37 protein-coding genes, 4 pseudogenes and 1 other annotated feature (1 of these 42 cut by a window edge) are annotated in these 47,638 nt (G+C 59.1%); of the genes and pseudogenes, 23 read left to right on the top strand and 18 right to left on the bottom strand.

Features of this window, described 5'->3' with window-relative positions; all coding sequences use genetic code 11:
- The 3 genes and pseudogenes from EDE08_RS33145 to EDE08_RS39285 form a co-directional block, all read right to left on the bottom strand.
- Window positions 1-305 (bottom strand): annotated as a pseudogene (locus EDE08_RS33145) (hypothetical protein); the annotation flags it as partial.
- Window positions 306-524: 219 nt separating this feature from the next.
- Window positions 525-1,589: an SDR family oxidoreductase gene (locus EDE08_RS33140; protein ID WP_131873337.1), complete on the bottom strand. Its 1,065-nt coding sequence runs from the start codon at window positions 1,587-1,589 to the stop codon at window positions 525-527.
- A 149-nt stretch (window positions 1,590-1,738) separates the two neighbouring features.
- Window positions 1,739-1,855 (bottom strand): annotated as a pseudogene (locus EDE08_RS39285) (tyrosine-type recombinase/integrase); the annotation flags it as partial.
- Window positions 1,856-2,367: 512 nt separating this feature from the next.
- On the opposite strand from EDE08_RS39285, the gene EDE08_RS33130 reads away from it, so the two are divergent.
- Window positions 2,368-2,781, top strand: a complete 414-nt coding sequence (locus EDE08_RS33130) for a cupin domain-containing protein (protein WP_131873342.1) — start codon at window positions 2,368-2,370, stop codon at window positions 2,779-2,781.
- Window positions 2,782-3,396: 615 nt separating this feature from the next.
- Here EDE08_RS33130 and EDE08_RS33125 read toward each other — a convergent pair.
- Window positions 3,397-4,176 carry an IclR family transcriptional regulator domain-containing protein gene (locus EDE08_RS33125; RefSeq protein WP_207913162.1) on the bottom strand — a complete coding sequence of 260 codons (780 nt, stop codon included), beginning with the start codon at window positions 4,174-4,176 and terminating at the stop codon, window positions 3,397-3,399.
- A 111-nt stretch (window positions 4,177-4,287) separates the two neighbouring features.
- On the opposite strand from EDE08_RS33125, the gene EDE08_RS33120 reads away from it, so the two are divergent.
- From EDE08_RS33120 to EDE08_RS33100, 5 genes are all read left to right on the top strand, one after another.
- Window positions 4,288-5,544: an aromatic ring-hydroxylating dioxygenase subunit alpha gene (locus EDE08_RS33120; RefSeq protein WP_131873344.1), complete on the top strand. Its 1,257-nt coding sequence runs from the start codon at window positions 4,288-4,290 to the stop codon at window positions 5,542-5,544.
- A 10-nt stretch (window positions 5,545-5,554) separates the two neighbouring features.
- A complete protein-coding gene (locus tag EDE08_RS33115; RefSeq protein ID WP_131873346.1) occupies window positions 5,555-6,025 on the top strand; it encodes an aromatic-ring-hydroxylating dioxygenase subunit beta in 471 nt (156 codons plus the stop codon).
- Window positions 6,022-7,011 (top strand): PdxA family dehydrogenase, encoded by a 990-nt coding sequence (locus EDE08_RS33110; RefSeq protein WP_131873348.1) that lies wholly within the window; start codon window positions 6,022-6,024, stop codon window positions 7,009-7,011. Before EDE08_RS33115 ends, EDE08_RS33110 begins: the two co-directional genes overlap by 4 nt.
- The gene (locus EDE08_RS33105; RefSeq protein WP_131873552.1) at window positions 7,008-8,018 is read left to right on the top strand and encodes a 2Fe-2S iron-sulfur cluster-binding protein; all 1,011 of its coding nucleotides are present in this window, start codon (window positions 7,008-7,010) and stop codon (window positions 8,016-8,018) included. Before EDE08_RS33110 ends, EDE08_RS33105 begins: the two co-directional genes overlap by 4 nt.
- Before the next feature lie 128 nt (window positions 8,019-8,146).
- On the top strand, window positions 8,147-9,484 hold the full coding sequence (locus EDE08_RS33100) for an MFS transporter (protein WP_131873350.1): 1,338 nt from the start codon (window positions 8,147-8,149) through the stop codon (window positions 9,482-9,484).
- A gap of 360 nt (window positions 9,485-9,844) precedes the next feature.
- Here the strand turns inward: EDE08_RS33100 and EDE08_RS33095 are convergent, their stop codons facing one another.
- Window positions 9,845-10,300 (bottom strand): DUF3788 domain-containing protein, encoded by a 456-nt coding sequence (locus EDE08_RS33095; RefSeq protein WP_131873352.1) that lies wholly within the window; start codon window positions 10,298-10,300, stop codon window positions 9,845-9,847.
- Between the two features lie 653 nt (window positions 10,301-10,953).
- On the opposite strand from EDE08_RS33095, the gene EDE08_RS33090 reads away from it, so the two are divergent.
- The 3 genes from EDE08_RS33090 to EDE08_RS33080 all read left to right on the top strand — a co-directional run bounded on the left by EDE08_RS33090 (window position 10,954) and on the right by EDE08_RS33080 (window position 13,226).
- Entirely contained in the window at window positions 10,954-11,559 is a 606-nt protein-coding gene (locus tag EDE08_RS33090) for a sulfite oxidase-like oxidoreductase (protein ID WP_131873354.1), read from the top strand.
- Window positions 11,552-12,298, top strand: a complete 747-nt coding sequence (locus tag EDE08_RS33085; protein ID WP_207913160.1) for a ferredoxin reductase — start codon at window positions 11,552-11,554, stop codon at window positions 12,296-12,298. The genes EDE08_RS33090 and EDE08_RS33085 overlap by 8 nt, the downstream gene beginning before the upstream one ends.
- Window positions 12,299-12,539: 241 nt before the next feature.
- Window positions 12,540-13,226 (top strand): antibiotic biosynthesis monooxygenase family protein, encoded by a 687-nt coding sequence (locus EDE08_RS33080; RefSeq protein ID WP_131873356.1) that lies wholly within the window; start codon window positions 12,540-12,542, stop codon window positions 13,224-13,226.
- A gap of 426 nt (window positions 13,227-13,652) precedes the next feature.
- Here EDE08_RS33080 and EDE08_RS33075 read toward each other — a convergent pair whose 3' ends face one another.
- Complete coding sequence (locus tag EDE08_RS33075) at window positions 13,653-14,117, bottom strand: DUF1348 family protein (RefSeq protein ID WP_131873358.1); 465 nt, start codon at window positions 14,115-14,117, stop codon at window positions 13,653-13,655.
- A gap of 141 nt (window positions 14,118-14,258) precedes the next feature.
- Window positions 14,259-17,123, bottom strand: coding sequence for an ATP-binding protein (locus EDE08_RS33070; RefSeq protein WP_131873360.1), 2,865 nt, complete (start codon window positions 17,121-17,123; stop codon window positions 14,259-14,261).
- Window positions 17,124-18,292: 1,169 nt separating this feature from the next.
- Here EDE08_RS33070 and EDE08_RS33065 point away from each other — a divergent pair.
- Together EDE08_RS33065 and EDE08_RS33060 are read left to right on the top strand one after the other, a co-directional pair.
- Window positions 18,293-19,228 (top strand): LysR family transcriptional regulator, encoded by a 936-nt coding sequence (locus EDE08_RS33065; protein WP_131873362.1) that lies wholly within the window; start codon window positions 18,293-18,295, stop codon window positions 19,226-19,228.
- 402 nt (window positions 19,229-19,630) lie between these two features.
- On the top strand, window positions 19,631-20,638 hold the full coding sequence (locus EDE08_RS33060) for an adenylate/guanylate cyclase domain-containing protein (RefSeq protein ID WP_131873364.1): 1,008 nt from the start codon (window positions 19,631-19,633) through the stop codon (window positions 20,636-20,638).
- Between the two features lie 378 nt (window positions 20,639-21,016).
- On the opposite strand, the gene EDE08_RS33055 is transcribed toward EDE08_RS33060, so the two are convergent.
- Window positions 21,017-21,220 carry a hypothetical protein gene (locus EDE08_RS33055; protein WP_131873366.1) on the bottom strand — a complete coding sequence of 68 codons (204 nt, stop codon included), beginning with the start codon at window positions 21,218-21,220 and terminating at the stop codon, window positions 21,017-21,019.
- Here EDE08_RS33055 and trpC point away from each other — a divergent pair.
- On the top strand, window positions 21,210-22,037 hold the full coding sequence (gene trpC, locus EDE08_RS33050) for an indole-3-glycerol phosphate synthase TrpC (protein ID WP_131873554.1): 828 nt from the start codon (window positions 21,210-21,212) through the stop codon (window positions 22,035-22,037). The two genes, EDE08_RS33055 and trpC, sit on opposite strands and share 11 nt — an antisense overlap.
- 593 nt (window positions 22,038-22,630) lie before the next feature.
- On the opposite strand, the gene EDE08_RS39555 is transcribed toward trpC, so the two are convergent.
- The 3 genes from EDE08_RS39555 to EDE08_RS33035 form a co-directional block, all read right to left on the bottom strand.
- Window positions 22,631-22,870: an LLM class flavin-dependent oxidoreductase gene (locus EDE08_RS39555; protein WP_349627708.1), complete on the bottom strand. Its 240-nt coding sequence runs from the start codon at window positions 22,868-22,870 to the stop codon at window positions 22,631-22,633.
- Window positions 22,871-23,289: 419 nt separating this feature from the next.
- Window positions 23,290-24,828 carry an amidohydrolase family protein gene (locus tag EDE08_RS33040; RefSeq protein ID WP_165936309.1) on the bottom strand — a complete coding sequence of 513 codons (1,539 nt, stop codon included), beginning with the start codon at window positions 24,826-24,828 and terminating at the stop codon, window positions 23,290-23,292.
- Window positions 24,829-25,742: 914 nt separating this feature from the next.
- A complete protein-coding gene (locus EDE08_RS33035; protein WP_131873370.1) occupies window positions 25,743-25,922 on the bottom strand; it encodes a hypothetical protein in 180 nt (59 codons plus the stop codon).
- Here EDE08_RS33035 and EDE08_RS33030 point away from each other — a divergent pair.
- Window positions 25,915-26,193 (top strand): hypothetical protein, encoded by a 279-nt coding sequence (locus EDE08_RS33030; RefSeq protein ID WP_131873372.1) that lies wholly within the window; start codon window positions 25,915-25,917, stop codon window positions 26,191-26,193. The two genes, EDE08_RS33035 and EDE08_RS33030, sit on opposite strands and share 8 nt — an antisense overlap.
- 1,259 nt (window positions 26,194-27,452) lie before the next feature.
- On the opposite strand, the pseudogene EDE08_RS39280 reads toward EDE08_RS33030, so the two are convergent.
- The 3 genes and pseudogenes from EDE08_RS39280 to EDE08_RS33015 form a co-directional block, all read right to left on the bottom strand.
- Window positions 27,453-27,713, bottom strand: a pseudogene (locus EDE08_RS39280) (methyltransferase family protein); the annotation flags it as partial.
- 342 nt (window positions 27,714-28,055) lie between these two features.
- Window positions 28,056-28,168 (top strand) — a sequence feature (AL1L pseudoknot).
- A gap of 925 nt (window positions 28,169-29,093) precedes the next feature.
- Complete coding sequence (locus EDE08_RS33020) at window positions 29,094-29,471, bottom strand: c-type cytochrome (protein ID WP_131873374.1); 378 nt, start codon at window positions 29,469-29,471, stop codon at window positions 29,094-29,096.
- Between the two features lie 1,204 nt (window positions 29,472-30,675).
- Complete coding sequence (locus tag EDE08_RS33015; protein ID WP_283811647.1) at window positions 30,676-31,200, bottom strand: cytochrome b; 525 nt, start codon at window positions 31,198-31,200, stop codon at window positions 30,676-30,678.
- 737 nt (window positions 31,201-31,937) lie between these two features.
- Here EDE08_RS33015 and EDE08_RS33010 point away from each other — a divergent pair.
- Window positions 31,938-32,774: a caspase family protein gene (locus EDE08_RS33010; protein WP_131873556.1), complete on the top strand. Its 837-nt coding sequence runs from the start codon at window positions 31,938-31,940 to the stop codon at window positions 32,772-32,774.
- A 1,676-nt stretch (window positions 32,775-34,450) separates the two neighbouring features.
- Here the strand turns inward: EDE08_RS33010 and hemE are convergent.
- Window positions 34,451-35,466 (bottom strand): annotated as a pseudogene (gene hemE, locus EDE08_RS33000) (uroporphyrinogen decarboxylase).
- Between the two features lie 473 nt (window positions 35,467-35,939).
- On the opposite strand from hemE, the gene EDE08_RS32995 reads away from it, so the two are divergent.
- From EDE08_RS32995 to EDE08_RS32955, 9 genes are all read left to right on the top strand, one after another.
- Window positions 35,940-37,049, top strand: a complete 1,110-nt coding sequence (locus EDE08_RS32995; RefSeq protein WP_502700660.1) for a DUF7482 domain-containing protein — start codon at window positions 35,940-35,942, stop codon at window positions 37,047-37,049.
- Between the two features lie 503 nt (window positions 37,050-37,552).
- Window positions 37,553-38,482: a hydroxymethylbilane synthase gene (gene hemC / locus EDE08_RS32990; RefSeq protein ID WP_131873382.1), complete on the top strand. Its 930-nt coding sequence runs from the start codon at window positions 37,553-37,555 to the stop codon at window positions 38,480-38,482.
- A gap of 605 nt (window positions 38,483-39,087) precedes the next feature.
- A complete protein-coding gene (locus EDE08_RS32985; RefSeq protein WP_131873384.1) occupies window positions 39,088-39,648 on the top strand; it encodes a hypothetical protein in 561 nt (186 codons plus the stop codon).
- Window positions 39,649-39,693: 45 nt separating this feature from the next.
- On the top strand, window positions 39,694-40,137 hold the full coding sequence (locus EDE08_RS32980) for a transposase (protein WP_131873386.1): 444 nt from the start codon (window positions 39,694-39,696) through the stop codon (window positions 40,135-40,137).
- Window positions 40,138-40,872: 735 nt separating this feature from the next.
- Window positions 40,873-42,090 (top strand): 5-aminolevulinate synthase, encoded by a 1,218-nt coding sequence (hemA, locus tag EDE08_RS32975; RefSeq protein WP_131873388.1) that lies wholly within the window; start codon window positions 40,873-40,875, stop codon window positions 42,088-42,090.
- Window positions 42,091-42,162: 72 nt separating this feature from the next.
- On the top strand, window positions 42,163-43,221 hold the full coding sequence (gene ccmI / locus EDE08_RS32970; protein ID WP_131873558.1) for a c-type cytochrome biogenesis protein CcmI: 1,059 nt from the start codon (window positions 42,163-42,165) through the stop codon (window positions 43,219-43,221).
- Window positions 43,218-43,730, top strand: a complete 513-nt coding sequence (gene ccmE / locus EDE08_RS32965) for a cytochrome c maturation protein CcmE (RefSeq protein ID WP_131873390.1) — start codon at window positions 43,218-43,220, stop codon at window positions 43,728-43,730. Before ccmI ends, ccmE begins: the two co-directional genes overlap by 4 nt.
- A complete protein-coding gene (locus EDE08_RS32960) occupies window positions 43,727-45,724 on the top strand; it encodes a heme lyase CcmF/NrfE family subunit (protein ID WP_131873392.1) in 1,998 nt (665 codons plus the stop codon). The genes ccmE and EDE08_RS32960 overlap by 4 nt, the downstream gene beginning before the upstream one ends.
- A gap of 134 nt (window positions 45,725-45,858) precedes the next feature.
- Window positions 45,859-46,308, top strand: coding sequence for a cytochrome c-type biogenesis protein (locus EDE08_RS32955; RefSeq protein ID WP_131873560.1), 450 nt, complete (start codon window positions 45,859-45,861; stop codon window positions 46,306-46,308).
- A gap of 414 nt (window positions 46,309-46,722) precedes the next feature.
- On the opposite strand, the gene EDE08_RS32950 is transcribed toward EDE08_RS32955, so the two are convergent.
- The 3 genes in view from EDE08_RS32950 to EDE08_RS32940 are tightly spaced (at most 2 nt apart) and all read right to left on the bottom strand, a layout consistent with a single transcriptional unit that may run on beyond the window.
- Window positions 46,723-47,385 carry a DsbE family thiol:disulfide interchange protein gene (locus EDE08_RS32950; protein WP_131873395.1) on the bottom strand — a complete coding sequence of 221 codons (663 nt, stop codon included), beginning with the start codon at window positions 47,383-47,385 and terminating at the stop codon, window positions 46,723-46,725.
- Window positions 47,382-47,552: a heme exporter protein CcmD gene (gene ccmD / locus EDE08_RS32945; RefSeq protein WP_131873562.1), complete on the bottom strand. Its 171-nt coding sequence runs from the start codon at window positions 47,550-47,552 to the stop codon at window positions 47,382-47,384. Before ccmD ends, EDE08_RS32950 begins: the two co-directional genes overlap by 4 nt.
- A 2-nt stretch (window positions 47,553-47,554) precedes the next feature.
- Window positions 47,555-47,638, bottom strand: the end of a protein-coding gene (locus EDE08_RS32940) for a heme ABC transporter permease (protein WP_131873397.1). 678 nt of this gene lie beyond the right edge of the window; only the last 84 of its 762 coding nucleotides appear in the window; the start codon falls outside the window, past its right edge; the stop codon is at window positions 47,555-47,557.

Genomic DNA, 47,638 nt, shown 5'->3' with positions numbered 1-47,638 from the left:
AAGGTCGGGATCATCACTTTGAGCCGCTTGCCGCACACCCGATCCGACGCCTCCCACAACGCCGTCAGCGCGTCCTTGATCGTCGCGCCATATCTGCGTCTTCGCTTTCTTGTTGCCTCGACCTCGCCCGGTCCAACCGTCTCGCGTCGCCGGAGCGCCCGCACCGCATGCTTGCGATGCCAGCCCGTCGTCGCGCACAGCTCGTCGAGGATCCGTCCCTTCTCCGCTCGTTTGGCCGACCGGTAACGCTCAGTTACCGCCGACACCACCTCGCGCCGCGCGCCCATGCTGATCTTTCCCGCCATAGACGCCACCGAACCAATTCGATGGCATCGACCCAATCATCGGCGAGAAGTTGTCCAGTAACATTCTGGGTGAGGCAATGCGCCCCCATCGGCTTCCAACATTGACCCCACTCACGATGTATTTTTCGGCGACTGTCCAAGGGCTTCGTCATTACTCGCCGGGGTCAACCTTCAGCGCCGATAAGGGGTCAATCAGCGCGCCGAATGACACCGCCTCGCTCACGGTATGATTCGCTTCTCTCGCAGAGCCGTGAACAGGTCGAAGAAACTTTCGTCCGTCGACTGATAGTCGAGGAACCCCAGCCGACGACTCTTGCCCATGTCGGTGACAACCTCGATCGGTCGACCGAGGTCCCCATCCGTGTGCCACGCAGACACAAGCCGGTTGAGATCCGGTTCTGCCAAATGATGCTTCCGGGCGATGTCGGACCAGATCGGGCGGGCGTCGCTCATCTGTCGCTCAAGCGGATTGGGCTCATTCGGAAACGGTGCTGGCTGCAGTCCGAACCAACCCGCCAAGCGCCCCCACATCCACTTCCAACGGAACACGTCCCCGTTGACAACATTGAAAGCCTGATTGCGGGCAGCATCTGTCATGGCCGCCCATTCCAGATGTCTGGCCAACAGTCTGGCGTCCGTCATATCGGTTAGTGCGTTCCACTGAGTTGCAGAGCCTGGAAACAGAAAAGGCCGTCCGATTTCGCGGCAGATCGTAGCATACGCAGCGAGCGTTGTGCCCATGTTCATGGCATTCCCGACGGCATAGCCTATGATCGTATGTGGCCGGTGAATGCTCCAGCTGAAGCCGTCTCGTTTCGCTGCCGCGAACACCTCATCTTCCTGGGCATAATAGAAATTCTCGGTATCGAGGCGAGGCTGGTCCTCTCGAAACGGCGTGGCAATCAAGCTACTTTGACCATAGGATTCGAACGGCCCGAGATAGTGCTTGAGGCCAGTTACGAGTGCGACGTGCCTGACCGACGCGGCAAATGACAATGCATCCAGCAAGTTACGCACCATCGCAGAGTTGATCAGGATATTCTCCCTCTCTGTTTTCTGTCCAAGCCACGTGGTGATGAAAACATGCGTGGGACGCAGATCGCGCAGCGCCGATCCGAGGGACACCGGATCCAACAGATCAGCGGCGATCGGCAACATACCGGGGAGATCAATTCCTGGCCTGCGTGCAAGCCCGTACACTGACCACCCGCGCTCCAGGAGATGTCGGCCAAGACTATTGCCCACTATGCCAGTTGCTCCTGCGACAAGTGCTGCACGTTCCATCTTCGGACCCTTCGCGATCCATCGGAGATATGGCGCCGATTGGACGCGAGCAATCCGAATCTCTGTTTCGTGATGCTGCGAGTTTGTCCTGTTTTGGCCCCGAGCGGGCATAAAACGTAGGGCAGAGCATGTCAGCTCCGCCCCGCAGTTCAGACGTCGACTTGCTCTGCTATTGCGAGCGCATCGTCGACTTCAATTCCCAGGTACCGAACAGTACTCTCCATCTTGGTGTGCCCCAGAAGGAGCTGCACGGCTCGCAGGTTGGCACCCTCGCGCCGAATGTGCGCTGTGCTCCAAGCGCGATGTCGGCGCTGTCCGCGAGCACGACGACATCCTCCAGTGGAGGGCTGTCGATCACGCCACGGAACGCCGACTTCGCCCGCAAACGAGCCTATGTTGGCGGAGGAGGCGCGTCCCAGAAACGAGTGCCGCAAAGGGAGAGCGACTACAGCTCGAAGATTGAGTCTATGCCGGTCTAAAGGAAAATCACCTCTCGCCATGGAGTCGATAGCCGACGTTATCGGGAGTAGCTGAGAGACGTTTGGCACCGCTGCGGAGGGAGTGTGGTGTTCCGTCTGCGAACACACGCCCGAGCGGAACTCTTGGCAACTGCGAAGCGATGTTCACGTGCCTGCGGCCGTCATAACGCGCGGCTACCGAGTTCATGGCGTGACGTCATTTCCAATTCGCGGCGCGCAATTCCATGTTGACCAGCGTGAGCGGCAACCTTTCCCGTCACACCGACCCCCGAAAAGGGTCCACAATCAGGAGGCTACAAATGTCAGTAAAGCAGCCGGTTCTCACGCCGCCCCGCGGCGGCGAGACGGTGACCTCAAGCGGGGGCTCGAGCGTCGAGATGAAAGTGGAGAGCAGCCAGACCGGAGGCGAATATGGCGCTGTCCTGTACACGGTGCGGGCCGGGGAGGAGCCGCCGCTGCACACGCACTCGCGGGAGGACGAGCTGCTCTACGTGGTGCAGGGGCAGCTAATCGCGCGGGTCGGCGATACCCGCGTCGAGGTGGGGCCGGGCGCTTACGCGGCTCTTCCCCGCGGTGTGCCGCATACAATCGAAGTGGTCGGCGACCAGGCGACCCTGCTGCTCAGCTTCGTGCCAGGTGGGCTGGAGCGCTTCTTTGTCCCCCGGAAAGGCGAGCAGCCCGATCCGGCCGCTTTCGGCCTGACGTTCCCTTAGGGGAGGGGACGGCGGGGCGCGGCGTTCGCGACCGTGCGGCCGCTCGCGCCCGGGTTCCGGCCGCACGCGACCGCGCCAGACGTTTGATTCCACGCGCCGGCCCGGTGCGTCTAACGGTCTCCCGGCTTCAGATCAGCTAGCGCATCGCTGCGGTGGTGAGGCGACAACAACGCCTCGTCGTCTGCAAGGATTCCGCTTTCGCAAGAGCGCGGATATCGCCGGGAACTCCTGGCGGTTGGCTCGGCTACTCGCGTGTGGTCAGAAAGAACGAAAGCGAAGACAAACGTCACGCTCACATCGCCGTCGAGAACGCGGACGCGAAAGCAATCGCGAGCGCTCGGCGGAGAAGGGCAAGAGATCGACGTGATCCGATTGTTCTTCCGGCAATGTCGCGATAAGCAAGTGCTCGCACTTTGACGTTTGTTGAGGTGCGGCCGATGCTTATGATCAATCAATGCGCGATCCTGCGGGACGTCGCCGTTCACAGCCGGGTGCAATAAACGATCAGTGCGGCCGGGCCGACGTTGGTCCAGACGATTATCAGGACCACATGGACCAAGGGTTCGCGGGATCGGTCACGTATCCGTCGCTGGACGAATGACGGGCTGAATTGCTCTAGCACAGCTCTTTCAGCGGTTGTGCGATCTGGTTTGCACAGTTAAGCAGCACAGGCAGCAGACGTTTTCGCAGATCGCTGACTTTGACTCGGGCCGAAGCCGCACTCACGCTGACCGCGGCAGCGATGTCGCCGTGGGCGACAAACACCGGGACGGCCATCGATCTGATTCCTGGCGCCAGTTCCTCGTCGCTGATGGCATAGCCGTTCTTCGCGGCAGCCCGAATCGCAGACAGAATGTCCGGGATGGTGGTCAGTGTCCGCGGCGAGCGGGCAGTCAACGGATGCCGGCTCAGGCGTCGCGTGATGTCATCATCGGTGTCGCTACTGAGCAGAATGCGGCCCGTCGCCGAGCAATAGAGCGGCAAATAGGCACCGACGCGAACGCCGGTCTGGACGTAGTGCTCGGCTTCCGCGCGCGCGACGAAGAGCGCTTGATCGTCGTCTAGCACTGCCAGCGAAACCGACTCCGCGACTTCGTCGCGGGCGCGCTCCAGGAGCGGCTGCGCGATTTGCACAAGTTTGTCGCGCCCGGACATCATGCCGCCCAGCCGACGCAGGCGAGGCAGTGGGCGGAAATCTCGTCCCGACAGTTCCAGGTAATTCAACTCGACCAGGGTGAGAAGGCATCGACGCGCTGCTGCGCGTGTGGCGCCTGATGCGCGCGCGGCGTCGGCGACACTCATCATCGGGTGAACCGAGAAAGCCTCGATGATCGCGAGGCCTTTTGCGAGCCCCGCCATTCCTTCACGTTTCTCTTTGGCTTCCGCGATCGTCATAGCCAAGCTCCGCCTTGACAGCCCGTTTAGAGCAGATCAAAGTGTTCGAAATATAATCAGTTGTTCGATATTCGAACAAATCGAACGCGATGTCAAGCGTGAGGAGCGCCGATGAACAAGATCGTTTTGCCGCCGGAACCAGCGAATCCGGTCAACTGGCCGGAGGGGCTCACACGCGTTCCATATTGGGTGTTTCAGAATCAATCGGTTTACGCGGAGGAGCAGCGCAAGATCTTCCAAGGGCCGAATTGGCATTACCTCGCGCTGGAAATTGAGTTGGCGGAGCCCGGCGATTTTCTCACCACGCACATCGGCGACACGCCGGTGATCGTCACCCGTGACACCGATAATGAAATCTACGCGTTCGAAAACCGCTGCGCCCATCGCGGCGCGCTGATCTGCCTGGAAAACCGCGGCAAGCATCGCAAGGATTTCAGCTGCGTGTATCACGCCTGGAATTATGACCCGCAGGGCAACCTGACAGGCGTCGCTTTCAAGGATGGTATCAAGGGCAAGGGCGGCATGCCCGATACGTTCAGGATGGCGCAGCACGGTCCGCGCAAGCTCCGCATCGCGATCATTGACGGCCTGATCTTCGGCTCATTCTCCGAAGACGTGCCATCGATCGAGGAATACCTCGGCGAGGAGATCATGAACCGCATCGAGCGCGTGCTCGGCGGTCGCACACCCGTGGTGCTCGGACGGTTCACTCAAGTGCTTCCGAACAATTGGAAGCTCTACATGGAGAACGTCAAGGATTCCTATCACGCCAGTATCCTGCATCTCTTCTTCACGACGTTCGAATTGAACCGGCTGTCGATGAAAGGCGGCATCATCGTTGATGAGAGTGGCGGGCATCACGTCAGCTATTCAGCGATCGATCGTGAGGCGGACAAGGACGTCGACTACGCCAAGCAGCAATTGCGCTCCGAGAGCGAGTACAAGCTCGCCGATCCGACCTTGCTGGAGAGCTTCGACGAATATCACGACGGCTGCACGCTGCAGATACTATCAGTGTTTCCGACCTTCGTGCTGCAGCAGATCCAGAATGCCATCGCGGTGCGCCAGATAGTGCCGCGCGCGGTCGACAGAACCGATCTAAACTGGACCTATCTCGGCTTCGCCGACGACACGCCCGAACAGCGCCTGACGCGCATCAAGCAGGGCAACCTAGTTGGCCCGGCCGGGTACATCTCGATGGAAGACGGTTGTGTCGGTGGCTTCGTGCAGCGCGGCATTGCCGGCGCAAGCGACGATTATGCCGTCCTCGAAATGGGGGGCACCGATGCCAAGGGGAGCGAGAGCCGGGTGACCGAGGCGTCGGTACGTGGTTTCTGGAAGGCGTATCGCGCCAACATGGGAATCTGAGGACTGGACCATGAGTGGCAACTCTCTGCAATATATCACGAAGGCGCTGGCCGATTACGCCCGCTGCATCGACGATGATCGTCTCGAGGATTGGCCGGGACTGTTCCACGGTCCGTGCTTGTACAAAATTACCACCGCATCGAACTATCGCGACGGGCTCGAGGCGGGCATCGTGTTCGCCAACACGCGCGGCATGCTGACCGATCGCGTCTCCGCTCTACGCGAAGCCAACATCTACGAGCGGCAAAGCTATCGCCATATCCTTGGCCTGCCATCGATCCTCTCGGAGGAAGGCGCGATAGTGAAGAGCGAAACGCCCTTCATGGTGGCGCGCATCCTGCAGGACGGCGATACGTCGATTTATGCCACCGGCCGCTATTTTGATGTCTATGAGATCGCGAACGATACAGCGCAGCTACGCGAGCGCACGGTGGTGTGTGACAGTTCGCGGATCGACACGCTGCTGGCGCTCCCGTTATGACGCCGAAAGCCGTCGCGCTGACCATCGGCGATCCCAACGGCATCGGCCCAGAAATCGCCGTAAAGGCCGCGGTGCTGTGCGCGGAGGCACAGCCCGAATCGCGTCCGATCTTGGTTGGCGATGAGCACGTCATTTCTTTCTATACGGACAAATTCGCGCCGGGCCGGCCGCTGACGCAAGGTGGGAAATCCACTGACAAGCGGGCGCTGCTTTATCATCCCGTTAAGGCTTTGGAAGCCAAAGCCTTCCAGCCGGGACTGGGATGCGCGGAGGGTGGCCGTGCGACCGTCGCTTATGTCGAGGCGGCGCTCGACCTCATGACCATCGGGCGCGCCCACAGCGTCGTGGCGTGTCCGCATTCCGAGACCAACGTGAACTCCGCCGGCATCAAGTTTACCGGCTATCCCAGCCTGTTGGCGCGGCTGAAGAAGGTGCCGGAGGATGAGGTGTTCCTTATGCTGGTCGGCGCTGGCTTGCGCATCGTTCACGTGACCTTGCACGAGCGGCTTTTCGACGCCATCAATCGGATCACGCCAACGTTGATCGAGCGTGCCATCCGCACAACGATCAACGCCTTGCGAAATCTCGGCATTCCGCATCCGCGGCTTGGCGTTTTTGGCATCAACCCCCACGCGGGCGAAGGCGGTCTTTTTGGTGATGATGACGACCGTATCGTCAAGCCGCTGATCGAACGGCTGAAGGCGGAAGGCGTCAAGATCGAGGGGCCGGTGGGCGCTGACCTGATGCTTGGTCATCAAGGCTTCGATGCATTCGTGGCGATGTATCACGATCAGGGACATATCCCGATCAAGCTGCTGGCCGGCCGGAATTCGGCCGCGATGACGATCGGTGCCGGTCTGATGTTTTCAAGCGTCGGCCACGGCAGTGCCTTCGACATTGCAGGCAAAGGCATTGCAGATCCGACGCCCGTCCTGCGTTGCATTCAGCTCGTCGCAGGTGCCAACCAATTCAAGGAAACGGCATGACACACACAATCGCGATCGAAGACGCCGATATCAGCTTCACCTGCAACGACGACGAGACCATCCTCGTCGCGGCGGAGCGCGCTGGCTACACGATGCCCTACTCCTGCAGGAAGGGCGTATGTGCCTCCTGCGAAGGGTTTTTGAGCAAGGGCGACGTCAAGCAGCGCTCGAAGGAAATGACAGGCCCAACCGGCAAGGTCCTGTTCTGCACGGCCACCGCCAAGAGCGATCTCACGATCCGGCCGCGACGGGTCCAGCGCCACGATCCGTTGGCGCGGAAGAAAATTCAGGCGCGGGTCTTCCGCATATCGCGCCCGGCGCATGATGTAGCCATCCTGCAATTGCGCTTCCCGGCCAGCATTCGCGCCAAGTTCAAGGCCGGGCAGTATCTGCGCATTCGTACGCCTGATGGCGACGAGCGCAGCTTTTCAATGGCCAATGCGCCGCAAGAGAGCGACGGAGTGCAGTTGCACATTCGGCACGTGCCTGGCGGCGCGTTCTCCGAAAAAGTGCTGGCGTCCCTACGGCTCGACGACAAGCTCGAGATCGAGGTGCCGTTCGGCGATTTTCGTCTGCGGGAAGACGACCAAGCGCGTTACGTGTTCGTCGCAACCGGTACCGGCTTTGCGCCCTTGAGATCGATCCTTGATGACATGATCCGGCGGAGGCTCAATCGCGAGGTGCGCTTCTATTGGGGCGGACGCAGCGGGGCCGATCTTTATCTCGCGGAGACCTGCGAGAAATGGGAAAGGCGCTATTCGTGGTTCACGTTCGTTCCGGTGTTATCCGAGCCCGACGCGAACTGGAGGGGACGTCGTGGTCTAGTGCACGCTGCGGTGCTTGAGGATCTTCCCGATCTGTCAGACCGGCATGTCTATGCTTGCGGCAATCCTATGATGATCGAGGCCGCGCGCAATGAATTCCTGGCGCGCGGTGGTGTGCACAGGGACCGCTTCTACGCCGATGCGTTCGTGCCAAGTGGATCTTCCGACCCAAACCAGGCTTAGGTCCTGCAAATCGCAGTCTGACCATTTACGTACCTTCTTCGTGGCTGCGGCGCGATGCGATCGCTCCACTATCGCCAACTCAAATAACAAATCGAGCCAAAATAATCTGGCCAGCAAAAGGTGAGGAAATGAGTACCGAGGTTGCGTTTGACGTCCCATCCTTCATTAATTCCCGCCCTACCGGCATCACGCAGTATGGCATCGTTCTGCTGTGCGGTCTCGTCATGTTCCTCGACGGCTTCGATACGCAGGCCATCAGCTATATGGCCCCTTCAATCGCAAAGGAGTGGGGGCTCACCAAGCAGCTTCTCGGACCGATCTTTTCGTCGGCCCTGACTGGATTGATGGTGGGCTATCTGCTCGTCTCGCCGTTTTCTGACCGCTTCGGCCATCGCAAGCTCGTGATCATCTCCACGTTTGCTTTCGCCCTGCTGACGTTCGTGACAGGTCACGCTACCAACGTCACCGAATTGATTGCCTTGCGCTTCTTAACCGGCATTGCGCTCGGCTCGGTGGTTCCCAGCGCCATCGCATTGACGACCGAGTTCAGTCCCGCGCGGCTGCGCGCGACATTCGTCCTGGCGATTTATGCCGGTTTTTCGCTGGGCTTCGTCGCAGCGGGCGCCGTCGCAGCTTGGGCGATCCCTGAATATGGCTGGCGATCGATGCTATGGATCGGCGGCGCCGCGCCCATGGTCGTCGCGATGCTGGCGCTGATGTTTCTGCCGGAGTCGATGGACTTTCTGATTCGCACAAAGGCGCAACCAGAGGCGGTCTGGCGTGTGGTGCGTCGCGTTGACGGCGCGTTGCCCGAGCAAGGGCCGACGCAGTTCATCACCGAGGCCGCTGAGCGGCGCAGTGCTGTCGGAAGTCTGTTCTCGTCCGGGCGCACCGCCGGAACGCTGGTGATCTGGATCGTGTTCATGCTCAATCTGGCCGAATTCTACGCGCTACAAAGCTGGCTCCCATCGATGCTGACGAATGCCGGCCATTCTCTCAACACGGTCACGCTTGCCACGAGCATGACGACCGTCGGCGGTATCATCGCCGCATTCGCGGTCGGACCGGCGATGGACCGCATCGGACCCTACGGCTCCCTGGCGACGGTTTATCTATCCGGCGTCCTGTTTGTTATCTTGTTCGGCTATACGATCGACAAACCGAACTGGATAATGGTGGCGACCGCTTTCTGTGCCGGCTTCTGCATCAGTGGCGGACAAAAGAGCGTGATCGCATTGGCGGCGATTTTCTATCCGACCGCGATCAGATCCACCGGTGTGGGCTGGGCTCTCGGAATCGGCAGACTTGGCGGCATTGGCGGCCCGCTGCTGATTGGGGCTTTGCTCGCTTATCACCTCAGCGCGCAGCAAATTCTCTATGTTGCTGGGATCCCGATGCTGCTGGCCGGATTGCTCATTCTCCTGCTCGGCCATTGGTATAGGCGGGATAATAAAGGCGAAAGTTGAACCATTGACGTCTGCTATTTGCCTCAGAGCCGACGGCGCCGGACACTGCAGCCTTGCCACTCCGGGACATTCCGTCGTTTACGGAATCAGCACATGAGCGATCGGTAACTCATGTCCAGATCGCCCTCTCGATTGCCATTCGTAGAGGGCCACGGCATCTACTGGCAACGGATGCGAGCCGCATCAGCACGTCGGCGGCGAACCGTTCAATCGCGTCCTCGGCCCTGGGCCAAGGTGGGACCGGTCGGTCTGCCGCCCCCTCGAGGCCCAAGGTAAAGAATGTCGTCGACGATATCGGTGGTCTAACGACCGCCAAACGAGGGAGGCCTTTGTTCGTTGTCTATTCTGGTCAGTTGAGATTCAACTGCGGGACGGTGGAGGGCGCTTCATAGTCAAAAGCTGCGTCACATCACGTCGATCAGCTGCGGATGAGATGGGAGCTGTCAGCCATTTCCCGTCAGGGTATGTCTTGGCCTCATCGTAGAGTTTGACCAGATGCGAACGCCAGCCGTAACGCCGCTCCTCAAACTTCTCTCGCTCCGCTCTTCCTAAGACCACCAGGACCGAAAACTGCCTGTATTCAGGCAGGAGGGTGCAGAATGCCTTGGATTTCTTATACCGCAGCGACCATCCACGCTTCTTGCCGCCATAGAGCCAATCCGGAGCGAAAACACCGGGGTAGTAGACTTCTATCCAATTCCGCAGCTCGGCCCAATGTACAAACCTCTTCGGCCCGATCCAGTCGCGGACAGTGTTCTCATCCGGCGGACTTGATTTTTCGGTGATCCTGTCGCCGACTTGGGAGGACTGTTCCATTCCGCTTTTCCTACATCAATCGGGGGAATCGGAGAGTTACGCCTCGGTCTCGCCAAGGAGTGGCCGCAAAATAACATGGCGTTTTGAACTGACGTTGCGTGCGATTTCCGTCCTGAGCCCGGTATTGAGGCCCACGCGAATCGCCCGTCAAATAAGAAATCCTGGCTTCGAAATCGTGGACACGTAGTACGGACTTTCGGATCCTCTTGGAGGTCTGCTGCGCACTAGCATTTGAGCCGGATGTTCCGGCGCCGGCGGATTAAGGCCGACGGTCTCTCAAAGCGGTAGCGTATCGGGCTGAGGCTCGCAATCTTACGGAAGGACGTCCGCTATAGCGGCCCCGCCGGTAAGTATATGCAACTCCACCGCTCCAGAGGTCCAAAAAGCATGACCGAGCATTCGAAACACTCGTCTTGACAGCCTTCGCGCTGCTCCCGGGCTTCCGTGCCGGGAGCGCACCGAGGTCGAACGATCGCCTCTCAGCATTCTGATGGCCATTATAACGTGCAGCTATCGACTTCATGGCGTGGAGTCATTTCCCATTCGTCGCGCGGAACTCCATACTATGCCAGAACCTTGCTCATTCGGCACACAGCAGCTCAGCGTGTTGTGCGGAACGTAGGCCGTTTCATCGCCGACGGAGAGAATTCGCTATGGTCACTCGCGGTTTCACAGGTCGTCAATCCGGATCAGAACCATCGGACCGGATCCCGCCGGGACAGCACCTCGTCGACAATTTCCCGGTGCTTACGGCCGGCCCCACGCCGCGAATCGAGCACGCGGACTGGACTTTCACGCTGAAGGTCGGACCTCGTCCGGTCAAAGCGTGGAGCTGGTCAGAGTTTAACGCGCTCCCACGAGCCAAAATGACGCGAGACATCCATTGCGTGACCTCGTGGTCGAAGCTTAACACCGCCTGGGAGGGCGTGGCCGTCGATGACATCCTCGCCGACGCTGGCCTTACCGCACCCACTCCGTTTGCCCTCGCACATTGTTACGATGGATACTCCACCAACGTGGCGCTCGCCGACCTCGCAACGGGAAAGGCGATGGTCGCGCTCAAGTATGAAGGGCAACCGCTGCCGCGCGATCACGGGGGGCCGGCACGCCTACTCGTGCCGCATCTCTACTTCTGGAAGTCGGCGAAGTGGGTGAATGGGCTTCAGTTTACGGAGCGCGACGAGGCCGGCTTCTGGGAGCTGCGCGGATACCACATGCGCGGCGATCCGTGGAATGAGCAGCGATACACGAATGACTGAAGCGATTGCCGCGGCCGTGCGATGGCAGAGCTGTGTGATTGTCGAGATCGCGACGAGAACGCCTGCTATCAAGAGCTTCTTTCTTCGCCTCTCCGAAACGTTCGACTCTACAGCCGGACAGCACGTTGACGTGCGGCTGACTGCGCCCAACGGCTACACTGCCATGCGCAGCTACTCGATCGCCTCGGCCCCGAGCGATTCCAATGTGATCGAGCTGGCGATCGAGCGCCTCTGGGACGGTGAGGTCTCGCCGTTCTTTCACGACGTCGCCCAGGTAGGCGACACGATTGAGCTTCGGGGGCCGCTTGGCGGACACTTTCTCTGGCCCGGGCCTTCCAACAAACCAGTGCTCTTGATCGGTGCCGGGTCCGGCGTCGTGCCGCTCATGGCGATGATCCGGTATCGGAAGGCCCGCGGTGAGCCGGTGCCTGTCGCGCTGTTGCTATCCTCCAGGACCTGGGATTACGTGCTGTTCAGGGACGAGCTCCTGGAGCTCGAGAGGTCGCTTCCCGATTTCGTATTCGCCATGACCCTGACACGCGAGCCGGCAACGCGTCGCACCGACTTCAGCCGGCGGGTCGATAGTGGGATGGTCGCTGACGTCGCGAGGCGGCTAACTGTGTCACCCGCCTGCGCCTTCGTGTGCGGTTCGAACGCCTTCGTCGACATCGCCGCGGACGCCGCGCTCGCCTTAGGACTGGAAGCCGAGGCGATCAAGACGGAACGCTATGGCGCTTGAGAGATGATCCCTCTCGCTTTGATCTTCGCAAACGCCAGATTGTTGCTGTGGCCACCACGATTACTATCTCGCTGAATTCAAGGATTACGCAAGGGTGAACGAAGCGGGAGCGACGCGGATGCTGTCCAAGAAGATCGATGTCGTGGGTTGGGAGGACTCCTGCCGTGAAGGCGGGCGCATAGCGGCGGCATCGGGATCGAGTTTCGATTTCGTTGCCGAACTCTAGAAGCGGGATGCCACCATGTTTTCAGTGATTTTCGAAGTCCTCCCCAACAAGGAGAACTGGGATGACTACCTCGACACCGCCAAGATGCTGCGCCCCGAGGTGGAGCAGGTCGAGGGCTTCGTCGACAATATCCGCTACAAAAGCCTAATCCGCGACGGCTGGATCCTTTCGCTTTCGAATTGGCGGGACGAGAAGTCGCTCGTCCGCTGGCGCACCCGCATGCGTCATCACGAGGCTCAGCAGAAGGGCCGCGACGAAATCTTCTCAGACTATCACCTCCGCGTCGGCCAGATCACTGCCGACGATCAGATTCCCGAGGGGTATGCCCTCACTGAACAGCGGCTCGAGGAGACCGAAGTCGGGGAGGGAACGACGGTCACGCTGATCAACGGCACGCGCCCCGCGGAGTGGAAGCAGACCACCAACCCGTACGACTGCGCCGAGTGGCTCGGCCTGAATCCGTGGGCGGCCGACAGCACGTCCTGGGACATCTTTGACGCGGAGCTAACGCCCGGCGACCTGATTCTGCTCATATCCTGGAAGGATGCCGCTGCGGCGCAGGCCTTCGAGGACACATCCGCACCGAATGACAAAGTGAGGATCCGAAGAGTGCGGATCGTACGCGACTACGGCAAATACGACCGTCGCGAGGCGCCTCAGTACTACCCGGATGCAAAGGGCGGCGAGACAATGCGCGCCTGACAATGCCCCTGGGAAGGCCGCGAGCTCGACTCTGCGTCCGCCCAGTCAGCCATTCATGGGTCCAGTCGAGTTTCCCGAGACGCGCCGCGCCGCCAGGCGGCAGCGCTCGGCATCATGGCGCCCGTGGTGGTGGCCTGCGTGCATCGCAAGCAGTGCGGCCAGCCAACGGCGACTACCAGCTCACGCAGGCCAAGCTCGGCGACAACGACGCTGAAGGCGACCGTGGATTCCTCGATGTATATACCCGCCATTGCAATCAGTGGTCGCGCACGCTTTCTGCCTATTGGTACGCCCGCGACGAACTGCGTGCCCATCGAGGGGGGCATGCGGATCAATCTCGCTGCGATCCGAACAAGAGTTGACCATGCCGTCGTGGTAGGTTTTGCGCCCGGCGAACTGATCGGTCCCCGCTCACGTAGCCGAGCACTAGAGGTCAAAATCGCTGAGTTCGGGGTGGTCCTCCGGCCTACGTCCGAGAGGCCATAGAAAGATGCGGTCGACCTGATCAATCGGATGCTTGTCGATACTCTCTATGCATCGCCGAATTAGTCCGTTCTGATCGAACTCCCAGCACCCATTTCCGTACGTTCTGAACCATTGGCCATTGTTGTCGCGGTATTCGGACGCGAACCTGCCAGCAATCCGATCGCCGGTGAACGCCCAGAGTTCGGTCACGACGCGGTAGTCGAGTTCCCGTGCCCATTTGCGCCCCAGGAACTCCTCGATCGCGGCCCGTCCTGACAGAAACTCGGTGCGGATTCGCCAGTTGCTGTCGATTGAATATCCGAGCGCTACCCGAGCCGGATCGCGGCTATTCCAACTATCCTCCACGGACCGGACTTTTGCTGCTGCGGCCTCCCGGTTAAACGGGGACGAGGGGCGGGGTAACATAACGTCGCTCCGAGGGGTGAGTGGGATTACGCCGCACACTGGCGGTATAGCCGGCCGCTTGCGAGTTTTTTGATGTGAGAAAGTGTGAAGACCCCGGCCGATATCCCCTGAACGCGCGCGAAACCGACAAGTTTAACCGGATCAGGGATGTGAGGCCCGAGTAGCGAACTCATCGAGCTGGTTTTTTGCCATGATGAGATCAGCCGTCCCAAACCCTTCCGTAAATCGTTCATAGACCTCAGAAAGAATGGCCCGCGCTTCGTCGACGCGTCCTTGGTTTGCCCACAACCGGCTCAATGCCAGAGCCGATCGAAGTTCCCACCCGAGGGCAGTTTGCTGCCGAGCGCATTCCAGCGAATCCTTGAGCGAAGCCTCGGCCGCCAGCGAATTCGTCGTCGATGTCGCCATGAGTACCGCCGCCCGGGCCCGTAGTATGTCGGGCAGTTCAAATGTTCCGATGCCGCGCATGGCGTCAACGACAGTCGCATCGATGATGCTCGTTGCTTCGACCACCTGTCCGGTTCTAGCCAGGGCTTCCGCCAACGCGCGAGAAAATGCGGATGAGAGTATGTATTGTCGCTCGCTTCGCAGGGTCGAGAGCGCACCGCGCAAGGCGTCGATGCCGCGCTGCGTTTCGCCCCTCGTGAACATAAGCTCGCCTCGCAAACCGAGGCCGCCAGCGTGATAAGGCGTGAGTGAGTACGTTGCCGAATAAGCGATAAGCCGCTCTATGAGCTCTTCTGCCACTTGCTGGTCGCCCCGCCATAGGAATACCTGGGTGGTATAAAGAAGGGAAATGCAGAGCGTGACCGGATGTCCCTGCCTTCCAGCGAACTCGATTGCCTTATGTCCGAATTGAGCGGCCTGATCAGGGAGACCCCGATCCCACAATGTTCGGGAGTAGCCGATTAAAGCTCTTACATAGTGATTGTATCCGAAGGAGTGCACCTCGCTTAGTCCAGAATCCACGGCGCGCGCAAAACCGCTCTCGTAGCTCTGCTGTGCGGCGCTTTGCTTTCCTACGAGGTGATAACTCGCGCCAAGCATCCACTCCGCCATCACGGTCTCTCGTGGCCCGCCAAACTTCCTTGCTAACGACGCATAGCGTTCCGCCGCGGCCAACGAGCCGCGAAAATCGGCGAGCCGAGCCCGGTACAGATTCAGACCGGCCAGAAATTCCAATTGAGAGTCGGTATCTCCTAAGGATTCCGCAAGACAGAGTCCGCGTTGGAGGGCCGTCTCCACCTCATTGCTATTGCCGTGAACATAAGTCGAGGATATCGCAAACGAAAGTTGCAGCGCGAGCTCAAGCCTTGTTCCGCGATCTTCGTCGTTCAGCGCTTCGATCGTTTGCAGAGACCAACGCCGGCACTCGATGAGCATCGACATGCCGAGAAACAACGGCACAGCACCGGCGCCCAACGCAACTCCGACGGTGCGGTCGCCTGATGTTGAGAAGCTCCATTCGAGGGCCGCCTTGATATTGCCGATCTGCCGCGAGTAGGCGGTGAGGTCGCGGTTCATCGATATGTTGGCTCGAATGCCTTCGAGACGCTCAGCGAAATAGAGAGCGTGCCGTCTCGCCACCGCATTCTCCGTTCCCCATCTTTTCAATTTAATCGCGGCGTAGGCTCGCGTCATGTCAAGAAGCCGGTATGACCATGCGCCCTCCGTCCGCGAGACGGAGATCAGTGATTTCTCGACCAGGCCGGTAATGAAATGCTCGATATGAAACTCGCCGCGATCGAGCTCGAACGCGATAGCTTGCGCCATTTCTATCGAGAATGCGCCGACGAAGATGGACAACGTACATAGGACGGTTTGCTCTTGCTCGGAAAGGAGATCATAGCTCCAGTCGAGCATGGCCAGCAGCGTTTGGTGTCGCGTCGCGCCACGCCGCCCCGGCCAAAGCAGCATCAGGCGCTCGCCAATCAGCTGTGCTAGGCCTTTAATGCCGTAAGCGCTGGTCCTGCTCGCCGTCAGTTCTATAGCTAAAGGCATACCGTCCAGCTGACGGCAAATGCTGGCTATGACGGGCGCTTCCTCGTCGCTGAGTTTGTGCCGATATCCCCCGGCGGCGGCGCGGTCCATGAAAAGCTGCGCAGCGGGCGAGGCGAGAGCCCCGGCCGCCGTCAGAGTAGTCTCGTCGGATGGACTGTCGAGGGGCGGCAGGGGATAGATGTTCTCACCCTCGACCCGTAGGGCTTCGCGGGTGGTTGCGAGGATGTGTACAAACCGCGTGCCGCGAAAAAGACTTTCGGCGAACGTAGCGACCGGTTCAACCACGTGCTCGCAGCTATCGAGAACTAGCAGGGCCTTCTTGTCGGCAAGAAATGCCAAGAGACGTGGCAGCGAATCCTGCGTCTGATCGAGACACCCCGCGGCTGACGCTACCGAGGAAACAATAAGTGCACCATCCCGGAGCGCACTGAGATCGATGAGGTAGACCGCGTTTCGGAAATCGGTTGCCATCGCATGCGCGACGGCGACCGCGACAGTGGTCTTGCCGACACCGCCAGGTCCAACAATGCTGACGAACCTCCTCGACGTAAGCTCCGAGCGCAGGATTCCGACGGTTTCGTCACGGCCAATCATCCGTTGCAAGCGCGGCGGGAGCGTCAGGAGTTTGACACGCTCAATCGAGGCTCCAGCGGAAGGCTGCGGCGGTACAGCACTCTTGATCGGCGCAACAAAGCAATAGCCTCGGCCCGCGATGTTGGTGATATAGCGGGCGCCGCCCCGACCATCACCGAGCACCTTGCGGAGCCCCGCGATATGGACCCGAAGACCGGATCCCTCGACGACAACATCCGGCCAAGCCCGCTTGACCAGTTCCTTATGACTCACCACTTCGCCAGCGCGCTCGACCAGAGCGATCAGGATGTCGAGAGCACGGCCGCCCACCGCCAGCGGCTCGCCATTTTTCATCAACAACCTCTCAGCGGCGATCAGGCGAAACGGACCGAACTCGAGCACTTCGGCGTCATCGTCTGCTCCCGACTGCAACGCAGGTACCTCACTTTTCAGATGATTTGCCTCCAGCCCAGATCACCTAGCACATTGCGGCGCTATCAGCGTACGACGATCAGAAGCGCGCAGAGGCCACCACCCCGGCGGAGGAGTTGCCGCCCAAAAAGGTAAGAGACGCCGACCTCCGCGGTGCTCGAACTCCGATGTATTCCTAAGAAAAGCAGATGTAAACCGCGTGATGGAATACGCCGACGAGGTCCGCCACGACGAATCCGTGTGCCGTGTGCAAGCTACATTCAGGCCGCGCCAACTGCCTTTACATCACATCACAACAGTTCAATAGGGCGTGGACGATAGCATCTCCACGGTGGATCTGCCGGGGTTCTATGAGCCGCCGAATATAACCAGTAGATCCGCGCTCTTGTGCTTCGCCGCGCGAAGATACCTAGAAATGTCCCTTGACGATGACAGTTGGTGTCAAGTCGGCCCCACTCGGCCACAGGCGACGCATCACCTCCCGAAAAATTGCGCGAACCACAATCGCACATTGACACCGATTCACGAGATTTAACGAGACACTGTTCAGCTGACACTATAGCCATCGTCGTCGAGCCGATGCGCGCCGGCGTCGTCGCGCGAGATTTGAAACGGACGCTGTTCGACGTGCAGGGCGGATGATTCACTCGTTCCAGATCGATGGTGCTCCGAGGCTGCATGAAGAGCAGGAGCCTTTCGTGGTCGGCGCCGAAATTGCGGAAGCCGGCAATAAGCCCGGATTCACTTGCGATGGCGGGACACGCGGGTCAACAAGCGCCGTGTCAACCGGTCCCGGAGGACACTCGGACCGTAGCTGCGACCCACAACGAAAGATCCCAACGGTACTTGAAGCAAGCAGGTCGACGAACGGACGCGCGGATGGCGTCGCAGCTGCGAGTGCCGGAAAGACGGCGAGCGGCTCGACCTCGCCGATGTCCCAGTTAACGAGAACGCGCGCGCGCAGACCGTTCGAGATCGCTCCCTCGCCCACTGGCCGTACTATCCAGGATGCCAGAAAGTGTGTCCGTGCGTCCAAATTATGGGCGGACTGTTCCAGCGTGCACGTTAGATGCATCTGCGGCCGATGCTATCGACGCGCGCCGTCACGTTGTGGAATGCGAACGCTCGTCAGTATTGACAGCCGCACCTTGAGGGAGAACTAACAATCCATGGAGCTTCATCAAGTTCGCTACTTCCTCGCGGTCGCGTCCAGCCTCAACTTCACCCGCGCAGCCGAGCATTGCAATGTCACGCAGCCAGCCCTGACCAAAGGAGTGCAGAAGCTCGAGCAGGAGCTCGGCGGCCAATTGATCTACCGTGAACGCCAGCTGACGCAGCTCACTGACCTGGGAAAAGAAGTCCTTCCGATGTTGGAGCGCACTCTGGCCTCTGCAGAGGCGGTGCGTCGCCGAGCCCAGGAGTTCCGGCGCAAGGAGGTCGCGCCACTGAGGATCGGCCTTGCTCCATCCATCTCGGCGTCGCTCGTTCTCGATCCGATCGCGGAGATCGCAAAATGCGTTCCGGGACTTCACGTCGAGTTGCGCGAGGGAACGGCGGAGGAGCTCGTCGACCTCTTGCTTGAAGGCGAGATCAGCGCCGCAATGGTCGGGGATGTGCAGGACGTGCCAGCCCGCATCGACGACTGGTCGCTGTTCGAGGAGCGCTACGTCGCGCTTCTCGCGCCGACGCACAAGCTCGCTAATCGTCCTTCGATCGGCATCGACGACCTCCGCGAGACCGTCTTGCTTAAACGCGCCGGATGCGACGTCGCCCCGAAGATCCAGCAATCTTATTTCCCCGAGAAACCGCCCCAACTCGGCCATTGCAGCGGTCACGACTTGCACCTGCAACACATGGCCGCCGCCGGATTTGGTGTGATGCTCGCACCCGAGCACATGCCGCGTCTTCCGACGCTCAAGACCATTCCGCTCGACGGCGACCTGGTTTCGCGGGAGGTGCGGCTGCTGGCTGTGCAGGGGCGCCGCTACTCGCCGGCGCTGGACGCTTTCGTTAAGGTCGCGCGCCTTCGCGACTGGTCGGTCGAAACCTCCCACTGGGGTATGTACGACCTAACGCTCCCGCAGGTGGCGCCCGCGCCCGCATGAATACGTCGAGGCGCGCCGTAACCTTTGGCGCCCCTCGCTCAGGTCATCAACGACGAAGCGGGTGATAACGATCGTCTATTGACTCGATGGCGAGAGGTGATTTCCCTTGCCAGCCTTGCAAGGCCACAACCAAAGCCTAGTCCGATCAATCTCCGGATCAGGCGCCGCATCATCGACAGGTGCTGGTTCTGACGATGCAAATGGCTCAAGCGAAAATACACGCCGGTCGCCCGCCTACGCTAGCCGGAAAGCCTCGTTGGAGCAGAGTACACCAGCGGTAGGCGGGGTGTTTGATCGCGACCTACGTCGACGTCGCGTTACGCCACGCTCAATCTGGTCCCGGCGCCTTCGGTGAGGCGATGCATCTACAGACTACCGGCACCGCGGGGCAATGAGCGCACAATGCACATAGAAAGGTTCAGATACCTGGCTCCTGCGGCCGCACTCGCGATCGGCATCTTTCTAGTCGATACCTTGTCGTCCCTGCAGTTCGCGGTTGCCTCGCTGTATACTGTCGTTGTGTTGATAGTTGCCCAGGAACTCCATCGCGGAGGTACCGTCGTGGTCGGCATTGTCTGCGCACTGCTTACCATCATCAGCTATATTCTTACGCACGGCCTCGTCGCAAATGGGACCGCGGCATTGCGATCCGGTGTCAGCCTAATCGCCCTGTTGGTCACGACAATGCTCGTGCTCCATAGAATCTCCGCTAACCAACGCGTCAAGAAAGTAGAGCGCGAACGTACGAACTTGGCGCGCTTCTTTTCGCCAAGCATCGCTGAGCAGCTCATCAAGGCTCAGACCCCGTTTTCGTTTACGCGTTGTCAGCGTGCGGCAGTACTGTTTGTTGACATTGTCGGGTTCACTGACTTCTCATCCAGCAGGCCGCCGGATGTCGTCGTCCAAACGCTGCGACACCACTTGCGTATGTTCAGTGACGTGGTGTTCTCCCATCAGGGTTCGATCGACAAATTCCTAGGTGATGGGTTGATGGCCGTTTTCGGCCTGCCATTGGCGAGCCTGCGCGACGCCACCAATGCTGCGGAGTGCGCGATCGAGCTTCTCAAATCTGTCGATTCTTGGAACGGCCGCATTGACGCAAAAGATCAGTCGCTTCGTATCGCCGTCGGTATCCATTACGGCGAAGTCATACATGGGGACGTTGGCAATGAGAAAAAGCTGGAACTCACCCTGATCGGCGACACAGTGAATGTCGCTAGTCGGGTTGAAGCCCATTGCCGGATACTGGAGACTTCTGTGCTCGTAACCGGCGAATTCATGGATGCTTTGTCTGCGGAAGATAGCGTGGAACTCGCCGCCGCGTTTCGCGACGAAGGCTCACACATCCTGCGTGGCCGAAGAGATCCGGTCCGTCTTTTCAGCATTCGGAGGATGTCGTGCGATCTGTGAGTCGAGCTAACCGCGCTTGGCGGTTGCCTCGCCGGCGTAGTTCATTGAATCACGGTGAGAATCGGCAAAACCAAGCCGGCCTGTCCAGCCTCAGAGCCTTAAAGGTCGTGCGGGGACCGGTGGACTTCCATTATCGTACAGGGAGCGCAATGCTGTGATTTCGGCGCCATAGTCCGACACGATCATCGCGTCCTCGCCACATCTGCGACGATCGTCGTCAGTTCGCCGGCGCCGCAAGGCCCGGAGGTCGGCGTACCAGGAATAGCGCTAGGCAATCCTTGGTCGCGTCATCGACGATGCTAATGATGCGAAAGCCCCGCTTGCGATACTGCAAATGAACGAGCTCATGCGAACGCGAGATGGAGCTTGTCACCCCGGTCATTGCAGCGGGTTCTCATGCCGGCGCGCGCATTGCTGATACGGCGCGAGCGCGATCGACAAGCGCGCATGCGCACCAGAACGAATTCTTGATAAAGAGGAAGTGAGTAAGCGTCGATGACGTTTGACTTGTACCGTTACGTTGAAGCGATGCAGATTATTGAGCGACGAGTAGTCCACTAAAAGGTCGATGATGTCAGACATCTTGAAGAAGATCGAAGCCTATAAGCGCGAGGAGATCGCCGCCTCCAAGCGTGCTTGTCCACTCGTGGACATTGAGGCACGCGCCAAGGCGGCGGCGCCATCGCGCGGGTTCGTCCGCGCGATCAAGGAAAAGCATAGCGGCGGCGGCTATGCGCTGATTGCTGAGATCAAGAAGGCTTCGCCATCGAAGGGCCTGATCCGCGCCGATTTCGATCCGCCCGCCTTGGCAAAAGCCTATGAGGCCGGGGGTGCGGCGTGCCTCTCGGTGCTGACCGACACGCCGTCGTTCCAGGGGCATCTCGACTTCATGGTCGCGGCGCGCGCGGTGACCGATCTGCCGGTGCTGCGCAAGGACTTCATGTTCGACACCTATCAGGTTGTCGAAGCCCGAGCTCACGGCGCCGACTGCATCTTGATTATCATGGCCGCGCTCGATGATGCCGCCGCCAAAGATATCGAGGACGCCGCGATCGCGCTTCAGATGGATGTGTTGATCGAGATCCACGACCAGGTCGAACTCGAACGCGCGCTGAAGCTCCGCTCGCCGATGATCGGCGTCAACAACCGTAATCTCCGTACGTTCGAGACCACCCTGAAGACGAGCGAGGCGCTAGCGCCGCTTATCCCGGAGGAGCGGCTGATGGTCGGGGAAAGCGGTATCTTTACATCGGACGATCTGGCCAGGCTAGAGCGCGTGGGCATGTCTAGTTTTCTTGTCGGCGAGAGCCTGATGCGTCAGCCCGATGTGGCAGCGGCAACCCGTGCGCTTTTGGTACGGAGCAAACCAGCGACAGCGGCGGGAATACTGTCTAGCTAAACCGCGCCGCCCTTCCAGTGAGCGAACTGCCTGCAGTAGCGCCGGGCCGGGCGGGCCGTCACCTTCAATGAAGCTCGTCTCGTCCGAAATCTGACGCTCGTCGCGCCAAATCTGGAATGATGATCGAACGCATGGCCGAGATCGTTTGGAGTGATGCCGCGAGCGGTAAGTCTCCGAAAGCGAGTTGGCACATGACGTATGTAACACCAGCCTCAGCGACTTGGCTCCTGAGCGCCTGTCGCACCGTGGATGGTGATTCGACCACGCAGAAACCGTCGTCCAAAGCTTGCTCGAACGAGTTAGGCAGTTTCGGCGGAAGGGGTAGATTTCGAGTGCGTGACAGGAAGGTGAATGTCTCGAACCAGCGTGCATGCATCGGCGGGAGCGGCCAGAGTATGTGCCTCAACGTTGGACTCGGCAATCACCACAATGCGAACCATGCCAAGCAGCGGCATATCCTGCGTTGGTCGCGCGATGCAGTGCGCGCGGTACGCGTCGGCGATTGCGCGAATCGCGCCACTCTTTCCGACGCAAGCGATGTTAATCGAAGTTTCGGCGGTCCTTCGGGCCGTTTCCGATTTCGTCGTCTCATACTACAGCGGCGGATAGGGCTTCCGGATGGGTGAGAGTGTGATCGGCGCGTCAGAGATGCTGAAATGGCGGCCGTAGTAAGCGAGCGCATCGGTTTCCTTGGCTTTGATAACAATTTCGGCTGCCTCGTTGTAGCGATCCTGAGCGTCTGCGGCTGAAACGCCAAAAAACGAAAGTTCAAGTGGGACGCCGCCGCGGCCAATACCAAGATCGAGCCGGCCTCCACTCAGCTGATCCAGCATGCAGATCTCTTCGAAAGCGGCAGGGGGTGATACAGATTCAGCAACATCACCAACGGTCCGAGTCTTAACTTCCTTGCGCGTTGAGCCATAGCGGACAGAACAAGTTGGGTGAAGCCGCCAGGCCATGTGGCGTGCCATGATGTTCCGCGACATGATAAGCGCGGAAGCCAGCCTGATCGCACGCCGAGGCAATTTCTAATCGGTCCCTGTACTGCTGGCGAAGGCTCCCGCCCGCATGATCCAAATGGCCAAAAACGCCAAAACAGAAGGCGGGCAGAGTTGCAGAACTCATGGCGGGCTGTTTAACCTCTGGTTCGAAGGATATGATCGATTAGGTTATCGGGAGGTGTTGTTCCACCGCCCGTGTCGTCGGCCCAACTTTGAACTTCTCTTCGATCCCAATCCTTGATTTCGATGTGTTACGGTGCGAGTTCACCTGGGGAGCCGTGACCGCCGGGTATCCTAGGCCGCGACGGCCAATTGCCGTCCGAATTGAATTGTTCAAGTGCCCGCTCGTAGCGCCATTCGAGTTCAGCTTTCTTGTTGCTCTGCAAGAACGCCGTGCAAGCGGAAGACGGTCGATCTTTCGGGCTCTCTCGACAGGGGGACGCCAGCCGCCACTTGGTCGTGTCTTCCCATAGGCTCCGGCCGGGCAGGAAAGAGTACTCCAAGCTGTTCCGTTCGAGGGACATGACATCGCTGTAAGTCAATCCGTACGATGTGACCGCGGTGACCAGCTCATTGGTCATATCGGTTCTGGAAACCCCTTCGTCGTCGGTCGCGATTACCAGAGGGACATTAAACCGCCGATAGAATGGAAACGGATGCTGCCGACCCGCTACGCCCAGAATGAGCCGGTTGCTGGTGAGGGCGATTTCCACTGCGATGTGCCGATCCGCAAGAGTCCGCAATAGTTCGTACGGTCGATCCTCATACATGACATCAACACCATGACCGATCCGCCGGGCACCGCCAGTCACGACCGCTTCTCGAATATGAGAGCGCAAGTGTTCGGGCGGGACGAGCCCAAGCGTCAGCTCGCCGGCATGCAAAGCAACTCTTACGTCTGGCATTTTGGATTCGAGGTAGTTCAGTATTCGCATGTGCAGGGAATAGTCTGCGAGCGCTACGGGAAAGTCCTCGGGAGCAACGAAATTGACACCGACGACCCGCGAGTCCTTCTTTGCCAGCATGAATCCGAATACGGTCTGAGCGAAAACTTCGGCCGGCGTTGCGGTTCGATTTGTCGTCATTAAATATCGTAGCTCGACCCTGCATCCAGGTTCGGGATTGTTTTGACCGCACTTGAGAATGCGTGTTCGCTCCCGGTCTAGCAGATCGAGGTCGCTAACTGCACTATCGACGATTCGCGCGATGCCGAGGTTCGAAAGCTTGTCCTGCATCGCGCCGAAGTCGTCGCTCCACGTGACCTTGGAAGCGATTTGCTTAATCGCCTGCGTCTCGAGCGAAGTCATCAGCTCCATGTACATAAGCCGCTCAGTTGCGGCGCGATTCGCGATCTCGGCGACCAACACCCCTGGTTCGACCGCATTGCCGAACAAACTGAATGTCTTGAAGAACTGATCGTGGCCAGTGAACCCCGCATCGGCGACGAAGCCCCGCATGGACCACGCATCCACGATCTTTCGATTCAAATCCGGATCATGCAAGGCATTCGAAATGGGTTGTATGTCGCGCTGCGCGTCACATGGAGGTGGCATGGCGGCGAGTTTATTCACGTCAATGCATGCGCCTCTAGCGGCGGCTGATATTATCAGGTTTTCGGCGTAGGCACCGCCGGTTAGGTGGTAATGCAGGTCTGCTCCCTTTGGCATTGCTTGAAGAAACGCGCGAAGTTCCGGCGGTGACACGACAGCCTCATGGAAGCGCATTTCGGCAGCCGAGCGTGCTTCTCTCGAATAGCCAGGCGCTTGGCCTACCACAAAGAGCAGGGCCATCGGTAGGCCAACCACCCGAATATATCCTCGCATTCATTCTTCCTTGGATTTGAGGTGCGCTCTTTGGAGGGTGACCTTGGAGCATCGGCTAGGGAAATCATCTCTCGCCATAGAGTCGATAGACGACCGTTATCGACGCTCACCGCGCCGCCTGATGCGGTGGCCGGGATTGCCAGCAGCCGCATGGCCCTTCACTGGCTTAGTCGGTGATGGATACCGTCGCGGCTTGCACAATCGGTACAGCGCACTGCGGCGTACTGAGCCCGAAGCTCAAGATGAAGTCTCTCAAGTTCTACGCAGACCTGTCGCATGGCTTGAGAGATGATCAAGTGCAAGATGATATAGAGCGCGTAGACTGGGCTCCCGGCAGTGGCGCGAACGTCACTGCGGCTGATCAGCTGATGGTCCCGTCCGGTCCGAAATCAACGGTGGCAACGGGGAAGCTGTCGCATCAAAAACGCGTTGAGGACGCGCGCTGGCGAGTGATGGCGCATCCGCAATGCAGAGAAATCTCGACGGCTCTCCCGCCGTGCGTATCAACTCAGTTGGTACGCCATCTCTTCGGCGTTTGCCGGCAAGCACTGCGCACACTGATGTTCGATACACAAGTGAACCGGTGCCACGGACAACGGTTGGCAGTTTCGTAAACAGAGGATCGGCGCGACGAACGCACAGAGGTTCCGGCTATCGTGATTACGTGTTTGAACATGCGCGGCGAGACGGCAACCGCCGGTCCAACCGGAGCCAGCCGTCCAGATCGGAAGATCCCATCCATTCATTATTCAAGGGGTTGCGTGCGTGCCGCATCAATTCCATAGCCAATGGTCATTAGACTAAGGGAGTTCGTCCATCCTACTGCGCCCACTACAAAGTAGGGAAGCAAGATGAAGACATATAATAGCGCTCGTGCTGTGTTACAGCATCATTGCCATCATGGTCAGAATGAACGTCAGGTGAGCCCCGCGGAGGGGCAAAATGAATAACTTGTCCGCACTGAATGGATTCGCGAGCGCCCCCGAAATCTGGAACTTCACGTTTGCGGGGCGGCAGCTCTCGGCACGAGCACCGTGTTTTTGAATGCCGTCGATGTCCACTAGCTCCTTCCGATCTCTGGATGAAAAGATCCTCAAAGTACTCGACGATTCTTGGCGAACCGTCGGCGAGATTCATCGTCTGCTGGACGCCGGAGAAGCGCTCGAAGTAGCCAGGGCGCTGAACCGGCTGTGGGAAGTCCATCGCATCGAAAAAGATATTGTCACTACAATTGTCCGCTCGGGGCGTCGTGGTGGCGGAGGTGAGCTGCGTTTCGTGAAATTCCGGCGAAAGCAGCACACTGAGAATGCGTCAACTCCTGCCGTGCCATAGAATCGATCGGGTAGCCGAGCGTTCGGGCGGGTAGTCCCCCGAGGGCCGGCGGCAGCACGCCGCCACGCGAGTCACCAGGGAGGCCACGCGGGACAGGAATGCTCTGGGCGAGGTTTAGCGAGAATGGCACGACGTCCGGGACCACGGCAACGAGATAGTCGGTTAGATCGGCGCGATTGAACGTTCTGGCGAGGTGAAAGGAAGGGTAACTCCGGCAGGCCCGACTGCTCGATCGAGTTCTCGCGAAATCGAGGGGAGGGGTAGGTAGGTCGTCCGCCTTGTAATCGAGGGGCCAGCCCGTGTTGCCACTGGACATAGATGACGTGTACGAGGACAGTATCTCCAGTTGCGCAATTTAAAAGGACCAGATCGTCATCGTTCTATTCTAAGGTGGAGGCCTCCGCTACGGCGCTTCAGACACCGACGTTCTGCGCAGGGTCAGGGAAACTTCGGCCAGCTCAACGCCTCGAGCACTGGATCGCCAGATCTATTTCCAGTGGAAGGCTGCTTCTGAACGAAGAGGCTTATTTCGATAGCGACGACGTCTTCGGATCGATGCGCACGGCTACGTGCCGTAGCATCGACCGGCTCAAGGACGTGATCAAGTCCAGATTTCGTCGTCCATCTGGAGAACCTTGCATTGGCCATCTGGAAGTGACCGAGGCCGCAGTGACCGGCATACATAGCACAGGTGGGACAAGCGTCCGCTTCTGACCGTGCCGCTCAGGTATGGCCGATTCCTGCGCGATGAGAGTCCTGAGATTCGTAGCCGGTCGTGAAATTGTGGATGCTCGACGATGTCGAGTTCGTCGACGGCATTTCGCCGCCGTGAGCAGGGAGCCTGAAAGCCGCACTGCGCCAGCAGTTCAATAAGTGTAGCCTCCCGACCGCGACAATGTGTGAGAGCGCGGCGAAAGAGCTAGGGATTGTGATTCAATCAGAGAACGATAGGCTCTAGAGCAGTTCTACCGGATGGCGCGCTGGAACGACATCGAAAAAGCCGTAGAGATGCAGGTGAGCTTGTGAGGCTTGAGCCTGCCTCCACCTCGAGAGGGGCGAAGTGCCCACCATACACCATGGTCTCACCGGTAGGCGCGGGCAATGGTGGCGTGAGCCGCGCCCGCGCTTAATCCACTCATCGCGCTTAGAAACCCCTGCAACTGTCCGGGATCGGCATACAATGCCGCAAAGATGTCCTCTCCTCCCCCTTTTGTCTCATTCTTCGGCTCACCGCTGCGCACCGCTTCCGTGAGCGATCCCTAAATCCCATAGAGCCGGTCGTTTGCCATCTCCAAGATACCTCCGACATAGGATGGCCAGGCTCTATCGAGAAACAAGTCCGTGTCCACAGCACTGCGGTAAATGCCGTTCTCGCGCTGCAGCAGCTTGAGTGCCACCAGGCCATCGAGGAAGTCAGGAGCTGAGCGCTTATGCAGCCCAAGCTTTCTTTGAAGCGTCGGCAGGTCGGCGGGTGCGTTGGCCAAGGCGCTGAACACGCCCAGCTCAACCGCACTCAAGAGCGTTTTGGATGCTCAGAAGCCAAAACCAACTTGCACAATGTGTTCTGGTGTTACGGCACTCACAATTTGATTCCTTAGTTTGGCTGTCATTGGTGCGCGAGCCGATAGCGGGACTTGGATAGGGCGTCACCTCACGATTGAGACAAACGAAATCACAGACTAAACCGCCCCGGGTTGCCGGACGCTCCAACTCCTGGGTGCGGAGCTCATGACGAGTAAGAACAAGTGACCGGCCGAAGTCTGGATCGCTGGCGTTTCGATCGACTGGTCGAGAAGCTGGAGGTGTGCTGGAGCGGCGGAATCGCGAGCTTCGGCAGGCGAGTCAGATCCTGCGGAAAGCAGCGCTATCTTTTGCCTTGGCGGAACTCGACCGCCATCCAATGATTACCTTCATCGGCGATCATCGTGAGACGTATGGGGTCGAGTCGATCTGCAAGGTCTTGCCTATCGTCCCCTCGACCTACCACTCTGACGTGGTCAAGCGGCGCGATCCTGCCGAGCTCTTCGCGCGAGCCGGGCAGGATGCAGCCTTGAAGATCAAGAGTCGGTGCGTGTTCGAGATGAGAACGTCCGAGCTTGGGCGTGCATCGCGCCTGAGCACATCTCAGCGCGAAGACACTATGTTGCCCGTTGCACGGTGTCGAGATTGATGCGGGACATCGGCTTGCAAGGGGTATCCGCGGCAAAGATCAGAGCCGCCATCGGCGACGAAGTTGCACAGGCTCGGTTTTACGTTTCGTTGTGGGTGGCAGGTCTCGCGCACGGCGCGCACGCCTCGTTCTCGATGCGTTGAAACAGGCACTGCACTATCGCCGGCGGTGCATGGTGGTAGGGTCGTGCGTTCACAGCGACGGAGGCAGCCAATACGCAAATACAACGAGCGTCTCGCTGAAGTCGGTATCGAATCTTCTGTGGACACTCTCACGACGACGCTCCGGCAGGGGCCTCTAAAAAGACCTAGGTGATCCCTCACTGAGGACTAGGGCGCCGTCGAGCTCGCGACGCCGGAATGAGTGGACCATTCAACAACGGCGGATCTAGAGCCATCGGCAACATCGCGACGCTCGATACCGAGCAACACCACTGCGCCAGGCGGGAACAATCGCGGATGGCGGCATGACTTAAACCAAATCACCTCCGGCAAACCGGGCGCGGTTCATCACCGCTCTCCAGCCGAGATCATCATGCACACGGCAAGACGTTATTTCCACTGTTCTCTCAGCAATGCTATGCATATCGGTCGATGGCCTTCAGGACGTACTGATAGCCGCCGCCGAAGGACGTCTTGGCGCAGCCGCTGGAATGAACAACAAGCCTGTCCATCGTTTCCTATAGGTGCTGTCGGATTGGCGTCTCGATGATGCCTCGCGTAAGGAGCCGCTACTTCAAGGTTGCGAGATAGGCGACGAGGTCGGTCCGGTCCGTCGCATCCTTCAGCCCCCCGTAGGGCATACTGTTTCCTGGAACGACCTTCTGCGGTTCTTCCAGATAAGCATCGAGAGTCTTCGCGTCCCAAATGACTCCGGAATTCTTCATGGCGTTACTATAGCGGAAGCCTGGAACCGTACCCGCCGTCCTACCGACAACCTTTCCCAGCCCTGGTCCGACACGATTGACGTGGTCCGTTGCATGGCATGTCGCACAGGCTTTGAAGACGGCCTTTCCGTGTTCAGCGTCCTGAGCATGGCCCGGCTCCGCCACTGCGCAGGCAAGCATGAGTACCGCGACACACCCGCCGGCAGTTTCCGCAACCTTCATTGTTGAACTCCTTTTTGTGATTTGGATCAGAGGTGGCGTGGCGCAACTTAAACAGAGAGTTTGTCAATGAACCGGAGCGCGCCAGCCCCGGGCTACCACCGACTTTTCTTGAATGAGTTTCATCGGGAGAATATTCCCGTCTGCCCCCCGTAAGAACTTCCCGATTGTTATCGTTTTCATTCCAATCTGCAGGCCCGCGTCCATTAGAAGCTTCAGACCAACGGTCCAAGCGTGGGGTTCAGGCAAGCGCTTGGGGTAGAATTCCTTTCTATACGAACGCCCCGGTTGCTCATCCTAAGCGGTGCCAACTCCTAGCAGCCGACCGGAGCAATAGCGGCCGTCCTATCGATTGTGTGCGGCTCTTGTTCTGACCCGCGTTCACAATCGTCCAAAGTAGCCCGGACCTGCGCGTCGTTCTTGTCATGGTTACAGTCGGGGGCGAAGTTCTCTTCGATCTGATATTCATCGGACGCGTTTCGCTTCGGTCTGACAGTCTGCGGACGACGTCACAGCATCCGTAAGGTTCGACCGAAGTGCTGCGGCTCTCACGGACATTCGACTCTGTTGAAGTGCTTGCAGCGACGAGGGCTACGACCGTGATTGTCGTGTCAAGGGTGTTCGCCGTTTCGGCGTTCAATTCCCCGCTAGACCCGAGGGCATCCACGTCGGCACCGCCTTTCGTTCGGAGACCGAGCCTTACGCCGCAGCACACCAATATCCATGCCGTCTCGGAGTAAAAGACGCACAGTAAGGGTCTGCCAAGCGACGCATCCGACATTTTCGACGAGATCTGTGACCACGGATTAGCCGAGCGGCTAGTGGAGATCCGCTATACCGAGTCCGTCGAAGCGATGTCCCGAGCCGCTACCGTCTATGGAAGGTTTAGATGAATGAGTTCGACCGCGGTGCTGAGCGATATGTATTGTGCATCCGGAATAGAGACCTTCCCGAATGCCTTTGGGTGAGTTGATCTCGATGCTCGACTTCGATGCGTCGGAGCAAATGCATGTTTGCGTGTCACAAGCAAAGTCCGGGATTCGCAACTGAACCGAATCCAATATCGGGTTGCAGACGTGATCGATCGCAAATGAGTTCGTTCGTAACCGGTGCGAGGGAAGCTTTAGTGGCCGTCTGGAAGTACGCATTGTTTGCCTAGAGCGTGGATCACGACTTGGAATCCCGATCCTCAACAGGCTGTAATCGATCATCCGCCCGAAACCATCGACTGAAGGACGTCGTCGCGAAGATAGAAATGGTGGAAGAGAGCCGCAGCGGCATGCGCGACGGCGATCCAGAGGATAACATTGCCGAGGGTGACGTGTAATGCCATGGTCATCTGCCCTAGTCGGTGCGCCTCCGCGAGTCTGGGAGCGATGTCGCATCCAGGGAGAGTGATGGGAAGCCCCTCGAGCCAGGTGCCGAGCACCGCCGTTGCTGGAATCGCGACGAGGAGCGAATAAAGCGCGAGGCGGACGAGCTTCGCGGCCGCGGTCATCCATCGCTGCATCGGCTGCTTCGCGGACGGGCTGTCAACCAGCCGCCATAGCAGCATCAGAACAGCGACAACGAAGACGAGCAGCCCGAGCAGTTCGTGAATCCTGCGGAGCCCGTCCGCGGCGGCTGAATAAAGCGAAGACGGATCGCTCTTGCTCAGCACATAGGCCGCAAGAACCAGCATGACGGTCAGCCAATGGAAGGCCCGTGCCCCGGCGTGGTGGCGAGAGGAAATGCTATGTAAACCGATTGTCTAGCTCCGATCTTAAGCCCGTCGCAGCAATTATGAACGCCCACGGCACGGTGCCAGAGATTTGGGCGCCCAGTAGTCTGGCTGTCCTAAGCTGGCGGTGTGCCATTGGGAAATATCCAATTGTTATTATTTCCATTCCCACGCGTGCAGGGTGGCTGTGAAGTGCCGACGGTGCACGTAGAGGTGGCTGCTGCTCTGACGTCTGCCTGCGAGGAGCGGGCCGCCTCTCCGATAACGCACCCAGGCCGGTAACATGTAAGCGGACTGCCATCAGGCGAAACCACTCACATTCCCATCGAGGCGATGCCCGCTACTGTTTCATGAGTGAAGAGTCGCGCCTTCCGCGCGCGGGAGTTGATTGTCAAGTGACCCAACGAGCTTAGAAGCGTCACGAACGCGGCTGGTGGCCTTCCTCGCTAAGTGATCACACGGCTCGCGGCAATAACGGTCGTCTATCAACTCGATGGCGAGAAGTGATTTCCCTGGTCGACTACGCGCAGTCATTCTCATCAAGTGACGGACAATCATCCTTCGAACGGGAAGCGCGGCGGCAGGTCGTGGCGGCTGTGTCGGCGATCAAGGGATACGGGCGAGGCGTATCGACCACTCCGAGAATGGCGCTCAGGGACTTCGCGGGCGCCGTTCCGGCCAGCTCTCAAACCTCAATCCGTTTGCCCATCCAACCGCGTGCCGTTGGCGATGACGCAGGAATGACAATGATGAAATTTAAGCACCTTGGCATGTCCTCTCGCTCCGTCGCACTGGTGGGCGGCCTTCTCGGCGTGCTGTCGCTCGCTATCGGAGCGCATGCCGCGCTGAACAGGCGCGCGCAAAACGCTGCCAAGACCATGAGAGCCGAGCCATCCGACGGCATCACCAAGCCCGCCCGTTTGGCCCTTGTCATTGGCAACGGCCATTATCCTGACGCCTCCGATCCCCTGGTGCAACCGATCAACGACGCTCGTGTGCTAACCTGCACGCTGCGCCGCAACGGCTTCGACGTCGACCTCCTTGAGGACGCCAGCAAGGACGATATGGAGTACGCCATAGCCCGATTGAAGTCGAGGATCAAAAAGGACGCTGTGGTGATGCTGTTCTTCGGCGGTTACGGCGTGCAGGCCGGCGGCCAGACCTACATGATTCCCATCGACGCCCGCATTTGGCGCGAGCGCGACCTCGAGCGCGAAGGCGTTTCGGTGGAATCCCTGCTTTCCGATACGAAGGAAAGCGGCGCCCGCGCCAAGCTCGTGGTGTTGGACGCCTCTCGCCGCAACCCCTACGAGCGCCGCTTCCGCGCGTACTCGCATGGCCTTGCACCCATCGCGGACGCCGACAAGGCACTGATCCTGACCTCGGCCTCGCCCGGAAAAGTGGCGGATGACTCCACTGGCCGGAACAGTGTGCTGGTCTCCGAGCTCCTGAAAAACTTCAGCACCGGCGCCGGCATCGAGAACGCATTCAACCAGACCCGCATCTCGATCAAACGTGCCTCCAACGGCGCGCAGGTGCCCTCGGTGAATTCGACTCTGGTGGAAGATATCATCCTCGGCGGCTGACTTTTGGAGGAGCGATCAGTTATTCAATCCAGCGCGCGAACTGTCTATCAACAAGGGATCAATCCGGCTAGCTTCCCCAAGTTCGCAACTGTTGGATCGGATGTTGCGTTGGCGGGGATCTCTCGGCGGCTGCCATACGCCAGCTAAGCGACTACAGAGAAGCGCACCCTATCGTGATGTGCCGCAATGCGGTGTGCCGCCACTCGAGTTCGCGGCTCCTGCGGGGCTCTTCGTTGGTCATCACGTACGCTCGCTTGAGCGGTGTCAGGTCGCACTCGCCCATCACTGGGAAACGACTTGAACAGGCCCAAGACATGCCGGCCGATGATGGTGCAATACGATGTGCGCAGGACGCTCTGACGCTCTGGTCATGGATCGGGTCTGAACGCCAGGCGTCTGCCGCGTGTCATGGATCGGTTTCAACGTTTGCAGCATCCATCGTCGGCCCGGCATACCGAGTGAATGCCGAGAATGAAGTGGATTGCGATGTTAGTCGGTTGTGAATCTTGGACGGCTATCCAAAGCTTGGGGATAGCAAATCTCGGGCGGAATGACATTCGCGGTGCCATGCGCCAAGTGCGGCAGGCATGCGAGCGCGTGTGAATTCGTCTCTATACTAGATGGTTATCGGATGAATAGCCAAAGAGCATTTCCGGTTCTCCGGCGCTGACGACATCATCCAACTAATTCGCACGGGTGAAGTACGAACGGTTTCTCATCTACCGACGCTTGCGAGAATTGTTGGCTCTTGATGGCGATTAACCGAGGCGGGCACCAGGTTCGAAGACATTGCTTCAGTTCAACTAGGAGAGCTATCTTGGCAAAGCGTTCGCTTCTAATCGCGGCAACAAGCTACCTCATTGCCGTGGCACCGGCAGCATACGGCCGCTCGGCGTACGACGGCTCCTGGGACCTCCTCTTCGTAACGCAAAGAGGAGCCTGCGATTCCACTTACGGGTTCACTGTTGATGTAACTAACGGAATTGTCACGCATCCCAACCTCGTTAGATTTCAAGGTCACGTCGCAAAATCCGGTGCGGTTCGGGCTTCGGTGACCGTCCACGATAAATATGCCTCGGGCGCGGGCAAGCTCTTCGCGACGTCCGGGCAGGGGACTTGGAACGGGCACTCAGGGTCTGGGGTATGTTCGGGCTATTGGACGGCGCGACGCAATTGAAGAGCGCAACGGCAGCGCGGCAGGATTGTGGCATAAATGCTGGCGGCGTCAAGCTAAGTTACGGAGACGGCGGTTCGTCGGCGAGCTCGAGCTCATAATGAGATGTCAGTTTCAGAATACTAGTTAGCATTGCATTCCTGCTCAGTTTGCTCTCAGCCGGTCTCCTATACGACTCGGGAAGGTTCGTGGCCAATCCATGAGCGTACCCAACTGGGCCGGTGAGCCCGCATCGCTTGCGCTGGAAGGCATGTCAATGGTGCGACACCCAGCTGTTTGTCGAGCCGTGCTCGCCGTCGAACGCGAATGCCAAAAGCGAGATGCAGCGGTCGTTTTCGAGATCTCCGTAGAGTGCTCTCGTTTTCCTCGGCTTCATGGATCGAAACGCCATCTTGGCAGCGCTCCTCACCGGGAGGTCGGGACTCGTTGCACATGGGTTCTCATGCTGAATGATCCGCCAAAGGCGGCGCGCGCGAGGGATGACCGCGAGGCGAAATGCTCTTCACCTGCGCACCCGCGTCAGTATCCGCTCGACGTGGGCGATCGGCGTCTCCGGCTGGATGCCGTGGCCGAGATTGAAGATGAACCGCCCCTGCGCGAAATTCGCCAGCGTGTTGTCGACCGCGCGGTCGAGCGCGGTGCCGCCTGTGATCAGCACCAGCGGATCGAGATTGCCCTGAACCGCGACCTTGCTCTGCACGCGCTCGCGGATGAAGCCTCGCTCCGCCGTCCAGTCGATGCTGACCGCGTTGACACCGGTCGCTTGGAAGTTGCGCGCCGGCACCACGCGGAAAGCTGATGATCTTCGCGTCCGACATCTTGGCGCGCACCCCTTCGACGATCCGCCGGATCGGCTCGACCGACCAGCGCGCGAACTCGGCGGGTGGCAGTACGCCGGCCCAGGTGTCGAAGATCTGCAAGGCATCGGCGCCGGCCGCAAGCTGCGCCAGCAGATATTCGATGGAGTTATCGACCAACACGTCGATGATACCTGCGAACGCCTCCGGATGCCGGTAGGCCACCATCCGCGCCGGCGCCTGGTCGGGCGTGCCTTGGCCGGCGACCATGTAGGTCGTCCAGGGAGCGCCAGAAGCCAATCAGCGCGATCTTGGGATCGAGCGGCCCGCGCACGATCTTGAGGGCCTCGAACACCGGCTCGAGCTTGCCGAAATCGGCTTGCTTGGCCAGTGTCGCGACCTTGGCGGGATCATCCAGCGGTTCGAGCCGCGGACCCTCGCCGACCTCGAAGCGCACGGAACGTCCGAGCGCATAGGGGATCACCAGGATGTCGGAGAAGATGATCGCCGGATCGAAGCCGAACCTCCGGATCGGTTGCAGCGTCACCTCGGCGGCAAGCTCTGGGTTGAAGTAGAGATCGAGGAAGCCGCCAGCCTTGGTGCGCACCTCGCGATATTCCGGCAAGTAACGGCCGGCCTGCCGCATCATCCAGACCGGCGGAATGACCTGCTGCTGGCCGGTGAGGACGTCGATGAAGGGTTTTGTCGCAGACTGGGGCACGAGGAGCCCTGATGCAGATATCGGGTTCTTGATACACCACCGAACGTTCTGGGATCCGTATTCCAAATGTGCATCGATTCAATGCCCGCATTCGATTTTCGGGACGGCGGCCACTTGGGCTAAACTCCGCCGTGCTAGGCAGAGGAAGTCACACTCATCGTTGCCGCGAGCAATCGCGGTTTGACCGGAGCAACAATCGTGAATCGCGCAGTGTCGGCTAATACTTTCTGGCGTTCTTGTGTCGATGCGATTGCAGCGGCGGCATTCGAGCAGCAAGCACCGAGTCCTCCCTGGATGACGGGCATCCGACCAGGTGGTCTCTTCCGAGATACCACGACGCTGGTGATCTCGAGCTACCAGAGAGTTTCAAGAATGGGTGTATTGTTGGCACTATCTCTACGGTTATCTCAGACGAAGAAGTAGTTGCGCAAATCGCCGAAGATGGTGAGTCGGCCACGGCAGATATGAAATGAATGATCGGAGCGAATATGAGATCTAGCAAACCCGTTGGGAAATGCATTTACAGACCGGCAATCGTTCTTCTCTTGTCGTTTGTTGTGACTGAGGGAAGTACGGCGGCGGATAGATCGACCGAAAAGAGAATCACGAAGTTGTTTCTCACCTCGGGTCAAGTCGACCTTGCAAGAGAAGTGGTTAGATTGCCGCTTCATCGCGGTCGCCTTTCCTCCGGAGAGACAGTTTGGTTCGTTCTTACCGACGTAAGCGACTTCGCCACTTCCAAGAGAATGGGCCTCACATGGGCGCCGAGTCTCAGTAAGGCGAAAGACGTCGCGAGTACGCGAGTTGCCGAAATGGATGAGTCAGATAACTTCACCTTTGAATCGGGTCGAGTTGATTTCTCGCCAGTTCAAACGTTGAAAGCGGGACAGTCGCCAAATTTCTACCCGCCTAGGTTGGCGCGGGCCGGGTCTGTTGGAGATGCGCACTACAGCCCGTTGGTTCGGGTGACGAACCGCAATGACATTGTTTTCAATGCCCCCATGATCGCCTTCAACGTCGGACCGGAGAAAATCTCATTCTGCGGCGGCAACCCCAATTACTCGGTTGTACTTGACTCGGTGGCAAGCATCTGCCCTGACAATGGCACAGTCGACTTGAAGCTGCGCTTTGGATTTGCGGACGGCAGGCACCTGCGGTACCTCAGCTTCGACGCCAACTCCGAGGAATCAGCAGTAATCGAGTCATCTACCTTTGCGCCTGCCGAAAGCGACATCCTCCAAAGCGGGGCGACAGAGATCATCTACACAATCGTGAATGGTAGGACCGGTCCCAAGGACCCAGAGCGCCAGGGGCTTAACAGTGCGCTCAATGGAGAGGGCCATTCACTCGATATCCTTGCGCATTTCAAGGAGATCAGTGCTGGATATTCGCCGATGTGGGATGTTCAACTAGCCCAGTGGTCCAAAGAGACAATCGAAAAGAATCAAAGGAGGCTGATCACTGACGGTGACGACATTACAGCGAAGAGCCAAGCTGGCGTGTTGGTAAGTCCTATCGGAGGGCCGGTTAGAACGACCGAGAACCTTGTGAATTGCCCAGTGGTGGGTTTCACCAATGAATGAGTTCTCGAAGGAGACCATCGAGCCTGTGAACATGACGAATGGATGTTCGGGGACATAACCAATAGTATTTCCGCTCGCCGAGTTGATGACCGCGACTGCTTGGAGGGTAGAAGACCTGCATTGGGTGTTCATAAGCACACAGGCGCCACCGCGCGGCGCAGCTCGCATCAGGCGGTTGGCATACCCGTTCGCTGGCGCCACCGCCTTGATGACGTGCCTAGAGAAATGGTCGGTGCCCAAGGCCTGGGTCTGCGGATGGTGAAAACGAGCGGCATCGGAAGGACGAGCCTCGCCATGCACCGCTTGTGGCGCCTGGCGAAACATTCCAACGGAGCTCGACCACATGGCTCGAGATTACTTAGAAGGCGTATCAAGTCGCGTGCCGTTTGAAACAGGACCGCGCGATCGATAGTCGCGAGCTAAGCATCCGGTGGGAATCTAAACATCCGGTAGGAATCTGAATCCGTCTACGAGAATATTCGTACCGATTTGAACTAAGGCCGATGCAAGCAAAACCTTTCCGTATCGGTACGCGCGGCAGTCCGCTTGCCCTCGCACAGGCGCATGAGGCACGCGATCGGTTAATGTCGGCGCATGGCCTTCCCGCGGAAATGTTTGAGGTCATCGTGCTGACGACGCGCGGGGACCGTATTGCAGGCCGGTCACTTGCCGACATCGGCGGCAAGGGGCTCTTTACAGAGGAGCTTGAAGCGAAGCTGATCGTCAGTGACCTTGATTTTGCTGTTCATTCGGTCAAGGACATGCCGGCGAGTCTTCCGGAGGGTCTCCATCTGTCGGCGTATCTGCCGCGCGAGGATATCCGCGACGCTTTCATTGGGCGAGCCGCCCGCAAGCTGGTAGAGTTGCCGAAGGGCGCGACCATCGGCTCCTCTTCGTTGCGTCGGCAAGCATTGATCCGCCGTTTGCGGCCCGACATCAACGTGATTACATTTCGGGGGCTGGTCGATACCCGACTGCGCAAATTAGAGGACGGTCAGGTTGACGCTACACTGCTAGCAGTCGCAGGGTTGAAGCGGCTCGGGAAGGTAGGCATCATCACCGAGCTTCTCGGACCCGAAGACTTTCCGCCTGCCCCTGCTCAGGGAGCCATAGGACTCGAAAGCCGGATCGGCGACGCCCGGGTTGACGACCTCTTGGCGGCCGTCAATGATCCGGTGACGTTCGATACCGTATCCTGCGAGCGCGCTTTTCTGGCCGCTCTGGACGGCTCGTGCCGCACGCCGATAGCGGGCTATGCCATTTGCGAAGGCGACCGAATCCGCTTCTCCGGTCTGATCGTCACGCCTGATGGGAGGATCGAATATCGGACAACGATTGAAGGCAATCGCCGCGATACAACGGCACTCGGTCATTTGGCGGGCGCGCACGTGAGAGAACAGGCGGGCGGCGGCTTTTTCGAAGACTGGCGCTGAAACGCCATAAGCCTAATCGTAACTTGTTCGGAACGGAAGAGACGTTACACAACGCGCTCAACGCCTCATGGATCATAGGGAACCACGCCACGCTCCTTTGCTTAATAAGGTACAGGTGTCGGGTATTTTTGGCGGACGAGAGTCATTCAACCCCGCTTTCTCACACTTCCAACAGTATTAACGACCGACGACATCTTCCCTGAAATCACTTGGCTATCGGGAAGCAAACCAATCGACCCCATACGTGCCAAAGGTGAAGGAATCCTCGTTTGGACTGGTGATCGAGCTCCGCTATAGCAAAATGTAGGCGTCGTGCTTTTCGCAGGATCTCAATGGCTCTATCGTGATTCTCCCGCTCGAGGTCATTCAGCTTCTCGGCCACGTCAGTAGGAACGCTAGCTCGGTACCTGCTATCGATTTCGGCGCTTCTGACCGACTAACGCAGTGTCTGCAGAGTGCAGCCGATCTTTGCCGCAATCGAGGGCGCCTCCCCTCAGTGCCCAGGTGCTACCCCATAGGCGTTAAGTTTATTCTTGAGTGTTGGAACCACACGTGATTCCAAGGTGGATGGCAGACGAATCGCTTTTGAACGAGACTGGACGAGAGTGGTTACACAACTCGGCGGGGCTGCGCAGCTTGACATAAGTGCGCGCCAGACGAAGGCTTTCGTGCGGCGGCGCCAAATTCCAGATGCGGTGTCGTTACTTCGGCTGATGCTAGCTTATTGTCTGGGTGAAAGAGGGTTGGGATCGACAGCCGCGTGGGCCGCTTCTGTTGGCCTTGCCGACCTTAGCAGCGTGGCGTTGTTCTTTCGCCTGCGTCAATGTGGCGATTGGTTTGCAGTGCTGGTGGAGGGCTTGCTCGCTGCGGCAGCCCCGAAGGCGAGCCGAGGCCGCCTGATCCGCATTATCGATGCGACGACAGTGCCTCAGGCAGGACCGGCTGCGCGCAGGAGCAGTGAGCTTTGGCGCGTTCATAGTGCGTTCGATCTGCCATATGAGCGCTTTGGTCACTTCGAGCTGACAGATCAGCAAGAGGGCGAAACGTTTGACCGGATACCGGTGGTCAAGAACGAGATCCGCATTGCTGACCGCGCTTATCTGCAACCTGACCGCATCGCCGCTGTCCGCGACGCCGGGGCAGACGTTTTGATCCGAGCGGGCTGAAAGAGCGCACGTTGGCTTGATGCCAAAGGCCTCCCGTTCGATCTGATGGCCCAATTGCGTGCGGCGAAGGCGCACGGACTGATCGATCGGAGGATTTGGATCAAACGCAAGGGCGGTGCGCCTCTGGCTATGCGTCTGGTCGCAGTCAAGAAGCCCGCTGGTGCAGTCGCGGCTTCGCGTCGTAAAGCCCGGCGAGACGCACAAGACGAAAACCGCGTCATCTCCAAAGAAACTCTGGAAGCCGCGGATTGGGTCATTCTGGCCACGTCGCTCGCATGGGACGAGTTCTCCACCAAGGATGTACTCGCGCTCTATCGACTGCGATGGCGCATCGAACTTGGCTTCAAGCGACTGAAGAGTCTGATTGGTCTCAAGACGCCACCTGGAAGCGATCCGCGCTCCGCCAAGCCCTACCTGCTGGCCCATCTCTTGATCATCCTGCTGTTCGAGCCGCTTGCCCGCGACTTCGAGGACTCCCCCCCTGGATGAAGGCCGCCTGACGACACCTGGCGCTTGGCGTGTTCTGCAACAACTCGTTGCATCCTTACTGCAAGCGATCATTCCACAACCAACCATCCGTTGCTTCCGCCGCAGAAAACGAGCGCTTGGGCGGCACCTGCGCGAGCCTCCTCGAGAACGTCGCTATCAATCGATGCTCGCACTGCCTAAACGCCTATGGGTGCTACCCTGGCCTGATCCAGCTTGAGCCGAACCGCGCGGGCGCGTACCTCGGATGAAAACATGTTCGTCGCTTGCTCATCATGACCCTCCCGCTAGGAGTTCGGACGATCGCGATGAACCAAGGTACTCCAGTTGTTGCATCCTTCGTGCGGCGAGTATTCTAAGACGCCGCGCCTATAGTTTCACCGCGATCTCCAAGTTGCAGTCCTAATCATTCATCGTGTGCAGCCGGTTCACGAAAAGTATGGAACATACGCGGTAAGCCTTTTGCAAGTTGGCCAAGCTCCCGGATGCTGTTTGAGCATCGTCCAGGAGTTGAAATTTATGATCGTGACTATGTACCGCTCTGGAGCGGGTGAGGACCGGGGCAGTACTATTCCCCATCTCTATGGAAATCATACTCATGGCGTATTGGAAAACGTCGTTTCACGATGCGACAAGCGCGATCGTGACGCTCAAACGAGCGCTTGTGTCCCGCGTCGTGTGCGCTGCTCTCATTTTGAGACAACGCCTAATGCTAAGCATCTAACAGCGGATCGAGTGATGAAAGAGTTTGATGCCATTTTCAAATGCGAGCTCGACAGGCTGCATTCAGAAGGCCGTTATCGGGTATTTGCGGAGCTGGTTCGCAATTGCGGTCATTTCCCGAGAGCGAGACGGCTGAAGGGCGATAGCACGAAGGAGGTCACGGTCTGGTGTTCGAACGATTACCTAGGTATGGGCCAGCATCCGAAGGTTATCGAAGCGATGAAGAATGCCGTCGATCAATGTGGCGCGGGCGCCGGGGGTACGCGGAATATTTCTGGAACGAACCACTATCATGTTCTGCTGGAGCAGGCGCTCGCCGACCTTCACGGTAAGGAAGCGGCACTCATCTTCACATCCGGCTACGTTTCGAACTGGGCAACGCTAGGAACGATCGGCGCCAAAATCCCAGGGCTGATCATCTTTTCCGACGCGCTGAATCATGCCTCGATGATCGAAGGCATCCGCCATGCCAAATGCGAGAGGATGATCTGGAACCACAATGACGTGCGCGATCTCGAGGCCAAGCTGGCCGCAGCTGACCCAAATGCACCCAAGCTGATCGCCTTCGAATCGATCTATTCGATGGACGGTGACATCGCGCCCATCAGGGGGATCTGTGACATCGCCGACAAATACGGCGCGATGACTTATCTTGACGAAGTGCATGCCGTCGGCATGTACGGTCCGCGAGGCGGCGGCATTGCCGAGCGGGAAGGCCTGATGGACCGGATTACAGTGATCGAAGGCACCCTCGGCAAAGCCTTTGGCGTGATGGGCGGTTATATCGCCGCTTCCAAGCCGCTCTGCGACTTCGTCCGCTCGTTCGCTTCGGGGTTCATCTTTACCACCGCCTTACCGCCGGCGCTTGCTGCAGGTTCGCTGGAAGCGATCCGTCATCTTCAAGGAAGCAAGTTCGAGCGCGCTCGTCAGCGGGAGCGAGTACGCCAAGTACGCAGTTTGCTCGACCAGCGTGGTATACCGCACACGCCGAATCCGAGTCATATCGTACCTGTCATGGTTGGTGATGCCGCCAAGTGCAAATGGATCTCAGATTTGTTGCTCGACGATTTCGGCATCTATCTCCAGCCGATCAATTACCCAACAGTTCCGAAAAACACCGAACGCCTGCGGATCACGCCGACGCCGCTGCATTCTGACGCTGATATCGAACAGTTGGTTGAAGCACTGAATTCACTCTGGTCGCACTGCGCGCTTGCTCGCCGTGTTGCGTGATCTCGGATCGAGATAATTTGAGAAGGAAGGCGCCAGCGTGCGTTCGCGACTGAAGATGAGGGTATGGGCAGCGTGCTGATAAAAATCGTCATCATGCTGGTGACCATGGCAGCCGGATTGATCTTACTCTATCCCCTCAGGCGCCGTCCGAGGTCTGTTGACGGCAGCCACAATGTAGAGCTTGTCGTCTATCATGATCAACTAAAGGAGCTTGAACGTGATCGTCTAACGGGCTTGTTTAGCGATGAACAGGCCGCATATGTCCGGACTGAGATAGCTCAGCGGCTCTTGGCGGCAAAGGAGAGTAGCCGGCCGTGCGGACACTTTTCGACGTCGCACCCGTGGACCCGCGCATCGATCTTAGTCTCTCTTAGCGCGGCTTTCCTTCTCTACAGCTCGATCGGTCGGCCTGATCTGCCGTCCCATCCGTTTGAGCATCAGGCCGGTACCCTGGGTATGGACGTCACTGCCGTCGTTGCAAATGCGAAGCAGGTAGTCACTGATGGCGGAGATGCTCCGGGCCGGCCGTTGAGGCCGAGCCCTGCTCGGATCGACGGTCTTGCCGAAGAGCTGATTGCGATTGCCGGAGGCGTGGTGACCGAAGATGCACGCACGATCTTGGAGCAATCGTTGTCAGTCGAACCAAGCAATCCGCGCGCGCGTTTCTACATCGCACTGAGCAAGGAGCAGGCCGGTCGGCCCGACGATGCACGCGCTGATTTCGAAGCCTTGGCCAAAGAGTTGCCTGCGGGCGCCGAATGGCTGCCGCTGGTCAATGAGCATATCGCAAGGAATGGCGGCACCGCTATTGGGCCGGCACCTCGACCGACAACATCGGTTGCGCCAACGGCGGAGGACATGGCGGCTGCCGACAGCATGAGCAGTGACGATCGGCGACAATTCATTCGCGATATGGTGCAACGCCTTAATGCTAAGCTCGACCAAAATCCCGACGATTTCGAGGGGTGGAGCCGACTGGTCCGCTCTTACGCAGTATTGAATGACAAGCATCGTGCGGCGGATGCGCTGAAGCGGGGGCTCGCAGCGTTCCCAGCAAGCGGCGACGAGAGCAAACAGCTGCAGTCACTGGCCGAGAAACTCGGCATCCAGACGGAAGGACTGACGGAATGACGCTCAAAGAGAAACGCCTGACGGTGCTTTTCGGCGGTATGAGCTTCGTCATCGGCGCGGTGCTGCTCGTCATGTTCGCCTTCAGCAGGTCCATCACCTATTTCTATATGCCGGTTGACCTCGCCAAAAATCCGATTCCCGCGGGCACTCGCATCCGATTGGGCGGTCTCGTTAGCGAAGGCAGCATCGTTCGCGATGAGGGAGCCGTCGTCCGTTTTGCCGTAACCGATCTGAACGGAGAGTTCGTCAACGTCCGTTATCAAGGCGTCTTGCCAGACCTCTTCCGCGAGGGGCAGGGCGTCGTCACGGAGGGAATCTTCGAGGCGGGGAGCAGCCTATTCTTTGCCGACATCGTGCTTGCCAAACATGACGAGACATATATGCCGAAGGCGGTGGCCGACAAGCTGAAGGTCGAAGGACTTTGGAAGGAGGAGGGCAAGGGACTTGCTACGCAAGGCGGAGCGAAGGGTCAGGAACCGAAGGGCCAGGAGGCGAAAGCGGCGCAATGATAATCGAGATTGGCCATTCCACGCTCGTACTGGCGCTCGCGACCGCAATCATCCTATCGGTCGTACCTGTGATCGGCGCCCGACGCCTAGATCGGGCATTGATGGATGTCGGATCGATCGGTTCCGTCCTGCTCTTTGCCCTTGTCACCGTTTCCTTCGCGGCGCTGACACATGCGTACGTCGTCTCGGATTTCTCGGTCGAGAACGTCTGGGAGAATTCGCATTCCTTGGTGCCGCTGGTCTACAAATTTTCTGGCGTCTGGAGCAATCACGAAGGCTCGATGATGCTCTGGCTGCTGATTCTGTCGCTGTTCAGCACGCTGGTCGCCGTGTTCGGGCGAAATCTGCCGGACACACTGAAGGCCAACGTGCTCGGCGTGCAGGCCTGGATCGCAGTTGCCTTCCTAGGGTACATCCTATTGACTTCTAATCCCTTCATCCGCCTTGATCCGGCGCCGCTCGAGGGACGGGATCTCAACCCGGTACTGCAGGACGTCGGGCTCGCGATCCACCCTCCGCTGCTCTATCTCGGCTATGTCGGCTTTTCCGTCTCCTTCTCCTTCGCCGTTGCCGCGTTACTCGAAGGAGGCATCGACGCCGCTTGGGCGCGCTGGGTGCGGCCCTGGACGCTTGCCGCTTGGACATTTCTGACGCTCGGCATCGCCATGGGCTCCTACTGGGCCTATTACGAGCTCGGCTGGGGCGGGTGGTGGTTCTGGGATCCTGTCGAGAACGCCTCCTTCATGCCTTGGTTAGCCGGCACAGCGCTTTTGCATTCGGCTCTTGTCATGGAGAAGCGCGGGGCGCTGAAAATCTGGACCGTATTGCTCGCCATCCTGACCTTCTCACTGTCGCTGCTCGGCACTTTCTTGGTGCGCTCGGGCGTGCTGACTTCGGTGCACGCCTTCGCGAGCGACCCGAGCCGCGGTGTCTTCATCCTTTGCATCCTGCTGATCTTCATCGGCGGCGCGCTATCGCTCTTCGCTGTCCGCGCGCCACTGCTCAGTGCGGGCGGCCTCTTCGCGCCGATCTCTCGCGAGGGCGCGCTGGTTCTCAACAATCTCGTGCTGACGGTCGCCTGCGGCACGGTGCTGATAGGCACGCTCTATCCGCTGGTGTTAGAGACGCTGACGGGTGACAAGATCACTGTCGGCCCACCGTTCTTCAACCTGACTTTCGGTCTGCTGATGGCGCCGATCCTTGTCATTGTGCCCTTCGGGCCGCTACTCGCATGGAAGCGCGGCGACCCGCTCGCTGCGTTGCAGCGGCTCTATGTCGTAGGCGGGATTTCCTTTCTTGTAGCGGTGATCTTTTTCTATGTTCAGAACGGCGGACCTGTGTTGGCCGTCTTCGGTTTCGCGGCGGGGCTTTTCCTTGTACTCGGCGCCGCTGCCGACCTCTGGTACCGTGCCGGGATTGGCGAGATGAATGCGGTCGTCGCTTGGCGCAGGCTTTTGGGTCTACAACGCTCCGCCTTCGGCACCGCGCTCGCACACGCCGGACTGGGTGTCACCGTTCTCGGCATCGTCGCGGTGACTATGTTCCAAGCAGAGAGTATCGCCGGGATGAAGCCGGGCGGCACGGCAGATATAGGCGGCTATACGGTCCGCTTCGACGGCATGCGGCCGGGTATCGGCTCGAACTACACCGAGGATCGCGGGAGCTTCTCCGTGAGTCGAGGCGGTGTTGCAGTCGCCATTGTTTCCTCGGCCAAGCGCGTCTTCACAGCTAGCGGCAGGGCAACGACCGAGGCCGGGATTCTCACCTTTTTCCCGAACCAGCTCTATATCTCGCTCGGCGATCCGACCAAGGACGGCGGCATTGCCGTACGTATCTGGTGGAAGCCCTGCATCGTCTTCATCTGGAGCGGCGCGCTGATGATGGCGGCGGGCGGTTTCGTCTCGCTGAGCGACCGGCGCCTGCGTGTCGGTGCACCGAGGCGCAAGGCTCAGCCGGCGAAATCCCCTGCTCCAACAATGGAGCCGGCGGAATGAGCGGGCTGCGTTTACGGTCCTCTTCATCCGCGCCGGGGGAAGTTTATCTAAAGGGTCGGATGATGAGGGAGCGCGCCTTAGATGGCCTTTCGCGTGTCATTCAAGCCGTCTCTTCGCTCCGCTCCTCGGGGAGAGTGAGTTTGCAGCTGCTCATCCTGCTCGGCTTGTTTCTTTCACCGCTTCCCGCCCTTGCCGTCAATCCGGACGAGGTCCTGCCTGATCCGGCGCTGGAAGCCCGCGCTCGCGCGCTTTCGGCGGAGCTGCGCTGTATGGTCTGCCAGAACCAGTCGATCGACGATTCCAACGCCGATCTGGCGAAGGATCTCAGGCTTCTGGTGCGCGAGCGAATCACGAACGGCGGCAGCGACGAACAGGTGATGAACTACATCGTCTCCCGCTACGGCGAATTCGTGTTGCTGAACCCACCTTTCAGTGAAAAGACGTGGTTGCTCTGGGGTACGCCGGGGGCGCTCTTCGTCCTTGGCGGCTTGGTGATTGTCTTCTATGCGCGGCGGCACAGCCGCAAGCCGACCGACAGGGCTCTGACCGCAGAGGAGGAAGCGCTGCTCGCTGATTACGAGTAGACTGAAGCTTATGTTCAGGCTTAACCGATGCTTGGAGAACCATTGTGGACTCCTGGCAATGGGTTCGTCATAGGTAAAAGGGGGTGGCGCCGTAGGATTCTCGAGATGCTCGGGGTGCTCACGTTCGTTCTTGTTGTTCTGATGCTGCTATGGTGGCTGGTCGACAGCACGTCTGCGGAGAGACCGATGCGGCGATGGATGGCTGTAGCCGCGAAGCTCGTCCGGCTCGCGCTTATTGGTTCCTCGTCGCGATTGCAGCAATGGCGGTGCTCGGGGCTCCCATCACTCTCCCGATGCGACATCGCCCCCAAGATTGCACCGGCGCATCAACTGAGGAGGCGATACACGTTAGCCTCGGCATGCTATATTCTGGGTCGCCGGCGTGCATGCAACTGCGGCTCTCTTCCACCATCTCTATCTTTGCGAGGACGTGTTTCGGTCGACGATTCCGGGCGGATGATTGATTAGACTCAGGCTGACCGAGAATCCTGCTTTCTCCACCGCCGGAAACAATCCCTCCTTGAGGCTGAGATCGTCGAACGGACCTACGCGCTTGTAGACGATGGTGCCGTCGGGAGCGACAAGATAGCTCTCCGGAATGCCGTACATACCCCAGTCGATCGCCGCCTTGCCGTTCGGATCAACACCGATGGCATGATACGGATTGCCGAGTTCGTCGAGGAAGCGCAGCGCATGCTCTTTGCTGTCCTTGTAGTTGATCGCAACAATATTGAGCCGTCCATCGTGGGCTAGTTTCGTCAGGATCGGATGCTCTTGCCGGCAAGGGATGCACCAGGACGCGAAGAAGTTGACCAGCGTCAGCTTGCCTTTGACCACTTCGTCCGTCAGTGCGGGCCGGGTAGAACCCTCGAGCGGCGGCAACTTGAGCGGCGGCGCCTTCGTTCCAATCAGGGCGGAGGGGATTTCGGCGAGGTTCTTGCCGTGGAAATGCTGGTCGTAGAGCATTTTCGCCGCAGTCACGGCGATGCCGCCGAAGACGGTCAACGGAATCATCGCGAGCGCATAGCGTCTGACGCTTCGGCGCTTCGGTCCATTCCCCAGTAGAGGCTCGCTCATACGCCGTCCTTCGGTCGTGCGGAACGGCGGCGGATGCCCGAAGCGTCGAGCGCTGCCAATTCCTTCTGGCAGGCACGTCCGTCGGACCACGTCCAGAGTGTTACCGCAACCGTCACAACGGCAGCAAAGCCATAAGATCCATAGACGTACCAAGCGTGAGAGCCCATCATTATTCCTCCCGGCCGACCATACGCGCCGCCATTCGGCGCTGTGAAGCAATACGGCGGCGCCAGATCTCGTTGCGCATGGCCAT

It is taken from the genome of Bradyrhizobium sp. R2.2-H (assembly GCF_004346455.1).
In the GTDB taxonomy this organism is placed as follows: domain Bacteria; phylum Pseudomonadota; class Alphaproteobacteria; order Rhizobiales; family Xanthobacteraceae; genus Bradyrhizobium; species Bradyrhizobium diversitatis.
Note: the sequence above shows the minus strand (reverse complement) of the source record. Positions and strands in the feature narration are given on the sequence as shown.

What these genes read in the sequence shown, in the direction of transcription:
- EDE08_RS33140 (WP_131873337.1), bottom strand. Translation starts at nt 1,589, where the DNA reads ATGGAACGTGCAGCACTTGTCGCAGGAGCAACTGGCATAGTGGGCAAT.
- EDE08_RS33130 (WP_131873342.1), top strand. Translation starts at nt 2,368, where the DNA reads ATGTCAGTAAAGCAGCCGGTTCTCACGCCGCCCCGCGGCGGCGAGACG.
- EDE08_RS33125 (WP_207913162.1), bottom strand. Translation starts at nt 4,176, where the DNA reads ATGACGATCGCGGAAGCCAAAGAGAAACGTGAAGGAATGGCGGGGCTC.
- EDE08_RS33120 (WP_131873344.1), top strand. Translation starts at nt 4,288, where the DNA reads ATGAACAAGATCGTTTTGCCGCCGGAACCAGCGAATCCGGTCAACTGG.
- EDE08_RS33115 (WP_131873346.1), top strand. Translation starts at nt 5,555, where the DNA reads ATGAGTGGCAACTCTCTGCAATATATCACGAAGGCGCTGGCCGATTAC.
- EDE08_RS33110 (WP_131873348.1), top strand. Translation starts at nt 6,022, where the DNA reads ATGACGCCGAAAGCCGTCGCGCTGACCATCGGCGATCCCAACGGCATC.
- EDE08_RS33105 (WP_131873552.1), top strand. Translation starts at nt 7,008, where the DNA reads ATGACACACACAATCGCGATCGAAGACGCCGATATCAGCTTCACCTGC.
- EDE08_RS33100 (WP_131873350.1), top strand. Translation starts at nt 8,147, where the DNA reads ATGAGTACCGAGGTTGCGTTTGACGTCCCATCCTTCATTAATTCCCGC.
- EDE08_RS33095 (WP_131873352.1), bottom strand. Translation starts at nt 10,300, where the DNA reads ATGGAACAGTCCTCCCAAGTCGGCGACAGGATCACCGAAAAATCAAGT.
- EDE08_RS33090 (WP_131873354.1), top strand. Translation starts at nt 10,954, where the DNA reads ATGGTCACTCGCGGTTTCACAGGTCGTCAATCCGGATCAGAACCATCG.
- EDE08_RS33085 (WP_207913160.1), top strand. Translation starts at nt 11,552, where the DNA reads ATGACTGAAGCGATTGCCGCGGCCGTGCGATGGCAGAGCTGTGTGATT.
- EDE08_RS33080 (WP_131873356.1), top strand. Translation starts at nt 12,540, where the DNA reads ATGTTTTCAGTGATTTTCGAAGTCCTCCCCAACAAGGAGAACTGGGAT.
- EDE08_RS33075 (WP_131873358.1), bottom strand. Translation starts at nt 14,117, where the DNA reads ATGTTACCCCGCCCCTCGTCCCCGTTTAACCGGGAGGCCGCAGCAGCA.
- EDE08_RS33065 (WP_131873362.1), top strand. Translation starts at nt 18,293, where the DNA reads ATGGAGCTTCATCAAGTTCGCTACTTCCTCGCGGTCGCGTCCAGCCTC.
- EDE08_RS33060 (WP_131873364.1), top strand. Translation starts at nt 19,631, where the DNA reads ATGCACATAGAAAGGTTCAGATACCTGGCTCCTGCGGCCGCACTCGCG.
- trpC (WP_131873554.1), top strand. Translation starts at nt 21,210, where the DNA reads ATGTCAGACATCTTGAAGAAGATCGAAGCCTATAAGCGCGAGGAGATC.
- EDE08_RS33055 (WP_131873366.1), bottom strand. Translation starts at nt 21,220, where the DNA reads ATGTCTGACATCATCGACCTTTTAGTGGACTACTCGTCGCTCAATAAT.
- EDE08_RS39555 (WP_349627708.1), bottom strand. Translation starts at nt 22,870, where the DNA reads ATGCTGGATCAGCTGAGTGGAGGCCGGCTCGATCTTGGTATTGGCCGC.
- EDE08_RS33040 (WP_165936309.1), bottom strand. Translation starts at nt 24,828, where the DNA reads ATGGCCCTGCTCTTTGTGGTAGGCCAAGCGCCTGGCTATTCGAGAGAA.
- EDE08_RS33030 (WP_131873372.1), top strand. Translation starts at nt 25,915, where the DNA reads ATGTCCACTAGCTCCTTCCGATCTCTGGATGAAAAGATCCTCAAAGTA.
- EDE08_RS33020 (WP_131873374.1), bottom strand. Translation starts at nt 29,471, where the DNA reads ATGAAGGTTGCGGAAACTGCCGGCGGGTGTGTCGCGGTACTCATGCTT.
- EDE08_RS33010 (WP_131873556.1), top strand. Translation starts at nt 31,938, where the DNA reads ATGAAATTTAAGCACCTTGGCATGTCCTCTCGCTCCGTCGCACTGGTG.
- EDE08_RS32995 (WP_502700660.1), top strand. Translation starts at nt 35,940, where the DNA reads ATGATCGGAGCGAATATGAGATCTAGCAAACCCGTTGGGAAATGCATT.
- hemC (WP_131873382.1), top strand. Translation starts at nt 37,553, where the DNA reads ATGCAAGCAAAACCTTTCCGTATCGGTACGCGCGGCAGTCCGCTTGCC.
- EDE08_RS32980 (WP_131873386.1), top strand. Translation starts at nt 39,694, where the DNA reads ATGGCCCAATTGCGTGCGGCGAAGGCGCACGGACTGATCGATCGGAGG.
- hemA (WP_131873388.1), top strand. Translation starts at nt 40,873, where the DNA reads ATGAAAGAGTTTGATGCCATTTTCAAATGCGAGCTCGACAGGCTGCAT.
- ccmE (WP_131873390.1), top strand. Translation starts at nt 43,218, where the DNA reads ATGACGCTCAAAGAGAAACGCCTGACGGTGCTTTTCGGCGGTATGAGC.
- EDE08_RS32960 (WP_131873392.1), top strand. Translation starts at nt 43,727, where the DNA reads ATGATAATCGAGATTGGCCATTCCACGCTCGTACTGGCGCTCGCGACC.
- EDE08_RS32950 (WP_131873395.1), bottom strand. Translation starts at nt 47,385, where the DNA reads ATGAGCGAGCCTCTACTGGGGAATGGACCGAAGCGCCGAAGCGTCAGA.
- ccmD (WP_131873562.1), bottom strand. Translation starts at nt 47,552, where the DNA reads ATGGGCTCTCACGCTTGGTACGTCTATGGATCTTATGGCTTTGCTGCC.